Source organism: Paenibacillus sp. IHBB 3054 (genome assembly GCF_051594305.1).
Taxonomy (GTDB): Bacteria; Bacillota; Bacilli; order Paenibacillales; family Paenibacillaceae; genus Paenibacillus_AQ.
The window spans coordinates 1-57,671 of record NZ_JBOFBG010000023.1 but is presented as its reverse complement, the minus strand read 5'-3'; the positions used below and the strand labels follow the sequence as shown (position 1 = coordinate 57,671).

The 57,671-nt window shown below is 52.2% G+C and carries 54 protein-coding genes, 2 tRNA genes, 1 pseudogene and 1 riboswitch (1 of these 58 running past the window's edge); of the genes and pseudogenes, 18 read left to right on the top strand and 39 right to left on the bottom strand.

What is annotated here, in order from left to right:
* The 4 genes from ACQ76X_RS22465 to ACQ76X_RS22450 form a co-directional block, all read right to left on the bottom strand.
* Positions 1-638: the 5' portion of an SDR family oxidoreductase gene (locus ACQ76X_RS22465; RefSeq protein ID WP_341091487.1), read on the bottom strand. The gene continues 151 nt to the left of window position 1, outside the view; the window shows 638 of its 789 coding nt (coding positions 1-638); the start codon lies at positions 636-638; its stop codon lies beyond the left edge, outside the window.
* A gap of 24 nt (positions 639-662) precedes the next feature.
* Positions 663-1,826 (bottom strand): SMP-30/gluconolactonase/LRE family protein, encoded by a 1,164-nt coding sequence (locus ACQ76X_RS22460; protein ID WP_438495988.1) that lies wholly within the window; start codon positions 1,824-1,826, stop codon positions 663-665.
* A 32-nt stretch (positions 1,827-1,858) separates the two neighbouring features.
* A complete protein-coding gene (locus tag ACQ76X_RS22455) occupies positions 1,859-2,869 on the bottom strand; it encodes a zinc-dependent alcohol dehydrogenase family protein (protein ID WP_438495987.1) in 1,011 nt (336 codons plus the stop codon).
* Positions 2,870-3,915: 1,046 nt separating this feature from the next.
* Positions 3,916-4,752, bottom strand: a complete 837-nt coding sequence (locus ACQ76X_RS22450) for an oxidoreductase (RefSeq protein ID WP_438495986.1) — start codon at positions 4,750-4,752, stop codon at positions 3,916-3,918.
* Positions 4,753-4,842: 90 nt separating this feature from the next.
* Here ACQ76X_RS22450 and ACQ76X_RS22445 point away from each other — a divergent pair, with 90 nt between their 5' ends.
* Positions 4,843-5,235 (top strand): MerR family transcriptional regulator, encoded by a 393-nt coding sequence (locus tag ACQ76X_RS22445; protein ID WP_438495985.1) that lies wholly within the window; start codon positions 4,843-4,845, stop codon positions 5,233-5,235.
* Between the two features lie 196 nt (positions 5,236-5,431).
* On the opposite strand, the gene ACQ76X_RS22440 is transcribed toward ACQ76X_RS22445, so the two are convergent.
* The 3 genes from ACQ76X_RS22440 to nrdR all read right to left on the bottom strand — a co-directional run bounded on the left by ACQ76X_RS22440 (position 5,432) and on the right by nrdR (position 6,237).
* Positions 5,432-5,504 (bottom strand) — tRNA-Lys (locus ACQ76X_RS22440).
* A gap of 10 nt (positions 5,505-5,514) precedes the next feature.
* A tRNA-Ala gene (locus ACQ76X_RS22435) sits at positions 5,515-5,590 on the bottom strand.
* Positions 5,591-5,760: 170 nt separating this feature from the next.
* Complete coding sequence (gene nrdR, locus ACQ76X_RS22430; RefSeq protein ID WP_038599232.1) at positions 5,761-6,237, bottom strand: transcriptional regulator NrdR; 477 nt, start codon at positions 6,235-6,237, stop codon at positions 5,761-5,763.
* 166 nt (positions 6,238-6,403) lie between these two features.
* Here nrdR and ACQ76X_RS22425 point away from each other — a divergent pair, with 166 nt between their 5' ends.
* Positions 6,404-6,622, top strand: coding sequence for an alpha/beta-type small acid-soluble spore protein (locus tag ACQ76X_RS22425; protein ID WP_038588982.1), 219 nt, complete (start codon positions 6,404-6,406; stop codon positions 6,620-6,622).
* 89 nt (positions 6,623-6,711) lie between these two features.
* Here the strand turns inward: ACQ76X_RS22425 and ACQ76X_RS22420 are convergent, their stop codons facing one another.
* The 9 genes from ACQ76X_RS22420 to pnpS form a co-directional block, all read right to left on the bottom strand.
* The gene (locus tag ACQ76X_RS22420) at positions 6,712-7,275 is read right to left on the bottom strand and encodes a lytic transglycosylase domain-containing protein (protein ID WP_340899886.1); all 564 of its coding nucleotides are present in this window, start codon (positions 7,273-7,275) and stop codon (positions 6,712-6,714) included.
* Positions 7,275-7,868: a dephospho-CoA kinase gene (gene coaE, locus ACQ76X_RS22415; protein WP_438495984.1), complete on the bottom strand. Its 594-nt coding sequence runs from the start codon at positions 7,866-7,868 to the stop codon at positions 7,275-7,277. Before coaE ends, ACQ76X_RS22420 begins: the two co-directional genes overlap by 1 nt.
* 9 nt (positions 7,869-7,877) lie before the next feature.
* Positions 7,878-8,633, bottom strand: coding sequence for a manganese efflux pump (locus ACQ76X_RS22410; protein WP_438495983.1), 756 nt, complete (start codon positions 8,631-8,633; stop codon positions 7,878-7,880).
* A gap of 184 nt (positions 8,634-8,817) precedes the next feature.
* Entirely contained in the window at positions 8,818-9,660 is an 843-nt protein-coding gene (gene mutM, locus ACQ76X_RS22405; RefSeq protein WP_438495982.1) for a DNA-formamidopyrimidine glycosylase, read from the bottom strand.
* 51 nt (positions 9,661-9,711) lie between these two features.
* Positions 9,712-12,375: a DNA polymerase I gene (polA, locus tag ACQ76X_RS22400; RefSeq protein ID WP_438495981.1), complete on the bottom strand. Its 2,664-nt coding sequence runs from the start codon at positions 12,373-12,375 to the stop codon at positions 9,712-9,714.
* A gap of 319 nt (positions 12,376-12,694) precedes the next feature.
* Positions 12,695-13,354: a phosphate signaling complex protein PhoU gene (phoU, locus tag ACQ76X_RS22395; protein ID WP_076110645.1), complete on the bottom strand. Its 660-nt coding sequence runs from the start codon at positions 13,352-13,354 to the stop codon at positions 12,695-12,697.
* 69 nt (positions 13,355-13,423) lie between these two features.
* Positions 13,424-14,179, bottom strand: coding sequence for a phosphate ABC transporter ATP-binding protein PstB (pstB, locus tag ACQ76X_RS22390; RefSeq protein WP_038588967.1), 756 nt, complete (start codon positions 14,177-14,179; stop codon positions 13,424-13,426).
* 179 nt (positions 14,180-14,358) lie between these two features.
* Positions 14,359-15,087, bottom strand: coding sequence for a response regulator transcription factor (locus ACQ76X_RS22385; RefSeq protein ID WP_038588964.1), 729 nt, complete (start codon positions 15,085-15,087; stop codon positions 14,359-14,361).
* 204 nt (positions 15,088-15,291) lie between these two features.
* Complete coding sequence (gene pnpS, locus ACQ76X_RS22380; protein ID WP_038588962.1) at positions 15,292-17,085, bottom strand: two-component system histidine kinase PnpS; 1,794 nt, start codon at positions 17,083-17,085, stop codon at positions 15,292-15,294.
* 201 nt (positions 17,086-17,286) lie between these two features.
* Between pnpS and ACQ76X_RS22375 the strand changes: the two genes are divergently transcribed.
* On the top strand, positions 17,287-18,309 hold the full coding sequence (locus ACQ76X_RS22375) for a LacI family DNA-binding transcriptional regulator (RefSeq protein WP_438495980.1): 1,023 nt from the start codon (positions 17,287-17,289) through the stop codon (positions 18,307-18,309).
* 130 nt (positions 18,310-18,439) lie between these two features.
* Here the strand turns inward: ACQ76X_RS22375 and ACQ76X_RS22370 are convergent, their stop codons facing one another.
* On the bottom strand, positions 18,440-21,508 hold the full coding sequence (locus tag ACQ76X_RS22370; RefSeq protein ID WP_438495979.1) for a carbohydrate binding domain-containing protein: 3,069 nt from the start codon (positions 21,506-21,508) through the stop codon (positions 18,440-18,442).
* Positions 21,509-21,772: 264 nt separating this feature from the next.
* Entirely contained in the window at positions 21,773-23,428 is a 1,656-nt protein-coding gene (locus ACQ76X_RS22365) for a fumarate hydratase (RefSeq protein WP_438496023.1), read from the bottom strand.
* A 105-nt stretch (positions 23,429-23,533) separates the two neighbouring features.
* Here ACQ76X_RS22365 and yfbR point away from each other — a divergent pair, with 105 nt between their 5' ends.
* Complete coding sequence (gene yfbR, locus ACQ76X_RS22360; RefSeq protein ID WP_438495978.1) at positions 23,534-24,169, top strand: 5'-deoxynucleotidase; 636 nt, start codon at positions 23,534-23,536, stop codon at positions 24,167-24,169.
* A 27-nt stretch (positions 24,170-24,196) separates the two neighbouring features.
* Here the strand turns inward: yfbR and thiH are convergent, their stop codons facing one another.
* From thiH to ACQ76X_RS22335, 5 genes are all read right to left on the bottom strand, one after another.
* Positions 24,197-25,354, bottom strand: a complete 1,158-nt coding sequence (gene thiH / locus ACQ76X_RS22355; RefSeq protein ID WP_438495977.1) for a 2-iminoacetate synthase ThiH — start codon at positions 25,352-25,354, stop codon at positions 24,197-24,199.
* Between the two features lie 25 nt (positions 25,355-25,379).
* Positions 25,380-26,144: a thiazole synthase gene (locus ACQ76X_RS22350; protein ID WP_438495976.1), complete on the bottom strand. Its 765-nt coding sequence runs from the start codon at positions 26,142-26,144 to the stop codon at positions 25,380-25,382.
* Positions 26,145-26,499: 355 nt separating this feature from the next.
* Positions 26,500-26,703: a sulfur carrier protein ThiS gene (gene thiS / locus ACQ76X_RS22345; RefSeq protein ID WP_438495975.1), complete on the bottom strand. Its 204-nt coding sequence runs from the start codon at positions 26,701-26,703 to the stop codon at positions 26,500-26,502.
* A gap of 51 nt (positions 26,704-26,754) precedes the next feature.
* Positions 26,755-27,363, bottom strand: a complete 609-nt coding sequence (locus ACQ76X_RS22340) for a thiamine phosphate synthase (RefSeq protein WP_438495974.1) — start codon at positions 27,361-27,363, stop codon at positions 26,755-26,757.
* 112 nt (positions 27,364-27,475) lie between these two features.
* Positions 27,476-27,578, bottom strand: a riboswitch (TPP riboswitch).
* Between the two features lie 147 nt (positions 27,579-27,725).
* On the bottom strand, positions 27,726-28,595 hold the full coding sequence (locus ACQ76X_RS22335) for an SDR family oxidoreductase (RefSeq protein ID WP_438495973.1): 870 nt from the start codon (positions 28,593-28,595) through the stop codon (positions 27,726-27,728).
* 255 nt (positions 28,596-28,850) lie between these two features.
* On the opposite strand from ACQ76X_RS22335, the gene ACQ76X_RS22330 reads away from it, so the two are divergent.
* A complete protein-coding gene (locus ACQ76X_RS22330; protein WP_438495972.1) occupies positions 28,851-29,276 on the top strand; it encodes an NUDIX hydrolase in 426 nt (141 codons plus the stop codon).
* Between the two features lie 144 nt (positions 29,277-29,420).
* Here the strand turns inward: ACQ76X_RS22330 and ACQ76X_RS22325 are convergent, their stop codons facing one another.
* The 4 genes from ACQ76X_RS22325 to ACQ76X_RS22310 form a co-directional block, all read right to left on the bottom strand.
* Positions 29,421-29,846 (bottom strand): hypothetical protein, encoded by a 426-nt coding sequence (locus tag ACQ76X_RS22325; RefSeq protein WP_038588945.1) that lies wholly within the window; start codon positions 29,844-29,846, stop codon positions 29,421-29,423.
* A gap of 122 nt (positions 29,847-29,968) precedes the next feature.
* Positions 29,969-30,910, bottom strand: a complete 942-nt coding sequence (gene mdh / locus ACQ76X_RS22320; RefSeq protein ID WP_076110656.1) for a malate dehydrogenase — start codon at positions 30,908-30,910, stop codon at positions 29,969-29,971.
* A 19-nt stretch (positions 30,911-30,929) separates the two neighbouring features.
* On the bottom strand, positions 30,930-32,225 hold the full coding sequence (gene icd, locus ACQ76X_RS22315) for an NADP-dependent isocitrate dehydrogenase (protein WP_438495971.1): 1,296 nt from the start codon (positions 32,223-32,225) through the stop codon (positions 30,930-30,932).
* A gap of 101 nt (positions 32,226-32,326) precedes the next feature.
* Positions 32,327-33,439 (bottom strand): citrate/2-methylcitrate synthase, encoded by a 1,113-nt coding sequence (locus ACQ76X_RS22310; RefSeq protein ID WP_438495970.1) that lies wholly within the window; start codon positions 33,437-33,439, stop codon positions 32,327-32,329.
* A gap of 389 nt (positions 33,440-33,828) precedes the next feature.
* On the opposite strand from ACQ76X_RS22310, the gene ytvI reads away from it, so the two are divergent.
* Positions 33,829-34,944 (top strand): sporulation integral membrane protein YtvI, encoded by a 1,116-nt coding sequence (ytvI, locus tag ACQ76X_RS22305; RefSeq protein WP_438495969.1) that lies wholly within the window; start codon positions 33,829-33,831, stop codon positions 34,942-34,944.
* 202 nt (positions 34,945-35,146) lie between these two features.
* Here ytvI and ACQ76X_RS22300 read toward each other — a convergent pair whose 3' ends face one another.
* The 3 genes from ACQ76X_RS22300 to ACQ76X_RS22290 are packed head-to-tail and all read right to left on the bottom strand — an operon-like array spanning position 35,147 to position 37,303.
* Positions 35,147-35,545: an FxsA family protein gene (locus ACQ76X_RS22300; RefSeq protein WP_076110660.1), complete on the bottom strand. Its 399-nt coding sequence runs from the start codon at positions 35,543-35,545 to the stop codon at positions 35,147-35,149.
* Complete coding sequence (locus ACQ76X_RS22295) at positions 35,542-36,081, bottom strand: acyl-CoA thioesterase (RefSeq protein ID WP_438495968.1); 540 nt, start codon at positions 36,079-36,081, stop codon at positions 35,542-35,544. Before ACQ76X_RS22295 ends, ACQ76X_RS22300 begins: the two co-directional genes overlap by 4 nt.
* A gap of 40 nt (positions 36,082-36,121) precedes the next feature.
* The gene (locus tag ACQ76X_RS22290) at positions 36,122-37,303 is read right to left on the bottom strand and encodes an MFS transporter (RefSeq protein ID WP_438495967.1); all 1,182 of its coding nucleotides are present in this window, start codon (positions 37,301-37,303) and stop codon (positions 36,122-36,124) included.
* A gap of 101 nt (positions 37,304-37,404) precedes the next feature.
* Here ACQ76X_RS22290 and ACQ76X_RS22285 point away from each other — a divergent pair, with 101 nt between their 5' ends.
* Positions 37,405-38,148 (top strand): G1 family glutamic endopeptidase, encoded by a 744-nt coding sequence (locus ACQ76X_RS22285; RefSeq protein WP_438495966.1) that lies wholly within the window; start codon positions 37,405-37,407, stop codon positions 38,146-38,148.
* Between the two features lie 133 nt (positions 38,149-38,281).
* Here the strand turns inward: ACQ76X_RS22285 and pyk are convergent, their stop codons facing one another.
* The 6 genes from pyk to ACQ76X_RS22255 form a co-directional block, all read right to left on the bottom strand.
* Entirely contained in the window at positions 38,282-39,706 is a 1,425-nt protein-coding gene (gene pyk, locus ACQ76X_RS22280; RefSeq protein WP_038588922.1) for a pyruvate kinase, read from the bottom strand.
* Between the two features lie 332 nt (positions 39,707-40,038).
* Positions 40,039-41,040 (bottom strand): acetyl-CoA carboxylase carboxyltransferase subunit alpha, encoded by a 1,002-nt coding sequence (locus ACQ76X_RS22275; protein ID WP_438495965.1) that lies wholly within the window; start codon positions 41,038-41,040, stop codon positions 40,039-40,041.
* Position 41,041: 1 nt separating this feature from the next.
* A complete protein-coding gene (accD, locus tag ACQ76X_RS22270; protein ID WP_339225824.1) occupies positions 41,042-41,935 on the bottom strand; it encodes an acetyl-CoA carboxylase, carboxyltransferase subunit beta in 894 nt (297 codons plus the stop codon).
* Between the two features lie 75 nt (positions 41,936-42,010).
* On the bottom strand, positions 42,011-42,199 hold the full coding sequence (locus ACQ76X_RS22265) for a hypothetical protein (protein ID WP_038588919.1): 189 nt from the start codon (positions 42,197-42,199) through the stop codon (positions 42,011-42,013).
* Positions 42,200-42,344: 145 nt separating this feature from the next.
* Positions 42,345-42,845: a phosphatidylglycerophosphatase A family protein gene (locus ACQ76X_RS22260; protein ID WP_076110666.1), complete on the bottom strand. Its 501-nt coding sequence runs from the start codon at positions 42,843-42,845 to the stop codon at positions 42,345-42,347.
* 74 nt (positions 42,846-42,919) lie between these two features.
* Complete coding sequence (locus tag ACQ76X_RS22255) at positions 42,920-46,648, bottom strand: DNA polymerase III subunit alpha (protein WP_438495964.1); 3,729 nt, start codon at positions 46,646-46,648, stop codon at positions 42,920-42,922.
* 143 nt (positions 46,649-46,791) lie between these two features.
* Between ACQ76X_RS22255 and ACQ76X_RS22250 the strand changes: the two genes are divergently transcribed.
* The 3 genes from ACQ76X_RS22250 (at position 46,792) to ACQ76X_RS22240 (ending at position 48,040) form a co-directional block, all read left to right on the top strand.
* On the top strand, positions 46,792-47,115 hold the full coding sequence (locus ACQ76X_RS22250) for a YtrH family sporulation protein (protein ID WP_038588909.1): 324 nt from the start codon (positions 46,792-46,794) through the stop codon (positions 47,113-47,115).
* 7 nt (positions 47,116-47,122) lie between these two features.
* Positions 47,123-47,626 (top strand): hypothetical protein, encoded by a 504-nt coding sequence (locus ACQ76X_RS22245; RefSeq protein WP_379143148.1) that lies wholly within the window; start codon positions 47,123-47,125, stop codon positions 47,624-47,626.
* 96 nt (positions 47,627-47,722) lie between these two features.
* Positions 47,723-48,040, top strand: coding sequence for a YtpI family protein (locus ACQ76X_RS22240; protein WP_438495963.1), 318 nt, complete (start codon positions 47,723-47,725; stop codon positions 48,038-48,040).
* Positions 48,041-48,167: 127 nt separating this feature from the next.
* Here the strand turns inward: ACQ76X_RS22240 and ACQ76X_RS22235 are convergent, their stop codons facing one another.
* Together ACQ76X_RS22235 and ACQ76X_RS22230 are read right to left on the bottom strand one after the other, a co-directional pair.
* Positions 48,168-49,502, bottom strand: a complete 1,335-nt coding sequence (locus tag ACQ76X_RS22235) for a DRTGG domain-containing protein (RefSeq protein WP_038588899.1) — start codon at positions 49,500-49,502, stop codon at positions 48,168-48,170.
* Between the two features lie 272 nt (positions 49,503-49,774).
* Entirely contained in the window at positions 49,775-50,056 is a 282-nt protein-coding gene (locus ACQ76X_RS22230) for a hypothetical protein (protein WP_076110670.1), read from the bottom strand.
* Positions 50,057-50,232: 176 nt separating this feature from the next.
* On the opposite strand from ACQ76X_RS22230, the gene ACQ76X_RS22225 reads away from it, so the two are divergent.
* A complete protein-coding gene (locus tag ACQ76X_RS22225; RefSeq protein ID WP_038588894.1) occupies positions 50,233-50,808 on the top strand; it encodes a hypothetical protein in 576 nt (191 codons plus the stop codon).
* Between the two features lie 117 nt (positions 50,809-50,925).
* Here the strand turns inward: ACQ76X_RS22225 and ACQ76X_RS22220 are convergent, their stop codons facing one another.
* Positions 50,926-51,267 carry a YlbF family regulator gene (locus tag ACQ76X_RS22220; protein WP_340899474.1) on the bottom strand — a complete coding sequence of 114 codons (342 nt, stop codon included), beginning with the start codon at positions 51,265-51,267 and terminating at the stop codon, positions 50,926-50,928.
* Between the two features lie 180 nt (positions 51,268-51,447).
* Here ACQ76X_RS22220 and ACQ76X_RS22215 point away from each other — a divergent pair, with 180 nt between their 5' ends.
* The 7 genes and pseudogenes from ACQ76X_RS22215 to ACQ76X_RS22185 form a co-directional block, all read left to right on the top strand.
* Entirely contained in the window at positions 51,448-52,815 is a 1,368-nt protein-coding gene (locus ACQ76X_RS22215; protein WP_438495962.1) for a YheC/YheD family endospore coat-associated protein, read from the top strand.
* A gap of 10 nt (positions 52,816-52,825) precedes the next feature.
* Positions 52,826-53,992, top strand: coding sequence for a YheC/YheD family endospore coat-associated protein (locus ACQ76X_RS22210; RefSeq protein ID WP_438495961.1), 1,167 nt, complete (start codon positions 52,826-52,828; stop codon positions 53,990-53,992).
* A gap of 13 nt (positions 53,993-54,005) precedes the next feature.
* Positions 54,006-55,376 (top strand): YheC/YheD family endospore coat-associated protein, encoded by a 1,371-nt coding sequence (locus ACQ76X_RS22205; RefSeq protein WP_076110675.1) that lies wholly within the window; start codon positions 54,006-54,008, stop codon positions 55,374-55,376.
* Complete coding sequence (locus ACQ76X_RS22200; protein ID WP_438495960.1) at positions 55,373-56,485, top strand: YheC/YheD family endospore coat-associated protein; 1,113 nt, start codon at positions 55,373-55,375, stop codon at positions 56,483-56,485. The genes ACQ76X_RS22205 and ACQ76X_RS22200 overlap by 4 nt, the downstream gene beginning before the upstream one ends.
* 25 nt (positions 56,486-56,510) lie before the next feature.
* Positions 56,511-57,029, top strand: coding sequence for a hypothetical protein (locus tag ACQ76X_RS22195; protein ID WP_038588879.1), 519 nt, complete (start codon positions 56,511-56,513; stop codon positions 57,027-57,029).
* A pseudogene (locus tag ACQ76X_RS22190) lies at positions 57,011-57,139 on the top strand (YheC/YheD family protein); the annotation flags it as partial. The gene ACQ76X_RS22195 and the pseudogene ACQ76X_RS22190, both read left to right, overlap by 19 nt.
* 271 nt (positions 57,140-57,410) lie before the next feature.
* The coding region (locus ACQ76X_RS22185) for a hypothetical protein (protein WP_438495959.1) at positions 57,411-57,671 on the top strand (261 nt) is incomplete at its 3' end.

Sequence of the window (57,671 nt, the reverse complement as noted above, 5' to 3'; positions counted from 1 at the left end):
TCGGAATACCCGGCCACCTGAGAAAACTCCGTTGCCACCGCCCCGGGCAGAATCGTCGTAACGCGAATCCCCTGATCGATTGTCTCCAAACGTAATGCAGACGCTATGGCGTTAACGCCGTATTTGGTAGCGCTGTATGGACCTCCTCCGGCAATCACTTCCTTGCCTGCAATGGAGGAGATGATGATGACATCTCCCTTCCCCTGACCCAGCATTGGCGGAAGACCGTAGTGCAGCGTCAACATTAGACCGTGTACATTCGTCTTGTACAGCTCCTCCCATCTTTCCAGATCCACTTCTACCAATGGACTTCGATACCCGAATCCGGCATTGGCAACTATAATATCGAGACGGCCCCAGCGGTTAATCGTTTCATTGACCACATGCTGTACTTCTTCAGCCTTTTGAATATCAGCAGGTACCGCCATAACCTCGTATAATCCCTCTTTATGCAATTCCTGAACCAGCTCATCCAATCGATCCTGCCGACGTGCCACTACAGTCACATGGGCGCCGCGTTTTACCAGTTTCCTGGCGATCGATGCCCCGATTCCGCTGCTGGCGCCTGTCACCAAGGCCACTTTACCGGTCAGACTCTCCTTCTCATTCCAAGATAGCTCCAAATCATCCAGATTCATTTTGCACCCTCCCAGATTCCAACCTTATTTTGTTAAAAGCACACGATGAACACCCTTGCTGCCTCCAGGTGCCGTTCCAATATATAAATAACCATTATGGCTTGCGGCCGTAGTTACACCATACAGTTTGCCTTCCGGATCATGCCAGCTTCCGATAAGTTCTCCCTGCGGACTGAACTCCGCAGCAAGCCCATGCTTCGCCGGTGCACTTGCGCCGTTAAGCAGCGACTGCGGCACTTTGGCCATGGTACTGGCCAGCCAAGGGTTGCTATGCATCTGATCTACAAAAGAAAGACGAGTCGTGAAGATACCGACCCAGAAATGACCTTGGTCATCACGCGTAATGTTGTCTGGAAAGCCTGCGAGATTGTCTGCGAAAATATCCGATGTATCCTTCTTCGGTCCTTTGAGCCAGTATCTGGTCAACTGATAATGATACGATTCTGCCACAAGAACAAAATCTTCATCCGCAGACAAGGCAACCCCGTTTGCAAAATAGAGGCCTTCTAACAGAACGGTCGTCTTCTTGGTCATTGGATCGTACTTCAGCAAACGTCCATGCGGCTTGTTCTCGGCCATTTCCTTGAAGGTCACTTTACCATAATTAGAAGTATCGGAGAAATAAATGGAGCCGTCCTTGGCAATATCAAGCTCATTAGCTAAATAGATCGGCTTGCCGTCCACTTGATCGGCCAATACCTCTATGCTCCCGGATGGGTTTATAGACAGCAGTCCCCTCTGGACATCCGTAACGATCAAATCGCCTTTGGCATCGAATTTAAGCCCATTAGGCGTTCCTTTGGTGTCTGCAAACAGTTGGGCTTTTTGCGGATTTCCCTCTGCATCGAAAGGAACCCTGTAAATTTTCCCGTCTGAATCTCCTGTATATAGCTGGCCTTCTTTATCGAATGTAATGAATTCCGGGAATTGAGGGGCATCAGTAACTAGCTGAGCCGAACTGAGTTTGTTGTTCTGTTGCCACGGACCCGCTTCCTCAAAAGAGGGAGCCGTCGGTGCGGACCATTTTGCCGGTTTGACCGGTGAAGGATAAAGTAAGAAAACGAGTAATCCTACAACGAGCACCGCGAGCAGTGATAGAACCCATCTGGATATCCTAGCACGCAGTGAGCGTTTAGGACGATTCACGCCTTCAGTAGGTTTAACGGAGTTAACTGGTTTATTGGGCATTAGAGCGCCTCCTGTATCATTTTTGAGAGATTTTAGATTTGGACTACGATTTTACCAAAATATTGCTTTCCTTCAGCCAAGAGCGCGATAGCTTCTCCAATTCGTTCTAGAGGGAATACGCGGTCGATGACGGGATGTAAACGATGATGGGCAATCGCCCGATTCATCTTTTCAAAGTGATCCCGGTTGCCGACTTGACTGCCGCGAACCGTTGCGGCTTTGTGCAAGATGCTGGAGACATCGTATTCCGGAATGGTCAAGCCCGATAAGAACCCGACCATACTCACGGTCCCTCCAGTGCGAAGTGCATTTATGGATTTCCCCATCGTTGCCGCTCCTCCAACATCCAGAACATGCTCGACGCCGCCAGTCAGCTCTAACGCTGCCTTATCCCAATCAGGAACCTCCGAATAGTTGATCGTTTGCCATGCACCAAGAGCTTTTGCTCGTTCCAGCTTGTCGTTGCTGCTCGACGTAATGATGACTCGTGCTCCGGTCATAAGCGAGAATTGAAGACCGAAGATGGAGACACCGCCTGTTCCTTGCAGCAGCACAGTATCACCCGCTTGCAAACCACCATATTCGATTAGCATACTCCATGCGGTTAATGCCGCGATCGGCAGGGTGGAGGCCTCCTCATAAGTGAGGTGATCGGGAATAGGGACGACTCCTTCTTCATGTAGAACGACATACTCGGCCGCTACTCCATTCAACGGACCTCCCAGGCTTTCTTCTAACACCCCTGGTCTTGGGCTGCCGCCAATAAAACGCTGTTGAAAATTACCTGCTACTCGTTGTCCGACCTGAAACCTAGTTACGCCTTGTCCAATGGCTACAATTTCTCCCGCTCCGTCTGATAATGGAATGAAGGGGAATTTGACTTCGATCGGCATTAATCCGCTGAGGACCACTAAATCCCGATAATTGAGAGAAGCTGCCCTCATGCGGATCAGCACCTCCTTAGGGCCTGGCGTTGGTTTGTCGAGTTCCGTCATGGTTAATTCCTCAAAGCCGAAGCCGTTTGTCAGTTGTATAGCTTTCATCGTATTGTCCTCCCTGTAAGATCAGATTACCGTGTTGCAATATAGAAACATCGTTACCAATGCTCAGAAGTATTTTTCGATTCTTATGAAAGTTAAGTATCTCGCATCTATGGTAACGACGTTTCCTAATGGTATCATTGTACCCACTCGATTTTAGAAAGTCAATATGATCTTTGAGCCTCCATCGTTTTATAGACAAGTTAAGGATCAACTGTATACATTTCCTGCTAAGATGCCTCCTACAATACGAACACACGAAAGTTGAAAACCTACCAAGAAGCTCGCATGCAAAATACTGAAAATCTCCACAAGCTCGACGAAGAAGCATACGCCGTACTGTAACGGCCATGAGGCAATGATTAACCATGATCAGCAACGCGCAAGAACAAGGACTAATTCCTGGCCAATACAACACCGAATCCGATGTCCCTATATTCTGGAATTCGCTCCACGGCGTCATTTTGAAAGATGGAGGCTGTTTTTAAGCCAAGCTGTTGTAATGTTCATGGTACTACTACTGTGAATTTCCGGCTGCGTAAACGTACGAAGTTATTGTCTACAGTACAGTGATTACAGACTACTGCTTGAGGAGCATCCCAATGTTTTCGACTATCAGCAGACCCTAAATGATGAAATGCTGATTGTAGTCACTAACTTCTCTGCACAAGAGCAGACCGTCGTCTTGGATGCCCGGCTTCAAAGCCGATCCTTCTGATGACTAATTATCCTTCCTCAGAGCGAACCCGCAATAATCTGAAGACAAGACAAAGACCGCCTTATGGATTACATGCTTTCCATCATAAGGCGGTCTGTAGGTTCCCAGAACCCGTTGCAGTATCTTCTAAATATCTAAAATTCGTTGCAACCACTAGAAATGGGGAAAAACGAAGGCGCTACAATTGCGTTTGACAGTCTCGTTCATGTCAGCGATTGGAACACCGGTCCCGTTCACGGAGTGTCCACACCAAGCGCTCACGTCTACCTGTTCAAAAAACGAGGGCATTCCAACCAGCCATTCATGGCTTTAGGAACTCCCCCCATTACTTTTAATAATCGGTGCTAATTGTTATATCATGGTAGGTCGAAAATAATTTTTGCATACCCGTTAACTTTTCCATTGCCCGCTGATAGGCATCACTCCCTAAAAGAATTCGCAAAGGAACATCACCACGATTCACCAGATCATATATTACCTTGGCAGCTTTGTTAGGGTCTCCCGGCTGATGTCCAGATAATTCTCTAAGGTTTTTGATATTTTCACCTGCCGTTGCTTGATATGCTTCTATAATATTTACATTTTCAGTTGCAGATCTGCTTGCAAAATCCGTGTTAAAATCCCCTGGTTCTACCAAGGAAATATTAATTCCTAGAGGCTTAACTTCTTGACTTAAACTTTCGGAAAAGCCTTCTAAAGCGAACTTAGTGGCATGATAGTATCCGAAACCTGCAAATGCACGTAAACCGCCTAGAGAAGATATATTTAAAATAGTTCCGCTCTTTTGCTCTCTCATAATTGGTAGCACATGATCTATCATGTGCTTGACTCCCCAGAAATTCACAGCAAACATATTTTCAATTTGCTGATCATCAGCATTTTCAACAGGTGAGAAGTAGGCAAAACCTGCGTTATTAACAAGAACATCAATTCCGCCAAACTTTTGTTTGGTTGCTTCAACAACACTTTTAATGTGCTGACTGTTTGTGACGTCTAACGGTAAAACCAAAAGATTGTCATTCTCCTGAGCGCCAGGCAGGTAATGTTCTATGTCTAGCGGATTACGCGATGTTGCTACTACTTTGCACTTTTTAGCTATTAGCTCTAAAACTATGGCTTTCCCTAGTCCAGTCGAAGCTCCCGTAACAAACCATACCTTATTTTCCACCAATCATTTTCCTTTCTCTATCAAGCATTTATAAGTTATGATAAATATACAACCTGAGAGTTACTCTCAGTCAAGAGAAAGGAGCATATCATGTACACCATTAATGAGGTAGCAAATTTTACAGGGTTATCTCCCCATACTGTAAGGTTCTATGCTAAAAAAGAGCTATTTCCAAATATCACAAGAAATCATCAGAATGTACGTCTTTTTTCCTCAAAGGACGTGGAATATGTTGAAATCGTCAAAGCACTGCGCATGACTGGTATGTCAATTGAGAATATCAAACGATACATCGATTTATGCGAACAGGGATCAGATACCGTGGAAGAACGCTATAACATCATAAGAGATCAACAATTATTGGCAGAAGATTACCTTCAAGAAGTCACACAACAAATTATGTTGCTACGAAAAAAAGTTAATTATTATCAACAAGCTATTAATGAGGGTGAAGAAAATATAATTTGGAATCCTCACATATGAAAGTTGAAAGACACAAGTGGTATGAAAAATGGATTGTCCCAACTGTTCATTAAACAAACGTTTTGTGAAATAATGAACGTTCTATTCTAAGAAGAAATGGACCAGTAGTTTTAAACAGATCTGTGTTCCCCACTTCTGCTTCATCCTCCCGCTTCCGGAAACAGCAAAAAAACGGCATTTCTGCCGTTCTTTAGGATGGACTCTCAGGGGCTCGAACCCTGGACAAATAGATTAAGAGTCTACTGCTCTACCAACTGAGCTAAGAGTCCATATGAAATTTGGTGGAGCCAAGGGGGATCGAACCCCTGACCTCATCGCTGCCAGCGATGCGCTCTCCCAGCTGAGCTATGGCCCCATGTGGCTGATTTAGAACTACAACTATGTATTCTAAAATCCGGACTGAGCTGTTAGCTCCCATCGCTTCGTCATGTTTAAGTTCCGTAGGCGACTTCTATATAATATAAAAAATCGCCTTCGGTGTCAACACTTTTTCAAAAAAAGTTTTTCGGGGTGCGCAAATTGCTTCTACAACCCCTCAAACTCCTCGGTGTTTTTAGAGAGCAGTCCCTTCAGTTCCTTCATAAACATGTTGATATCCTTGAACTGGCGGTACACGGAGGCGAAGCGGACGTAAGCGACCTCATCGACAGGGTAAAGCTGCTCCATGACCAGCTCGCCGATCTGACGGCTCTCCACTTCGGCTAAGGCGATGCCGCGCAGCGACTTCTCCACCTCGGAGACAATAGACTCCAGGCGCTCTACGGAGACGGGACGTTTCTCGCAGGCACGGATAAGACCGCGCAGGATTTTGTCGCGGCTGAATTCTTCGCGGCTGCCGTCTTTTTTGATCACGATCAGCGGAGTTTCTTCAATCATCTCAAAGGTGGTAAACCGCTTGCTGCAGCGCTCACATTCCCGCCTGCGCCGGATGGACTTATTCTCGTTGGCCGGACGCGAGTCAAGCACTTTCGTATTCGTGTGATCGCAGTAAGGGCATTTCATAAGCCTTAAGTCACTTCCTTTTGCATTAATGGTCGCTTTCCGGTCCGGCAATACGCCGGCTACCAGTAAGCTGATTTTATTTCCAGAAAACACCGTTTATTTGATGTTATGAATATGCCATGTCCGGCACATAATACAGTTACCAACCGATAGGAGGTGAACAGCAATGAGCCAAAACAACAGCTCCAATAACCTGGTAGCTCCAAATTCACGCGGTGCCTTGGAACAACTGAAATATGAAGTTGCCCAAGAACTAGGTATCACGCTCTCCCCAGATGGATACCAAGGCAATAAAACTTCTTACGAAAACGGTTCGATCGGTGGTTACATCACTAAACGTCTTGTAACCCTGGCTGAGCAATCACTGGCAGGTCAATACAAATAACCTGTCCCCATAAGCTTGCCTAAAGAAGTATTAAACGGCCCACAAGGCTGTTTAATGCTTCTTTTTTCGTACAAATACAGTATTCTCCCTTAGAACTCGCTGTAAATCTCCGTGTACTGGTCGTAGTAATAAATGACTCGCTGCACATAATGCCGGGTCTCGCCAAACGGGATATCCTTCACGGAAGCCGCTGTACCGTCCCAATTGCCCTTTTCCAGCCAGCTCTTCACTTTCCCGGGGCCTGCGTTATAGGCTGCGATCACAGCGGTACGGTTGCCATCAAACTGGCGGGAAAGCGATGACAAATACCAGGTTCCAAGCTCAATGTTGGCCGATGGCTCCCTCTTCAATTGTTGCAGCGAGACATCCGGAAGCTTGGCCTTTTCAAGCGCCCACTTCGCCGTATCCGGCATCAGCTGCATGAGTCCCAGTGCGCCTTTTTTGGACTCCCGGCCGGTCTTATAGTTCGTTTCCACCCGGATGATGGCCGCCACAAGGAACGGGTCCATATCGTAGGTGATGCTGTGCTCACGAATTTCTGCTTTATAATAAATCGGATAAAACCAGGACATCCAGTTGGTACTCAAGAACAGGATTGCAGTGAATCCAACGAATAACAGGAGCAGCACTCTTTTTTTACGCAGCCACTTCATCATAGGCCCAGCCTGTCCCACAATACGGCAACCTGCTGCTCAGTTTGGGCAAGAGTACCGCTGTTGTCGATGATATAGTCCGCTCTGCTGCGCTTCAGTTCAATATCCAGCTGGGCATCCAGTCTTCCTTGGGCCTGCTCCATAGACAGCTTGTTGCGCTCCATCAGCCGGTCCAACTGGACCTCCCGGGGAACATAGACGACCACAATTTGCCCAAAAAGATTGTCCAGCTCCGATTCATACAGCAGAGGGATATCTACAATAGTCAACCGCTGCGGGTCTTCTTGTTCCATTGTGTTCATACGGTTTTTGATTTCCTGGCGAATCGCCGGATGCGTCAACTGATTCAGCACCTGCCGGGCTTCCGGATCATGAAAAACGATCTCCCCAAGCTTGGTTCGGTTCAGTGTTCCATCCGGCAGCAAGATTCCTTCTCCAAAATGCAGCACAGCTGCAGCCAGCACCGGATGTCCCGGGAGCATGACTTCTCTGGCGATGGCATCAGCGTCCACGAGTCTTGCTCCCTTTTCCACAAACAGTGCGGACACGGTGCTTTTTCCGGAAGCAATGCCTCCGGTTAAGCCCATAATCATGTACTCACCTCATAATAGCTTCATTATTCCCATTGCAATTAACATTAACGCAGGCAGTACAGCAGCATGCTTCATCCAGTAACGTCCAGACAGCTTAAGACCTGTTCTCATGCCCAGCAGCAGAAAGGTTCCGCTGAACAAGGCGATCATAAGCGAGGTGGATACCGGACTGAATCCCAGCAGTGCAGCCCCAAGACCCGCTCCGAAAGCATCCAGCGACAGTGCTATTCCGAGCAGCATTGCTTCCATGGAGGAAATGCTCCCGGAGGCGTCCATATCGGCCGAAGACGGCGTACGGAGAATCTGGATGACCACCCCGAGATGGCGGAGCTCCAGTGAAAAGACTGCCGCCTTCTGCGCGTCTTTTTCGATCTCACTCACAGAATCCGCAGTCGTATCTGCAAGGTCAGCAGTTGCAGCCTCCCCCTTGGAAGCTACACCCGACAGCAGTACCGCTCCTGTCTCCCGTCCTCCCGGACTGTGCTCCTTCTCCTTCTGGATCAGCATCTGGACGAGGGACCAGCAGCCCATCAGGACCAGAATAATCGCGCCGATGCTTGAAGCGGCCTGCGGTGAAATCACCTTCGCCAGCAGCACACCGACCTGCATAGAGACACAAATGACTATCCCCGAGCAAAGCGAGATAATCATAATGGAGAGCAACGGTATTTTCATTTTGCGGAGTCCATATGTAATGCCTACACCAAAACCGTCCAAGCTCAGGGCAAAAGCCAGCAGCAGCAATGAAAACAAGGGGCTGAGCACCCGCAATCCCTCCCGTGAAGAACCGGCAGCCCGTGCGGAACGTTCCGCGGGCTCCGTTCGCTTTATTGAGCATTCTTCACACAGTATATGGGCGGGACAAACTGTCGGTGCCTTACTTTTGCAGCAGCATGAACAGCAGAGGTGTATAATGCCTGTAAATCATCTCTTGCTCTAGTGCGATGCCCTACTTAACTGCCGCAGCCAAAGGCTGGCAGCTTGGGCAAATATGAGTGCCCCGGCCGCCTACAACACTCTTCTCGATGAGAGTGCCGCAGGTGGCACAGGGCTGGTCCTTGCGTCCGTAAATGAGCAATTGCTGCTGGTAGCTGCCGCTTTCTCCCTGGCCATTGACATACGACTTCACAGAGGAACCCCCGGCATTCACCGCCTCAGTCAGCGTTGCCACAATCGCATGATGCAGCTTGTTCAACTGCTCTTCCGTAAGCGCCTTCGCGCTCACCTCCGGGTGAATACCGGCGCGGTGCAGCGCCTCATCTACATAAATATTGCCGATGCCGACCACATATTCCTGATTCAGCAGCAGCGGCTTGATTTTGGTATTTTTGCCGGAGACAATTTCCTTGAATCTCTCCACTGTAAAGGAAGAATCAAGCGGTTCCTGCCCCAGCTTGCTCAGCGGCTTAAGGAGAAGATCCTCGCCCGGCTGGAATAAATGCATGGTACCAAACTGACGCACATCCGTATAACGCAGCTCGGTGCCGTCGGTGAAATGGAAGATGACATGCGTATGCTTGTCCAGCGGCTCATCTCCCTGGAAAAGACCGTACCGGCCCTCCATCCGCAGATGGGAGACCATTACCAAACCGTCAAATACAAAACGCAGAAACTTGCCTCTGCGCTCCACATGAACCACGCTATGGCCTGCCAGCATATGGGCAAAAGCCTGAGTATCGTCCGGACGCTGGATAATCCGCGGCAGCCGGACGGTGACATTCTGTATCTGCTTGCCTTTAATTAATTCATTAAGTGTTCTTCTGACTGTTTCTACTTCCGGCAATTCCGGCATAATAGCTCACCTCTCCTCCATTATACCGGAATTGCCGGGCCTGCGGGGAGTCTATTTCGCCTCATACCAGTTACTTCCATAACTTACCTCTGCTTTCAGCGGCACAGAGAGCGTGAGCGCGCCGGCCATAACCTTGGGCAGCAGTTCTTTCATCAGCTCAAGCTCATCTTCCGGCACTTCGAAGACAAGCTCATCGTGCACCTGCAGCAGCATGCGGCTCTTCAGCCCGCGCTCATACAGCGCCTTGTCCATATGGACCATGGCCAGCTTGATAATGTCCGCAGCCGTCCCTTGAATCGGGGTATTCATCGCCGTACGTTCGGCAAATGAGCGCAGATTAAAGTTCTTCGCATTGATCTCCGGCAGATAGCGGCGGCGTTCCAGCAGCGTGGTTACATAACCCTGCTTGCGGGCATCAAGCACGATATCGTCCATGTAGCGGCGCACACCCTCATATACTTCAAAGTACTGCTCGATAAAGTGTGATGCTTCCTTGCGGGAAATCCCCAGGTTCTGCGACAGTCCGTAATCACTGATGCCGTACACAATGCCGAAGTTAACCGCCTTGGCGGACCGGCGCATGTTGCTGTCGACCTGGTCGGCCGTGACTCCGAACACATCCATCGCTGTCTTGGTATGAATATCCATATCATGCAGAAAAGCTTCCTTCATCCGCTCATCACCGGAAATATGTGCCAGCACGCGGAGTTCGATCTGCGAGTAATCTGCCGCCAGAATTGACCAGCCCGGTTCGGACGGTACAAAGACCTTGCGGATCTTGCGGCCTTCCTCCAGCCGGATCGGAATGTTTTGCAGGTTCGGAAATTGGCTGCTAAGCCTTCCTGTTGCAGCAATGGTCTGCCGGTAGAAGGTATGCACCTTGCCGGTCACCTCGGAGACTTCCTTGAGCAGACCCTCTACATAGGTGGACTGGAGCTTGGCGATCGAGCGGTATTGCAGGATCAGACGCACCACGTCATGATAAGGGGCCAGCTTCTCCAGCACCTCGGCATCGGTGGAATATCCTGTTTTGGTCTTCTTGACGACAGGCAGACCCAGCTTCACAAACAGAATTTCCCCGAGCTGCTTAGGCGAATTCAGGTTGAACTCGGTTCCGCATATCTCGTAGATTTCAGCAACCAGCTTGGAAATCTGGGCTTCGAATTCTTTCCCCAGCTCTTTAAGATCTTCTTTATTGACGGCAATCCCCTGTTTTTCCATATCGGCAAGAATGCGCGACAGCGGCATTTCGAGATCTTCGAACAGTCCGGTCATTGCCGTCTCGGTCAGCTCCTGCTGCTGCTTCTCGACGATACCAAGCACGGTAGCGCTTTTGCGCGCCACATGATTGCCGAGGATTTCAAGCTCCGGTATTTTATATTTGGCGCCTTTGCCGAACACCTCTTCATCCGGAGATAAGCGGGGCAGGCCATATTTGGCGGTAAGATCATTCAGGTTCTGATTCGCTTCTGTCGGATCCAGCAGATAAGCAGCAAGCTGCACATCATTGGCTGCTCCGGCAAAAGGAATCCCCTGCCAATGCAGCGCCAGATCGGCGCGGTGCAGGTCGTAACCGCTCTTCGGTGCCTTGCTGTCTCCCAGCCAGGCCCGCAGCGGAGCTGCGGCATGGCTCTGCAGCAGTGCAAACGGCACGAAGTAATGCCGCTCCGGCGAAGACAAGCCAAGGCCAATCACTTCTGCACGGTGCGGGTTCTCACCGTTTGATTCCACATGCAGCGCGGAAATGCCCGGGAGAGCGGAGATCAAGTCCTCCAGCTCACTTTCACCGACGATGGTAATATCCAGGACGGCAGCTTCAACCGCTTCTACAGCTCCATCACTGCTGGGCGAATAAGCGCTAAGCGACAGGCGCTCAAGCAGGGATTTGAATTCCAGCTTGGCGAGTGCCGGGCCGGCACTATCCCCCTTAATTCCGGTGAATTCCATATCCTCCCAGGCATGCTCCAGCGGAACCTCGCGGTAAATCGTCGCCAGCTTCTTGCTCATCACGGCACTGTCCGCATGTTCCTCCAGCTTCTCTTTCATCTTGCCCTTCAGCTCGCCGGTTCCGGCCAGCACGCCTTCGACCGAACCGAACTGGTGCAGCAGCTTAAGTGCGGTCTTCTCGCCTACGCCAGGCACTCCGGGAATGTTATCACTGGCATCACCCATCAGCCCCTTAAGGTCGATGATCTGCTCTGGCGTCAGATCGTATTTCTCGCGGATTTGCTGCGGTCCGTACAGCTCGACTTCTGTAACGCCCTTACGGACTAGTGCCACCGTCGTATACTCTGAGGCCAGCTGCAGCATGTCCTTGTCCCCGGACACGATCATTACCTGGCGTCCGGCTTCATCAGCCTCACGCGAGATGCTGCCGATAATATCGTCAGCTTCGTAACCGGAAATCTCAAACTGCGGCACCCCCATATCACGCAGCAGGTCCTTCAGCATCGGGAACTGCTCGGAGAGCTCCGGCGGTGTCTTTTGACGGCCGCCCTTATAATCTTCATACCCTTCATGCCGGAATGTAATCTTCCCGGCATCGAATGCAACGATCAGATGACTCGGCTTATGCTCCTCGATTAAACGCAGCAGCATCGTCGTAAATCCGTATACCGCATTTGTCTGCTGCCCCGCCGTATTCGTCAGCGGCGGCATGGCGAAAAATGCGCGATAAATGATGTTATTTCCATCGATTAGTATCAACTTGTCCACTATAGCACCTCGCCTTTATCTTGCTTACTCCCTACATAGTAACATATGCCCCGCTCAAAAAAGAACCAAGACATCCGAAATGAACTGCGGATTCTACCGATAAAGCAAGTTCCCGCCCGCTAATTAGAGAAAGCGCCCGAATTTATGTATTTAATGTAGGATTTCCATTATTACCCTTGCTAAAACCGCTTAGCTTCTAAATAAAAATGAAAAAAGCAGCAAGCCTCCAGTACAGGAGCTTGCTGCTTAGTAGGTACACGCAAAATTCATTCGGGGCTGCTGCACAAAGTCAGCCAGCACCAGCTCAATCGTGCCTTCGTTATTGATTCAGATCCGGGCGTTTGCCTGTTACGAGATAAACCACACTTTCGCCGATGTTGGTGGCGTGATCGGCAATCCGCTCGATATAGCGTCCAACCAGCGTCAACAGCATCGCCTGATTCAGCGATTCCGGCTTTTCGACCATATAAGTGTACAGCTCATTAATCGTTGCGCTGTACAAATGATCGACCTGGTCGTCATCCTGGGCCATCTTGTACGCCAGATCGGTGTTCTCATCCAGATAGGATTGAATCGCCTCGTCGATCATGACGGCCACAATTTCAGCCATCCGCGGAATATCCACCAGCGGTTTGATCAATTGCTGGCCCTGAATGCGCAGCGTAACCTTCGCTACATCCAGTGCCAAATCGCCCATACGCTCCAGATCGCTGGATATTTTGAACGCAACAATAATTCGGCGCAGGTCCTTGGCTACGGGCTGCTGGGTGATAATCAGCCGCGAACCGATTTCCATTATTCTGTCTTCCATGGCATTCAGCCGTAAATCGGCTTTGACGATTTCTTGTGCACGTACGGTGTCAAGAGTCTGCAAAGCTACGATTGCACCTTCCAGAGCATCCGTTACATGCTCGCCCATCTGCTGCAGCAGACTGCGTAGTTCTTCCAGATCTTTATCGAATTCTTTTCTGCGAATCATAATAAAAACGATCCTCCTCAAAAACGTATGGTCAGCTTGTCATTTCCAGGAACGGGTCCCTGCGGGGGGTTAGCCGAAGCGGCCGGATATATAGTCTTCTGTGCGGGAGTCCTTTGGATTGGAGAACAACAGTTCCGTATCCGCAGCCTCTACAATTACACCGTTCAGGAAAAACACGGTTTTGCCCGATACCCGGGCCGCCTGATGCATATTATGTGTGACCATAACAATGGTGTACTTATCGCGCAGCTCCTGTACCAGTTCCTCAATCTTCAGTGTGGAAACCGGGTCAAGCGCGGAGGTTGCCTCATCCATCAGCAGAATATCCGGTTGTACCGCAAGTGCTCTGGCAATGCAAAGACGCTGCTGTTGTCCACCGGACAGGCTAAGTGCAGATTTCTTCAGAAAATCCTTAACTTCCTCCCAAAGCGCGGATTGCCGCAGACTTTGTTCTACGAGTTCGTCCAGCTCCGCTTTGGCGCGGACGCCATGCAGACGGGGGCCGTAGGCCACGTTGTCGTAGATCGACTTGGGAAATGGATTGGGCTGCTGGAATACCATGCCGACCTGCTTGCGCAGGCTCTCCACCTCAACCTCGTCGCTGTAAATATTTTTGCCGCTGATGTTCACTTTACCTTCAATACGTGTTCCGGGAATCATGTCGTTCATACGGTTTAGTGTGCGCAGTAATGTAGATTTACCACAGCCGGAGGGACCGATAAAAGCTGTCACCTGTTTCTCCGGAATCTGCAGATCCACAGCCTTCAGTGCATGAAAAGACTCATAGTAGAGATCAAGTTTCTCTATGTCAATGATGGATTTCATTAGTTTTTGCGTCTCCTTCTCATCATCTTCGTTCCCCATGATAAGCTTTCAGTGTAAATAGAGTTGAAGAGAATTGTTAACGCAGTGTAAAATCGGTAACAATCGTCCCGTTTTCACGAAGTGCTGATGACCTTATTATTTCAATTCTTTGTATATTTTAAAAAAAGAACACCGTCATTTCAAATGACAGGCGCTCTTTTCTTGCTAACTACCAGTTTGTAACCTACACCGCGAATCGAATCAATATGGACTGATTCCGGATCAAGCTCCAGTTTCTTGCGCAGTGAGCTAACGTGGACATCCACCGTCCGCTGTCCGCCGATATAATCAAAGCCCCATACGGCATTCATCAAATCGTCGCGCGTCAGCACCACACCCGGCTTGCGAGCCAGATACAGCAGCACTTCAAATTCCTTCGGCCGCAGATTAATGCTGACTCCGCCCAGAGAAACCTCATACCGTTCAGGGTAAATCTCCAGCTGTCCCAGGATAATCGTCGATGCCGATACTACAGCTTCCGGCTGGACTTCTTCGGCAAGTCCGGAGATCCGCCGGAGTACTGCGCTGACCCGGGCAAGCAATTCCGATACACCAAAAGGTTTGGTTATATAATCATCAGCACCGGATTTCAGGCCGCGGACTACATCCTCTTCGGCATTTTTGGCAGTCAGCACGATAACAGGCGTACGGATGCCTTGTCCGCGCAGTTTATCAAGAATATCAATCCCGTTCATTCCCGGAAGCATGAGGTCCAGTACGATCAGGTCAAAAGGTTCTCTAGTCGCACGGTCATATCCTGCCGTTCCATGATCCTCCACCGTCACTTCATAACCTTCCTGCGTCAAATTATAGGACAGCAGCCGTGCCAGCGTCGGTTCGTCTTCAATGACAAGCAATCGTTGTGCCATAGGTTCCCCCGTCTTCATATGTTTTTAAATTTACAAATCAGTTCGCAAGCCCATCATATCACCGGAATGTTAACTCGGTGTAAAATCTCAAAGACTTCTGAATTTTTAAAAAGAATTCCATTCCATAGTAAACCTTGAAGGGCTCACTGGCAAATTTGAAAACGCACTTCCGGGAGCGTGTCCAGCTGTAAACGGGGCCTCATCCTATTCTGCCTGCTCCTGCAGCAGCGGCAATTCCAGAATAAACGAGCTGCCGATGCCGAGATCACTCTCCACCGTAATCGAACCGCGATGCAGCTCCACCAGATGCTTCACGATTGACAATCCGAGGCCGGTTCCGCCGGAGCTTCTCGATCTTGCCTTATCCACCCGGTAAAAGCGTTCAAAAATCCGCGGCAAATCCTTGCGGGGAATGCCCATGCCGGTATCGCTGACGGTAAAGACAACCGTTTCCGTGCCGTCCGCCTTATGGCCGTTGACGACGGTTACTTTCACACTTCCCCCATCATGCGTGTAATTGATTGCATTGGAGAGCAGATTCATAAAGATCTGGCGCAGCTTGTCTTCGTCACCCTCGACGAACAGCTCGTTCGGCACATTTGCACTGAGGCTGATTTTTTTCTTTTCTGCCACTTTGCTGAGCGTCCCCAGTACGGAATCAAAAAATTCAATTAAATGGACAGGAGAGCATTCGAGCTGCACGCGCTTCGATTCGATTTTGGACAATTCCAGAATATCTCCGATTAACCGGTTCAACCGTTCATTCTCATCATAAATAATCTGCAGGAAAGAACGTGCCGTCTTCTCATCCGTAACGCCGCCTCCAAGCAGGGTCTCGGCAAACCCTTTTACCGCAGCCACCGGTGTCTTCAGCTCATGTGAGACGTTGGCCACGAACTCACTGCGCATCTTCTCCAGACGGCGGATTTCCGTCACCTCCTGCAGCAGGAACAACATGCCCCGGTAAGAGCCATCCTGCATCATCGGCACGCCGTCAAGCCGGACGATCCGCTCGGCCGGGTTATAAATACTCCGCTCCTCGTGGATCGCCTCCTTACGGGTAACTCCCTCGTCAATCAATCGGGTAAGCTCATAATGATGCTTAATTTCCTTGTAGGAATAGCCGGCCATTTCACTGTTCTTCACGTCCAGCAGACGTTCCGATGCCCGGTTCAGCAGCGCAATCTCGCCCTCCGCATTGATCATCACAATGCCGCCGGTCATATTATCCAGCACGCTCTGCAACAAATCCTCGTTGTCACGGATCGTCTTCAGCTGGGTCTGCAGGCTGTCGGCCATGGCATTGATTGCTGTGGCAAGCTGACCGATCTCATCCTTGCGCTTCATCGGCACCCGGGCATCATAATCCAGGTCGGTAATGCGCCGGGCCACTCGCGTAATCTGCTCCAGCGGAGAGGTCATGCTTGAAGCCACCTTGTAGCTCACCAGGGTTGCCGCAATAAACAGCAGAACCAGTCCCCCGGCCATAATCAGCCAAGCCCGGCTAAGTCCTTCCGTCACCGCGTTCAGCTCCATGGAGAGCCGGATATAACCGTCGAACCCCTGATCCGAGACTACTGCTCCGGCTACATACAGCATTTGCCGGTCGAGTGTATCACTGTAACGGATCGCCCGTCCGATTCCTTCCTTGGCGGCCAGCACTTCCTCCTCACGGGTGGAGTGATTGTCCATTTGCAGCGGATCCTTCTCCGAATCGCCGATGACCTTGCCGTCTTTGGTAATGAAGGTGATCCGGGAATTGGTCAGCTTAGAGATATGCTTGGCCTGCTCCGTATAGAAATTCAATGCGCCGGAGCTGTTCATATCGGCAAACTGAAGCGTTCCGGAGAGCAGCTTTATTTCCCGGGACATGTTTTCCTCCAGGGCCGCAATATGGGAGTCCTTAAACAATTGGGCCATGGTAAGTCCGGCGCCGATCATGGAAATCCCGATCATAGTCATCAGTATAAAAGTAAGCCGGATACGAAACGGTTTCATCTGAAAATCCTCTTCCTTGTCATTATGTCATTGAGAACATCCTACCTCCATTTTGGCTAAAATACCAGTTCTCCAGGCAATTATCAACGCAGTGTAAAAATGGGACAGCATGTGCTGCCAGCAGAGACGTAAAACATTAAGGCTCCACCCGATTTATGGTATTATCATTACAAAACCTGTTAAATTCGAGAGGGAAATCTAATGAAAGTAACGATTTCGGATGTTGCAAAAGCCGCCAATGTCGCCAAGTCTACTGTCTCCAAGGTACTGAACGATTCTCCGAAAATTTCGCAGGACACCAAACGCAGAGTTCGTGAAATTATGAAGCAAATGAACTATACCCCGAGCAGCATCGCCACCGGACTTGCCAGACAGAGCAGTAATACCGTGGGGCTGCTGGTTGACATGTCCAAAAGAAGCGAATTCCTGAATCAATTCTTCTATAACATTATAGGTGGAATAGAGAGCGTGATCGGTCCGCTGAAATATGAGCTGACCCTCTGCAATGTGCAGCATAATGATGAAGAGGGAGATTTCCTGAACAGACTGGTCTACAATCAGCGTGTCGACGGAATTATCGCCAACAATTCAGTGCTGACGGAAGAACTGTCCGCGCAGCTCGATCAGCTTGAATTTCCCTACATCTCCATTGGCGAAAGCAACGATCCGGCCAGCTGGGTCGATTTCGATAATGAAGCCGGCGGCAGAATGCTGACACGCCACCTGCTGGAGCAGGGCTACTCCCAGCCCGCTTTCATCGGCGGAGAGCCGCATGAGCGAATCTTCACTTCCCGCTTAAACGGCTATCTTAAGGCTTTGAACCAGGCAGGCAGGTCCGCCCCGGAAAGATTAATTGTGAATGGGCAAGCCGACGAGCATGAAGGCTACCGCGCCGCCATGCAGCTTCTGCAGGGTGGTGACCGGCCCGACTGCATCGTATGTATGACCAATTATGTTGCCTTCGGCGTGCTAAGAGCCGCCCGCGAGCTGGGCATCGAAATCCCCGCACAGCTCGGTGTGGCCGCTTTTGATGAATATCCTTTCTCCCGATACACCACACCTCCCCTGACCTCATTGAATATAGATACCTTCAAGCTTGGGGTAACCTCCGGCCAATGGCTGATGGATCTTATCCAGAGCAAAAATACGGGATCACGGCAGCTGCTGCTGGAACCGGAGCTTATTGCCCGGGAATCCACGTTAAGACATGTTGTCCGGAATTAGCTTAGCCATGAGCTGTTCTGAGCTTGAATTGCAGAACTTAAAACAAGGAGCGGCCTCCCGGGGAGCCGCTCCTTGTTTATAAACATCCATTTGGAAACCGATTAGTGTGGCAGAGATTTAATGGCAGCTGTTATTGATCCTTCCAGCGCTGCACGGTCAGCGTGACTGTCTGCGCTCCGCCTGCCGGTGTCAGCGTCCGGTTGGCGATGTCCGTACCGCCTGAGGCGGTTTCTACGGCCGCCCAGCTTCCACGGGTCAGCTTATACTGCACAGCAGTTCCTGCAGGCAGGCTGAGTGTAATCGAATATACACCGTCGCTTCCCTTGGTCAGCTGATAAGCAGGGTCCGCTGCGTTCCAGCTGTTAAAGGAGCCGGTCAGATATACCGGTCCGCTTGCAGGCGTAGTACCCGGAATACTGACCCGGAACGTCACGCTGTCGGCCTGAGGTTCTCCAGCCGACAGGCTGCCGTTCACCAGACTCGAGCTCCCCGCGCCAAAGTGATAATTGTTGCCGCCATTGCTATCCCATGTGCCGCTGCCATTATTAAAGGCAGCGGTCAGACCCGCCGCGTTGCCCAGCGGAATCTCTAGTACTTTATAACCCGCATAGGAGGATGACTCCATCTGCACGCCTGGCGTGGTCGTCCAGGTCGTTGAACCGTCCAGCTTGTAATGGATATAGGAATTGCTGAAAGCCGCATTCTTGTAATAGATCGTCGCCGTATTGCCCACAGGTGTCGCTGTTGGCGTCACCGTTGCTGTTGGTGTTGCTGTCGGTGTTGCAGTCGGCGTTGGTGTTGGCGTCACTGTCGGTGTGGCTGTCGGTGTTGGTGTTGGTGTCACCGTCGGTGTGGCTGTCGGTGTTGGAGTCGGTGTCACCGTTGGTGTGGCTGTCGGTGTTGGAGTCGGTGTCACCGTTGGTGTGGCTGTCGGTGTTGGAGTCGGTGTCACCGTTGGTGTGGCTGTCGGCGTCACGGGTCCGCCGGATTGGATATTTCCGGTCGGCGTATAGGTCCAGGTGCCGGTGCCGAAGAAATAATTGCTTCCGCCGTTGCTGTCCCATGTGCTGCTTCCGTTGTTGAAGCAGGCCTCGAGCTGGGTGGCAGCACCGATATTGACCGTTATTTTATTGTAGCCTGCCACTTCTGCTGCCGGTATGGCTACGCCAGGTGACGTCGTCCAGGTCCCTCCGGCCGGACGGTAATGGATATACGGTGTGGTATAGCCCTGCTTATAGTAGATCGTCACATTGTTCCCCGCAGGTGTGACAACAAGAGCGGCTAAGCTGAATCCCGACAGGTTGGATGCGGCATCAAAAGCTTTTATTGTATAAGAATAGCTGGTATTACCCGCTAACCCGGTATCCGTATAAGATGGGGTAGAGGTAGTCCCAACCTTGACGCCATTGCGGTAAACCTCATAGCCGGTTACCCCAACGTTGTCCGTGGATGCTGTCCAGCTTACCAGTACACTGGATGCATTTTGCACAGTGGCTGTCACATTGGTTGGCACAGACGGAGGTTCGTTTTCTGAAACAGGCTGTGTTTTGGAGTAGACTTTGGCTGTATTTGCGCCCACAGTTACTGTGATTTGTTTGCCCGTTACTCCTCCCGCTTGCACCGTCACTTTGTCAGACGTATTGAATTGGTTCAGCAGAACCGTTCCAGCAGTCAGTGTGCTCTCAGCGCGCAGCGGGATAGTGAGGGTCTGCGAACCGCTCGAGGCATTGCTGAATACAGAGATAACCTCCTGGCCGACATTGGCCCCGGTGTCAATGCGGCGCGAGAACGCGTACAGGTTCTGGGCAGACCACATTTCACGCTGGGTGCCGGTGCGCAGGGCCGGGTTATTTTTGCGGATTTCATTCAGCTTGGCGATATGCTTGAAGGTGCTCGCGTCTTCATTAAAATAGTTCTGAATTACATTGCCGCTTGCATCCCGTTTCACCATCGACCAGCGGTTCCAGGTATCGGCGATTCCGCCGGTCATAATCTGGCCGTTGCCGTTGCCCTTATTCTGCTCTGTGCCCTGGAAGACCACCGGGGTTCCGCGAACAGTGAAAATAAAGGACAATGCATTTTGCAGCTTCTCGACATTTCCTCCGGCTTCCGTCAGGAAACGGTTGCGGTCATGATTATCTATAAAGGTGACCATATGGTTAGCATTTCCATTGTAAAGGGAGTCGAGCGCCAGCGTGCTTTTGATATTGGACTCGAAAGACTGCCCGTAGGCAAAGCTGTTCAGCACGGAGAAAAACAACGGGAAGTCGAGCATTCCCCATTCCTTGTTATTACCCACCCAGCGGGAGACAAATTCGGCATTGCCGTCAAAGTTCTCGCCGAAGGTATTGACGCCCAGCAGATTCTGCAGCTCTCCAATGTCCGTAGGTTTCATCAGCTTGGCTGCATCGACACGGGCGCCGTCCGCCCCTGTATAATCAAACCAGCCCTTGATGGAATTGAACACAGCCTGCTTGGCAGCCGGAACATCGAAATCAATATCATCCAGACCGCCGAGATCATGATTCTCCAGGTAGTCCTGAGCCCACTGATCATATCTTCCGTCTGCCAGCGACCAGTTGATATCCCCATTATGATGATACCAAGACGTATTATTAAAAGGGGCGGCTGGCTGCAATGCCGGTATATCATAATAAGCCTGACTGCCGAGCATATAGTCCCCAATATGGTTCGGCACAACATCAATAATCACTTTTATTCCCAGAGCATGGGCGCTGTCCACCAGCTCCTTAAGCTTTTCTTTAGTCCCGAAATACGGGTTGGCAGCATTGGGGTTTTTCACGTTGTATCCATGGTAGGCCGTGTTTTTCCCGGTGCCGTTGTTCTCGCGGTTCGTCATTTGTGGTTCAGCGACCGGAGAAATCCAGATTGCCGTATATCCCATGTTATGAATATAGGGTAGCTTGTTGATAACCCCCTGCCAGTCGCCGCCTTTCATGTAACGGAAATCTTCTTCCGAGTTCTCCCCGTAACGGATTGCTGCGCCGGTGGCATTATTGGATGTATCCCCGTCATTAAAGCGGTCAACCATAATCTGATAAATCGTATCATTCTCGGTGACGGTACCTATGCTGCTTGCTGCTTCAACCTTCGAAGGCGGGACCACAAATAAATTCATCGTGATCGAAAGAACAATGGACGTGATTAGAACGGGAATAAGCCATGGTTTACGTTTCATTCTCATCTCCCTCTCATAAAAGCGTTTACAAAACCTGTGTTAGACTGTAAATACATTTCCATCACTTGCCTCATTGCATTGCGGTTCGGGAAACCGGTTTCCTTCTAGAAGAAATTACCATGCAAACGTATGCGTTGTCAAGAAATTTAAATTTCTTCTTTTTTTGTCCTTAATTCTTCTGAACATCGGTAAAAAAAGAAGCCTCGCTCCAGAGTGAAAATGAAGGTTGGCTTCTGTTATTGTGGTCTTTATCTTCCTGATAACTTATTTGAACACAGGTTCGCGGAACTGGGCCAGCTTGGCTGCAGAATCCTTCTCCACATCAGCATGCAAGCTGTTGCCGTGCGAATCCATCGTTACGATTGCCGCAAAGCCGTCTACCTGCAAATGCCACATCGCCTCAGGGATTCCGAATTCCATAAAGTCGACTGCATTGACCTTCTTGATACATTCGGCATAATATTGCGCGGCTCCGCCGATAGCGTTGAGATATACGCCGCCATGCTCCTGCAGAGCCTTCAGCGTTTTGGGGCCCATTCCGCCTTTGCCGATCACGGCGCGGATGCCGAATTTCTTAATAATATCCCCTTGGTACGGTTCTTCGCGAATGCTTGTAGTCGGCCCTGCCGCTTTTACATGCCAGCCTTCCTCATCCTTCAGCATGACCGGACCGCAGTGATAAATGACTGCACCGTTCAGATCAACCGGCGTTTCGTGGTCCATCAGGTATTTATGCAGCGCATCGCGGCCGGTATGCATTTCCCCGGACAGGATTACCACATCGCCCACCCACAGGCTGCGGATATCCTCCTCGCTGATCGGCGTCGTCAGCCGGACCTCGCGCGATCCGCCGGCCGTTGCAGGTTGCCCTGCTCCTTCAGCAGCTTCAGCGGCCGACAAAACAGCCGGAGCCCCTGGAATCGTGGCATCCTCGGGAACGACACCGGACCCGGCAGCACCTGCGGCATGCACAGCTACCGGCTCGGGCGAAGGTACTCCAGCATCATCAACGGAAATCCCCGTGCCGCTCTCATACAGCCATTCCTTGATCTTGCCGGTCGCAGGATCAACCAACACGCCCTGGCGGCGGAAGGCCCAGCAATTATAGGCCACCGAGACGAAGAAGCTTGCCGGAAGCCGGTTCATCACTCCCACCTTACAGCCCAGCAGCGTGACTTCGCCGCCGAAACCCATCGTGCCGATGCCCAGCTTGTTGGCATTCTCCATAATATAATCTTCCAGCTTGCCCAGATCCTCTACCGGGTTGATATCCTCCACCTTACGGAACAGCTGCTTCTTGGCCAGCTCATAGCCTGTCGTGCGGTCTCCGCCGATGCCCACACCGATGAAGCCCGCGCTGCAGCCCTGTCCCTGTGCCTGATAGACGGCATGGAGAATACATTTGCGGATGCCGTCGAGGTCACGGCCAGCTTTGCCCAGTCCTTCCAGCTCTGCCGGAAGGCTGTATTGGATATTTTTGTTCTCGCAGCCGCCGCCCTTCAGGATGAGCCGGACATCTACGCCCTCTTCTTCCCATTGTTCGAAATGGATTACCGGTGTCCCGGCGCCCAGATTGTCTCCGCTGTTTTCGCCGGTAAGCGAATCTACTGAATTGGGACGCAGCTTGCCGTTTTGGGTCGCCCGGACAATGGCGCTGTGTATATCTTTTTTCATTTCTATCTGATTAACGCCTACAGGTGTATGAATAATAAACGTCGGCATCCCCGTATCCTGACAGATCGGCGATACCTGAAGCTCAGCCATTCCGATATTCTGTGCAATCGTGGTCAAAGCAAGTCCCGAGCGGGTCGCCCTGTCTTCCAGCGCGCGCCCCTTCGCTACCGCCCTGCGCACATCGCCCGGCAAATTTGTGGAGGTCTCTACGATCAGATTATAAATGCTGTCTTCAAAATGCTGCATCTTCATTCAGGACTCCTCTCCATCAGTTCCAGGTTGTCTAAACTCTGTTACAATTAGTTATTATAATATCATATTAATCGGCTCATGAAAGGGGTTACTTAAAAATTGAACTACCATTTTTCAGCCTATTTGTATCGCCTTCAATATATTCAGCGCTGGAGCCTGATGCGCAGCACCGCCCCGGAGAACGTGGCGCAGCATTCATTCCAGGTAGCCCTGCTGGCCCATATGCTGTGCTCGATCGGCAACGCTCATTTCGGGCGGTCGCTAAATGCCGACCGGGCTGCGGTGATGGCGCTGTTCCACGACGCCTCCGAGGTATTCACCGGCGATATCGCTACGCCGGTGAAACATAACAACCCGCGGCTGCTGTCCAGCTTCCGCGACATGGAGCGGGTCGCCGCCGAACGTCTGGCGGCGATGATTCCGCCGGAGCTAAGCGCGGTCTACGCGCCGCTCCTGCAACCGCAGGACAGCCCGCCCGGCTCAGAGGATGCCGGGCTGCTGCGCTATGTCAAAGCAGCGGACGTGCTGGACGCCTATCTGAAATGCGTCTGGGAGGTCGCTGCAGGCAACCGCGAGTTCGCCGCTGCCAAAGAGCAGACCGCGACAAAGCTGCGCGTACTGGAACTGCCGGAGATGGATTATTTCCTGGCCCATATGGCTCCAGGGTTTGAAATGTCGCTGGACGAGCTGTCCGCAGGCATGAGCAGTGAGCCCGCGGCAGATTCGGCAGATTGATGCAGCAATTTGATCGCTTCGAATTTATTAACGCAGGGAGTCCATCTGATGGTGTGGTGTAATCTTTGGTGAATGGAGCGGCTCTGTTAGGATATCCCAGTCCTTGAATACCGGCTGCAGTCCCTTGGCATACAACATTTCTGTAATTTCATGCACTTTGCGGCCATCCGATATTTCAAACTGCGGGGTTCCACCTTCAAGGGTATGCCCGCCTACCTCGGTGGATACTCCTGCGGACATTTTAGTGATGCCGAGATGGACCAGATGATCGCGCAAAGCTGCCGGTTCCCGCGTGGACAATGAAATGCCCGCACGGGGCAGAAACAGGCGGTAAGCCAGTATGATCTGCACCAGCGCACGGTCGGTTACATCACTTGCCGGATTGAATTCTCCGAGATACGGGCGAAAACGGGGAATCGACAAGCCGATCTCGCACTCCGGGTACTTGTCCTGCAAGTATCTGGCATGCAGGGCCGTTGCCAGAGCCTCCTGGCGCCAATCGTACATCCCCAGCAGGGCACCAATATTCACGGATCGAAACCCGGCGCGGCAGCCGCGTTCTGGCGCATCCAGACGGTTGCGGTAGACTCTCTTCGGACCCTTCACATGCAGCTTTCGATAGGTCTCCTGATGGTAGACCTCCTGATACAAGGTAAGACCGTCTACCCCTGCCACCCTCAGATCATTGTACTCTTCTGTAGAGAGCGGATTAACCTCAATGCTGACAGAAGAAAAATAGTCACGGAGCACCTTCACGCATTCTCTCACATAAGCGGCCGAACTTTCACTCCGGGATTCCCCGGTCAGAACCAGAATGTGGCGCAGGCCTGTGGCGGCGATAGTTTTCGCTTCCTTCCTGACCTCCTCCAGTGTCAATTTTTTGCGCGGAAAGTCATAAATCGAGCTAAAGCTGCAATAAGTGCAATGATTCACGCAAAAATCGGCCAAATACATCGGCGTAAACAGCTGCATCACATGCCCGAAGTGCGTACGTGTCAATCTTTGCGCTTTCTGCGCCATTTCCTCCAGGTAAGGCTCCGCCGCCGGAGACAGCAGTGCCATCAGCCAGTCTTCGTCCAGATGCTCCAAACGAAGCGCGCGCTTCACATCCACCGCTGTATACTGCTTCCATAAAGTCTCGTAAGGAAGCTGCTCCAGCCGGGTCAGCGTATCATAAAAGCTCATGCTCTTCCTCCCTTCCTTCTCTTGGCTAGAACAAAAAGCCGGTTAGTGGCGAAGAGGCCGTTGCCGCTTCCTCCACCGGCCCTAGTCCGGCCAGATAAGCCTTGCGCCCTGCGGATACCGCCTCACGGAATGCCTCCGCCATCAGAAGCGGATCACGCGCAGTAGCAATTGCCGTGTTCAGCAGCACGGCGGATGCGCCCATTTCCATTGCCTCAGCAGCCTCGGAAGGTCTGCCAATACCGGCGTCAACAATCACCGGAAGGTCCACTTCTGCGATCAGAATCCGCAGCAGCTCCTTGGTCTGCAGGCCGCGGTTCGAGCCGATGGGCGCACCCAGCGGCATAACAGCAGCAGCTCCGGCTGCCTTGAGCCGGATAGCTGCGGAAAGATCGGGACTCATATACGGAAGTACAACGAAACCCTCTGCAGCCAATATTTCCGTGGCTTTAACTGTCTCCATATTATCGGGCAGCAAATATTTCTGATCATTAATGACCTCGATCTTCACCCAATTGCCCAGCCCTGCCGCCCTGGCCAGTCTGGCAATACGTACCGCTTCTTCGGCTGTGCGTGCGCCGGAGGTATTGGGCAGCAGCGTCATATGGGAGGGGATATGAGTAACAATGTTGTCGTTGCTCTCCGGATCAACCCGGCGCAGAGCCACCGTAATGACCTGAGAACCCGAGCGTGCAATCACTTCGGGAATAAGGGTATTGCGGCTGTATTTCCCGGTTCCGATAAACAGCCTGCTGGATAAAGGGATTCCGCCGATAACGAAAGGATCTTGCATAAAATCGCCTCCTGAGATAGTGGCCCGCTAAAATGCGGAGCCTCTGTTGCTGATACGCCGAGTTTTGGTCTTACCTCTTTCGTCTTTCGTCTTACCTCTTACGTCTTATGTCTTACGTCTTGCCTTTAACTCTTGCTTCTTACGTCTTACCTCTTACGTCTTACCCTTTACGTCTTACCTCGTCTTACCTTTACGTCTTACCTTTAACTCTTGCTTCTTACGTCTTACGTCTTACGTCTTACCTTTAATTCTTGCTTCTTACGTCTTACCTCTTACCTTTTACCTTTTACCTCTTGCTTCTTACGTCTTACCTCTTGCCTCTTGCTTCTTTCACCCGGCAACACGCACCGGCACTTTAGCCCCCGCCGACAAAGTGGACCAGCTCTACGCGGTCACCTTCGCTCAGCAGCGTATCTCCGTAAACGTCCTTGCCGACGATCTCGCCATTCAGCTCCACGATAACCAGTCTCCCGGTCCACTCGGACCGGCTCAGCAGATCAGCTATAGTCCGGCATCTCTCTTCATAGGCCCCGCCTTTTCCATTCACGATCAAATTCATGCTTGCTCACCTCCTTTAACTGGTGCAGGAACATTGTTCATGGCTTCAGGCTTAGGGTACGGCCTGAACTACTGATCTGTAGGCTGTAGCGGCGGCCACAGGATCTCCCGCACTGCATATTCCGGACATTACGGCAATTCCGGCAGCACCCGTTGCCAGAACCTTTCCGGCATTGCCCGGCTCAATTCCGCCTATGGCGATCAGCGGAATGCTGCTGCAGCGGACAGCCTCAGCCAGCTGCTGCAATCCGCGTTCCCGCTGCCCCGGCTTGCAGGCCGAGGGAAACACATGCCCGAACAGGCAGAAATCCGCTCCCTGCCGGCCGGATTCGGCCGCCTCCTCCGGGGCATGCACCGACCTTCCCAATCGCAGGCCCGGTGCTACGCTGCGCGCTGCGGCAGGCGGCAGGCTGTGCCAAGCCAACTGGACCCCGCCCGCCCCTGCCGCCAGAGCAACGTCTATCCGGTCGTTGATCACCAGCTTGGCAGGCGGAACCCCCGCTATAATCAGCTGCTCCGTCAGAGCCATGAGCTCCCGTGCAGACATTGCCTTTTCCCGGAGATGGATATAATCCACTATGAATTGCACAGTCGCAGCCAGCTGAACAAACTGCACCGGATTCTGCTTTCCATCCGAGATCAAATGTATCTCTTTCAACACGTTCACCTTCTCCTGTTCTTTTGCATTACCGGCAAACACAAAAAAGACCGCCCCCGTAAAGGAGGCAGTCTGGAATATATACAGGAATACCGGGCCATTCAGCCCCGCTGCAGTTATTCGTTCTCCACTTCCCTACGCTGGTATAAACCAGATCAGGTTCAAAGGGTCCGAACGGGTATGTTCGTCTCAGCCTTGCGGCACCCCTAGTGACAAATTCATATTCAATTACGCTTAACGTTTCATATACTAACATATTATTCCTTGAAGAGCCATCCTTTAAAGAGGCCTGCATCAAAAAGAGCGGAACCCAAGGTTCCGCTCCAGACTCTAATTATTCATAGCAATGGAATCAGCAACCGCATTTAGCCGTTTACGACCTCGCCGCCGTTCACATGCATTACCTGTCCGCTTACATAAGATGAATCGTCGGAAGCCAGATACACATAGGCCGGAGCCAGCTCCTCCGGTTGTCCCGGGCGTTTCATTGGCTGCGTGCCGCCGAACTCACTGACTTTCTTCGCGTCAAAGGTCGACGGAATAAGCGGTGTCCAAATCGGTCCCGGCGCTACGGCATTGACCCGGATGCCTTTGTCCGCCAGGTTCATCGACAGCGAACGGGTAAAGCTGAGAATCGCCCCTTTGGTGGACGAATAGTCCAGCAGCTGCGGGCTGCCCCGGTAGGCTGTGATCGAAGTCGTGTTGATGATCGTGGACCCTTTTTTCAGGTGAGGCATGGCTGCCTTGGTCAAATAGAACATCGAAAAAATATTCGTGCGGAACGTCCGCTCCAGCTGCTCGGAGGTAATATCCTCAATCTTCTCCTGCGGATGCTGCTCGGCCGCATTATTAATCAGGATGTCCAGCTTGCCGAGTCCTTTCACCGTCTTATTGATCAGATCCTGGCAAAACGCCTCCACGCCGATATCGCCGGCGATCAGAATGCACTTCCGTCCCTCTTGCTCCACCTGGCGTTTAGTCTCTTCGGCATCGGAATGCTCATTGAGGTAGGAAATAACGACATCCGCACCCTCCTTGGCAAAATGAACGGCAACCGCCCGGCCAATACCGCTGTCTCCTCCTGTAATCAGAGCCGCCTTGCCCAGCAGCTTGCCCGCCGCCTTATAGGCTGAAGTCTCGAATTCCGGCAGCGGATTCATTTCACTTTCAATTCCGGGCTGGCGGTCCTGCACCTGCGGAGGTAGTGTTTTTTTGGTTTGCGTGTTGTCTGGCATGATCCATTCTCCTTTCGCTGTGTACCTGTTGGTTACTCATCGTTTTAGGGTTGGCTCAGGGTGTCTGGTTTATGCACCTGCAGATCATCTCTTCATTTGCTTTACGTTATGTTACTTACCACACCTTGGGCGCGGTCAAACTAAAATGTCAGTCGTTTTTGCCGGGGAAGGCGTTATACTTTAGAGAGAAAGCACTAATCCAGCAATGGAGTTGCAGATTTATGCAGACTCTGCACAGAGGGGAGAGCACGCAATATGGTCAAACACACACGCAGCATCATCGTTGCTGTCAAAGGAGTTATTGTACATGGAGGCCGGATTCTGCTTGTTCGGCGTGCGGCAAGAGATTCCGTCGGAGCGGGCACCTGGGAATGTGCGGGCGGAAAAATAGAATTCGGAGAAGACCTGGAGGCAGCTCTGGAAAGGGAGATTTATGAGGAGACCGGACTTGCGGTTACTGTCGGCAATCTGCTGTATGCAACCTCGTTTCTAACCGATCCTGCAAGGCAGCTTGTCATTATCACCTATTTGTGCCGGAGCGCGGACCATGCGGTACAGCTGTCCATAGAGCATTCGGATTATAAATGGTGTACCCGGCTCGAGCTTCAACGCCTGCTTCCGGCGGGAATCCTCGCTGAATTTGAGAAAAGCCATGTCTTCTCCCTGAACGAACTGCTGTAAAGCGTTGTCTGCTACAATCTGTGACAGCGGCATGGCTGGGTGGTACCCGATAGATTTGTCCCGAAGTAATGTCTGCACCCAAAAGCCCGCTCTCCATGCCATTCCGGAGGCGGGCTTTCTGTAGTCTTTCTATAATGGAGAGTCTTAAATAATGCTGTTGTACACCATGAAAAACACCATCAGCACCAGCGCCACCATGAGCAGCAGGCTCAAGGTACGGATTTTGCCTGTCTCTGCGGATACGTCACGGTTCTCGCGCATGCCGGCTGCGGCAAGACGCAATGGTTTGCTGATGATGCCGCCGAGCGCAAACATCGCAAGCAGCAGGACAACCACCACGATCATCCACGGTACCGAATATTCACCCTTCGTCATCATATAGCCGCCAGTCAGCAGTTGGATGACCAGACCGTACTGGGCGAAGCGGTTGAAGCCGCCGATTGCACTAAGCGTTCCTTCTCTCGCAGGGACGCTCAGCTTCTGGACACGCCCGAGAACAAACGGCAGCACCAGATAAAAGCCCAGCGCCAATGTACCGATCATATGTAGAAAAAACAAAAAGTGACCCATAACATACCTCCTCTAATGTTTTCAGTGATTTTAGTTACACTTCAATTATACCTAACCAACAAATAGAAGAAAAGAAAACCCCCATTTTAATTTCTAAAATGGGGGCTCCCGCAGGCTAATGCTCAAATCGTAACTACTGAAGTAACGGCACGTACCGAATCTGCCGACTTATCCAAAGCCGCTTTCTCCTCTGCCGTAAGCTCCAGTTCATATACCTTCTCAATACCGTCCGCACCCAGCAGCGCGGGAATGCCCATGAACAGCCCATCATAGCCGTATTCACCTTCAAGCAGAGCGATTACCGGGATAATCCGCTTCTTGTCCTTCAGGATCGCTTCTGTCATCTGGACCAAGGAAGCCGCTGGCGCATAATAAGCGCTGCCGTTGCCGAGCAGGCTGACAATCTCGCCGCCGCCGACTCGTGTACGCTGTACAATCTCGGCAATACGCTCTGCGGAAATCAGCGTATCAATCGGAATGCCGCCAACGCTGGAGTAGCGTACGAGCGGTACCATATCATCGCCATGTCCACCCAGCACAAAGCCGCGTACATCTTCAACCGAAACGTTAAGCTCTTGGGCGATAAAAGTACAGTAGCGGGCCGTATCCAGCACGCCGGATTGTCCGATTACCCGGTTTTTGGGGAAGCCCAGTGCATTGTAAGCCACATAAGTCATCGCATCTACCGGATTGCTCAATATAATTACGATGGATTCCGGAGCGACACGTTTCACATTTTCGCAGACCGATTTCACAATTCCTGCATTGGTATTCACCAGATCATCGCGGCTCATGCCCGGCTTGCGGGCGATGCCTGCCGTAATAATCACGATATCCGAATCCGCTGCATCCTCATAGCTTGAGGTTCCCGTAATCTGGCTGTCGAACTTCTGCACAGGGCCGGCTTCCAGCATGTCCAGCGCCTTGCCTTTGGTCGGGTTCTCGAGCTGCGGAATATCCAGCAGCACCACGTTGCCGAGTTCCTTCTGGGCAAGCATAAGCGCCGTGGTAGCGCCGGTGAAGCCGGCACCCACGACTGTAATTTTATAACGTTTGATGGCCAAGAGATATCCTCCTACAAGACTACAGATTATTGATAATTTCGTCGGCAAACGCGGAGCATTTCAGCTCTGTTGCGCCTTCCATTTGACGGGCAAAATCATAAGTCACCGTTTTGTTGTTGATGGCGGTACTCATTCCTTTGTAGATAAGGTCAGCCGCTTCCTGCCAGCCCAAATGCTCCAGCAGCATTACTCCGGAAAGAATGACCGAACCCGGGTTCACAACGTCCTTATCGGCATATTTCGGAGCTGTACCATGTGTTGCTTCAAAGATAGCATGCCCTGTTAAATAGTTGATGTTCGCTCCCGGAGCGATGCCGATGCCGCCGATTTGAGCAGCAAGCGCGTCGGACAAGTAGTCACCGTTCAAGTTCAGCGTAGCAATCACGTCGAAATCGGTCGGACGGGTCAATACCTGCTGCAGAGCGATGTCGGCAATTGCATCCTTGATAATGATTTTGCCGGCAGCTTCCGCTTCCTTCTGGGCAGCATTGGCCGCAGCTTCACCATCACGTTCCTTGATGACATCATATTGATTCCAGGTAAATACTTGGTCGCCGAACTCCTGCTCAGCCACTTCGTAACCCCAGTTCTTAAACGCACCTTCGGTAAATTTCATGATATTGCCCTTATGCACAAGCGTTACGCTCTTCCGTCCATGCTTGATCGCATATTCAACTGCAGAACGCACGAGGCGCTTCGAGCCTTCGGAAGACACTGGCTTGATGCCGATACCGGATGTTTCCGGGAAGCGGATTTTGTTCACACCCATTTCCTTCTGCAGGAATTCAATCACTTTCTTGACAGCCTCGGAGCCTTCCTGGTACTCGATACCCGCATAAATGTCTTCTGTATTCTCACGGAAAATAACCATGTCCACCAGCTCCGGATGTTTCACCGGTGAAGGCACGCCATCGAAATAACGCACTGGACGCAAACATACATACAGGTCCAGTTCCTGGCGCAACGCCACATTCAAAGAGCGGATTCCGCCACCGATTGGAGTGGTAAGCGGGCCTTTAATAGCTACAATATATTCACGAATGGCTTCCAGCGTATCATTAGGCAGCCATTCACCATATGTATTGAAGGCCTTCTCGCCTGCAAATACTTCATACCAGGCAATTTTCTTTGAACCGCCGTAAGCTTTGGCAACAGCTTCATCAAGCACCCGTTTGGAGGCTTTCCAAATGTCGCGGCCAGTGCCGTCACCCTCAATAAAAGGAATAATCGGATGATTCGGAACCACCAGTTTGCCGTCTTCAATCGTGATTTGTTCGCCTTCTGTCGGCAGATCGTATTTTTCTAGTTTCAACATTTGTGGGGAATCCTCCTAAAAAGTTTAGTTTAGTTTGGTTTGGTTAGCACTTGCGTACATTCATTCTACTAGAGGGGTGGAGCGGCCCGCAAGGGCCGCCTTTATCTCTCGTCAACGGGAACGTATTTCTGTTCGGACATCCCTGTGTATTCGGCACGCGGGCGGATGATGCGGTTGTCTACATATTGCTCCAGAATATGCGCTGTCCATCCCGAAGCGCGGCTGATGGCAAAAATCGGCGTAAACAACTCCCGCTCAATGCCAAGCTGTGTGTATACCGAAGCCGAGTAGAAATCCACGTTTGGCTTCAGTCCCTTCTGCCCGGTGATCAGCTCCTCAATCTTGACGGACATCTCGTAGAGTGTGGTGTCATTCTTCATGGTGCCCAGCTCGTAGGACATCTTCATCAGATGTTTGGCACGCGGATCCCCATTCTTATAGACACGGTGTCCGAAGCCCATAATTTTCTCACGGCGCTCCAGCTTCCCACGAATATAGGGCTCCACTGCATCCAGACTGCCGATCTCCTCCAGCATCTTCATTACGGCCTCATTCGCTCCGCCATGCAGCGGACCCTTAAGGGCACCAATCGCAGATGTCACACCGGAATACATATCAGAGAGAGTAGCCACAGTCACGCGGCCGGCAAATGTGGAGGCATTCAGCTCATGGTCCGCATGCAGCACAAGTGCAGCATCCAGCGCCTTGACGGATACGACATCCGGCTGTTTGCCCCATAGCATATAGAGAAAATTCTCTGCGATGGACAAGCCTTCTTTTGGTGCAATGGGCTCCAGACCTTTGCGGATACGCGCCAGCGCAGCCACTATGGTCGGAATCTGCGCCTGAAGCTTCACTGCTTTGATTTCATTCGCTTCACGGCTCATGTCATCCGCCGCTTCATCATAGAGCGCGAGACTTGATACGGCGGAGCGCAGGGCAGCCATCGTGTTCGCTTCTTTGGGATACAGCTTCATTTGTGCAATGACCTGCTCCGGAATCGGTGCAAATGCGCTGAGATCACGTCGCAGAGCCTGCAGCTCAGGCGTAGTAGGCAGATTGCCAAACCACAGCAAATAAGCGGTTTCTTCAAAGGTGGCATTCTCCGCAAGATCGTCAATATCAAATCCGCGGTAAGTGAGGACGCCATCCACAATCGAGCTGATTGAGGAAGTTGTGGCGACGATGCCTTCCAGGCCTTTAGTAGCTGTCATAGTATATCTCTCCTTTGCGAACAAGGGTATAAAAGCCATTTCTAACATCGTGAAAACATTTACATTTTAAAGGTTTAAAAACATAAAAAGAAGGCGATAAGACATCCTTAAAGATTGCAACCAACTTTCAGGGTAGAACCTTTAATAATCATACCGGATTTTGACGGTTATGTGAACAACGTGGAAGCTTTGACACGCATCAAATGATTTTATCGGAGAGATAGAAAAAAACTTCCGATCTTCCTGTTTCATGATTGCGCTTTCAGGTTATAGAGTCTGCCCTGTTTTCGTGCTTTATGACTTTTGATAGTCTGTAAAATCAATCTATGAATATACATAAGACGAGCAGTTATTTTCTTGCGGGAGCAGCAATAGTGGAGGGATGAACGATGGACACGCTTGTGTTAAAAAGAGTGCTGCGCGGCCTTTGGGTCGTTCTCGCCGCTGCGGGGCTGATGTTCGCCATCTATGTATTGCTTCCGCTGCTCTATCCGCTCCTCTTGGCCTGGCTGCTCGCCTATATCATTCATCCGCTGGTGGTGATCCTTAAAGGATTTAAGCTTCCGGGCTGGCTCGCCGTCTCGCTCTCGCTGCTGTTCTATATCGGAGGTACGGCCCTTGTACTGACTGCGCTGATTACCCGGCTGGTGAAAGAGCTGATTGTGCTGCTGCAGACCTTAGATCTCCATACCGACCAATGGCGCGAGGTGCTGCTGTCACTGGGCCGCAATGCCAGCATTCAGAATATTATTAACCAAATCAACCAGTTTTACCACGACAACCCGGACTATCATGCCACTATCGACAGCAACATCAGCCGGACTACCGAAACCGTGGGCCACGCCATGACCCAGTTGATCACCGGTTTTTTCAATATGATTCTGAAGCTGATTTCCGCGCTGCCAAGCATGGGAACCATCCTGATTGTGATTGTGCTGGCCGCCTTTTTCCTCAGCACCGGCTGGGATCGCCATAATGCAAAATTAACTTCATTGCTGCCGGTGCCTCTGCTTAGACCAGTCTCTGAGATTTGGAGTGATTTGCGCAAAGCGCTGTCCGGCTATCTGCGGGCCCAGTTAGTGCTGATTTCCGTTACCGGGGTTATCGTCATTATCGGACTCCTGCTGCTGGGCGTAGACTCCGCCTTTGCCATCGGTCTAACGGTCGGTATCGTTGATTTGGTCCCTTACCTTGGCGTCGGTGTTATATTGCTCCCTTGGGCGCTGTACTCCTACATGACCGGCAACCTGGCTCTGGCCATCGGATTGCTGGTGCTCTACGGGATCATTCTCGTGACCCGCCAGGTGCTTGAGCCCAAGGTGCTCGCCAGCAGCATCGGGCTGGACCCGCTTACCCTGCTGGTCGGCATGTTCGTCGGCCTGCAGCTGTTCGGCATGCTCGGTCTTCTACTGGGTCCTGTTATTCTGGTCATCCTTGACGCCTTCCACCGTGCCGGCGTGTTCCGGGCGCTGCACAGCTATATTGTGAGCGGACGTCTGCATTAGTCCAACTAGCAAGCAGCCGATGACCAAAAAAAACAGAGCAGCGATTCTCCAGTAACGGGAGAAGCACTGCTCTATTGTCTTTTTTACAGTCTTTTTACATCACAGGACTGTCTCTTTCGTGGAGTAATCCACTTATGGGACGCCGCCTTCTTTGGTTCATGCTGTACTCTGGTACACAAAGCAGCGCATAGACAGATTTCTGTTACCTGCGATAAAAGGTGAAGGTGCCATTTTTCATTTTCTTCTCAATCCATCTAAGCAGAAAAACCCGGTACAGCGGCCGGGTCAGCGGAAACACCAAAGAAAAGCCGATTATATCCGTTACAAAGCCCGGCAGAATCAGCAGCAGACCGCCGAAAAAAATGCACAAGCCGTCCAGCATCGTCCGTCCGGGCACTTTGCCTTCCTGCATTTGAATTTTGCTGTCCTGCAGTACCTTTTTGCCTTCGAACCGCATCATGAGCAGTCCGATCACTGAAGTAGCCAGAATGAGCAGCAGCGTTTTGGGCGCTCCAAGATAACCAGCGACATAGATGAACCCGAATAATTCCACGGCCGGGATAATAAACAAGGCAGCCCACAGCCATTTGTTCCTGATCATACTGCTCCTCCTTCTTCTTCCCTGAGCGCCCCGGTTATCGCTTGATACAGCTCCGGAAGCGCCCGATCCAGTCTTACCGGCTTCCAGTCCTTGTTCAGCCAGACATGACTGGTAGAACCGCTAACCAGAAGTTCTCCCGGAAGAGTCTGGGCAGCAGTCAGCGCTGAAAGCTCTCCGTGTTCCGCAGAACCTTCGCCGCCACTTTCCCCATCCTCCTCAATCCGGCGCACCTCATATTCATACACAACTCTCAAAGCTGAAAAAACCTTAAGCCGCGCATACACGGCGATAAGATCATCATATCGCGCCGGACTTTTAAATTGCAAATCTGCCGCAGTCACAGGAAGAAGCACTCCCATGTTCTCCAGCGAACGGTAGGCGAAGCCGAGCTCGCGGAACATCTCGGTGCGCCCGCTCTCGAACCAGCTTAAATAATTGGCGTGGTACACCACACCCATTTGATCGGTTTCCTGGTAACGCACGCGGAAAGCCGTGCTGTGCCAGCGGCTGGAAAGCACCCGATTACGTGATTCCATAACATATGCTCCTTTCTGTATTAACTTGCGGAAGCGGCAGCTAGACGCCAACTCCGCCCGAGGACATCGTCTTCGAAACGCTGCTCCTTGAGCTTCTGGCTACATAGAAGAGCAGAACCGCCCCGACGGCAGAACTTATCATGCAAGACACATTCATCAGCCCGACACCGCCCTGACTAAGCAGAAATCCATTCAGCAAATTGCCCAGAATTCCCGCAAAACCGGAAAATACGATATTGAAGACACTTTGGCCTGTTGCCTGCATCTCGGATGAGGTAATCTGCGACACATATTCAACAGCAGCAATATAAAAGAGCCCGAATGACAGACCGTGCAGCACCTGCACGCCGATCATCACCGAAGGATGGGGAAAGGCCACCTGAATCCCCCAGCGCAGCACATAGATCAGCGCACCCAGCAGCAGCGTGCGCTCCCGTCCCAGCTTACGGATGACTTTCGAGGCATACAGCATGGAGGGCACGTTGGTCACAGAGGCAAGGAAAAGCGCAATTCCGGCATACCCGGTGGAGCCGCCGACAGATTGGAAGGCCACCACAAAATAGGTGCCGAAAGCCGTCATCGTCTGGTTCACCAAAAAGCTGCCACCCAGAAAAGCCAGGAAGATGCGGTTGCCGAGCAGTTTTTTGACCCCTTGAGCCAGCGATTGGCTCATCATATGATTCTCTTCCGCCTGTCTGGGCAGGGTCAGGGCAAAAATGACGGCAACTGAATTTAAGAGCAGGAACGGGAGCCATATCGTAGAGACTGAAAATCTCTCAACATACTGGCCACCGGCATAGGCCCCTACAGCCGCTCCTATGCTCATCATCAGCCGGATGCTGCCATAGGTGGATCCGGCCCTGTTTGCCGCTGCAATGGCGTAAGAATCGGCGATAGGGGCCTGTGTGGACGAGAAGATCGTGGACACCGTGTATACCATCAGAAGAACAATGAAATATTCCGAACGGTAGAATACGGCCAGCACTGCCGGTACAGCCACACTTAGAATAAGTACAAGACGCGCCTGGTTATACCTGTCAGAGATAAGACCCCATACAGGCTGAATACATATGGCAATAAGTGTTCCCACCGCCATCATCATACCAATTTGGCTGACATCCATTCCGTTATACTTCAGCAACAGCGTCAGATAGGAACCAAACGAGCCGCCGGCAAGTCCCAGGAAGAGATAAAAGCCGCGCAGCTTCAGTAGTTTTTCCATTTGTGCTATATTTCCTCTCCAATCCTTTTTAACAGAATACCCAACCTTTGCAAGACTTCGCCGCATTAAATAGAGCAGAACCTAATAGAGGCGGTGAACAAGTGAGCACAGTTTATAAATTAAAGCGCGGTCGGCCTTGTCTCACGGACAAAACCAACAAGGGTAGAGCTCAAAGCACGGGCTTCGGCTGGACCTCCAGCAACTGGAGCGGATATGCCATCACAGGCAAAAAAGGAGCCTTCCGGAGGATCTCCGGCGAGTGGGTTGTCCCCTATGTCAAGCCCACTTCCAAAGCCAGCTATTCCTCGGCCTGGATCGGAATCGACGGCTTCAAAAACAGCAATCTGATTCAGACCGGCACCGCACATGAGTCTATAAATGGAGTCGTCCGCTACTATCCCTGGTGGGAAATACTGCCGGCAATGGAGACGGTTATTCCTCTCCCGGTCTTTCCCGGAGACCGCATACGGGCAACGATCGCCAAGATCAGCTCCGGCAAATGGCGCATAACCCTGCGGAATCTCAGCAAGAACTGGATTTTCCGCACTATACAGCATTACACAGGCCCGCAGTCCTCCGCTGAATGGATCATGGAAGCCCCCCAAGTCGGCGGAACTATAGGCGCGCTTGCCCGGGTAACACCCACAAGGTTCAGCCGCTGCACGATCAACGGTAAAAGCCCTAAGCTCACTCCAGCCGATGGAGGCATTATGGTACAGAACAAAACCGCAGTTGCCGTCCCTTCAAGCCCCAATTCCGCCGGAGATACTTTTGTAGTTAAACGTGTATATCATAAGGGCTCGCCTCTCGTTAACACAAGAAACCCCATTCTCATACGTTCCTAGTGTTTCATTTTGCCCGAAACTCTCAATCCAATATATACATTTGACCCTCGTATATCAAGCAAAAAAAGCAATGGTGGAATTCACCATTGCTTTTTATGAATAGAACAATCTGCGTTATAGAAGACTCCTAAGCTTAGTCAGCTGGAATGGTGTCTACTTTCACCAGGTTTGTAGAACCGGAACGTCCCAGTGGGATACCCGCTGTAATTACAACAAGATCGCCTGCTTTAACCAGACCGGAATCTTTACCGCCTTTAAGGGCAGTTTGCAGCAATTCGTCTGTCGAAGTAGCTTCTTTACCGAATACAGGAGTTACGCCCCATACGAGTGCCAATTGACGCATAGTTCTTTCTTGAGTAGTTACGGCAATAATTTGCGATTTAGGACGGTATTTGGAAACCACGCGTGCAGTGTGGCCAGTTACAGTCGAAGAAATGATAGCTTTAGCGTTCAGGTCCAGAGCGGAAATCGCTACGGATTGGCTGATGGCTTCAGTAACCGTTGTTTCTTGAGCAATTTGTTGCTTCATGAAGATTTCACGGTGGTTCAGGGCAGATTCAGCTTTCTCAGCAATGCGGGACATTGTGAGAACGGATTCTACCGGATATTTCCCGGCAGCAGTTTCACCGGACAGCATGATTGCATCTGTTCCGTCGAAGATAGCGTTCGCTACGTCACTCGCTTCAGCGCGGGTAGGACGCGGGTTGCGCTGCATGGAATCCAGCATTTGTGTAGCTGTGATTACCGGTTTGCCAGCGATGTTACATTTTTCGATCATCAGCTTTTGAGCCAAAGGCACATCTTCAGCAGGGATTTCCACACCAAGGTCGCCGCGGGCAACCATCAGGCCGTCGGAAGCTGCCAAAATTTCATCAAGGTTGTCAACACCTTGTTGGTTTTCGATTTTGGAGATGATTTGAATATGGGAAGCATTGTGCTTCTCAAGCAGTGCACGGATTTCCAGAACGTCGCTAGCTTTGCGAACGAAGGAAGCGGCGATAAAATCGATGTCCTGTCCGATCCCAAAAACGATATCGTTGGTGTCTTTTTCCGTAATACCCGGCAGGGAGATGGCAACTCCTGGTACGTTAACGCCTTTCTTGCTCTTGATCGTACCGCCGTTAACAATACGGGTCTTGATTTCTGTGCCTTGAATGTCGACAACGGTAAGTCCGATAAGGCCGTCATCGATCAGGATGGTCGAGCCTACTTGAACATCATTAGGCAGGTCGCTGTAAGTGATGGAAATACGGTTTTGGTCGCCAAGGATCTCTTCCGTAGTCAATGTCAGATACTCGTCCTGAACCAGTTCAATCGGTTCTACTTCCAGCTTGCCTGTGCGAATCTCCGGTCCTTTGGTGTCGAGCAGGATGGCAACAGTTTTGCCCAGTTCTTTAGATGCCTGACGGATCGTTTTGATCCGGTTGCCGTGCTCTTCAAAATCGCCGTGGGAGAAGTTCAGACGGGCCACATTCATACCAGCCAAGATCAATTTTTTGATATTCTCCAACGATTCACTAGCAGGACCGATCGTACATACAATTTTACTTTTCCGCATTAGGTTTTCCTCCGTTTTTTCGTTCTCTCTGTCTCACTTTTTCCAACTACAAAATCTACTATAAGGCTCTCTGTTTGTATAGGAACTTTATCACATGTACCTTTTACTGCGCCCTAATGAATATTACTGCAACTTGGACACAAAATCAATGTTATAGCCTTCTTTTGCTGTAAATTTAAGTCGAATACATGAAGTTTTAGGGCAAAATAAAAATAACCCTGCGAATGCCGCAGGATTATTTCAATGGTAATAAATGTTTTATTCAGACCAGTCCATATTTTGGACCTGCTGATAGTATTATATGTCTGAAAGTGCAAATGAAACAGAGATTATTACTCCACGTTCTGCACTTCTTCTTCCGGGTTAACGGCTTCCTGCTGGGCTTCGGAATACTCGCCGATTTTGCGGAATTTGCGGTAGCGGTCTTCTTTAAGTTCCGCAAAATCAAGGCTGGACAGCTCCTGCAAATGGCGCCATATGACATCCTTGAGCGCAGCGGCAGTAGACTCGTAATCACGGTGTGCGCCGCCCCGCGGCTCAGGAACAATTTCCTCAATCACTTCCATCTCCAGCAGATCAGCGGCGGTGATCTTCATCGCTTCTGCGGCTTGTTCCGCCTTCGAGGCATCCTTCCAGAGAATGGACGCCGCGCCGTTCGGGGAGATCGCTGAATAGATGGCATGCTCCAGCATCAGAACACGGTTGCCTACAGCCATCGCCAACGCTCCGCCGCTTCCGCCTTCACCAATGATGATGCAGATGACCGGCACGCCAAGCTGAGACATCTCATACAGGCTGCTGGCAATCGCTTCGGACTGGCCTCTCTCCTCCGCCGTATTGCCGGGGTAAGCCCCTTTGGTATCGACAAAGGTAACGATCGGACGGCCAAACTTCTCCGCCTGCTTCATCAGGCGGATCGCCTTGCGGAAGCCTTCGGGATGCGCGCTGCCGAAGAAACGCAAAATGTTCTCCTTCGTATCCTTGCCGCGCTGCTGGCCGATCACGGTAACCGGGACGCCGTTCAGCTTGCCGATTCCGCCTACTACAGCCAGATCGTCGCCGTACAGACGGTCGCCGTGCAGCTCAATAAAATCAGTAAAGATCAGCCCTATAAGATCAAGCGAAGTCGGACGTCCGTGATGCCGGGCCAGATGCATCTTCTGTGAAGCAGAGATATCGGTATAAATTTCTTCCTCAAGCACGCGGTAACGTTCCTCAAGCCGGGCGATCTCATCGCTGAAATCAATGCCCTTCTCTTCACCGAACTGCTTCAGTTCGGCGATCTTCTTGCGCATTTCTACCAGAGGCATTTCAAAAGGCAACTCTCCCGCCAACCTAAAAGCCCCCTTTCACGTCGTGCAAATCCAAAAGCTTGGTTAGCGTGGACCGTAATTCCTTGCGGTGTACGACCAGATCAAGCTGACCATGCTGAAGGTTGAATTCAGCAGTCTGGAAATCATCCGGAAGCTTCTGGCGAATGGTCTGCTCAATGACGATTCTTCCGGCAAAACCGAATACTGCTCCAGGCTCGGCAATAATAATATCGCCAAGACTGGCAAAACTGGCGGAGACTCCGCCCGTTGTCGGGTCCGTAATGACAGAGATATAGAGCCCTCCCGCTTCGCCAAACCGGGCCAGCGCTGCGCTTGTCTTCGCCATCTGCATCAGACTAAGAATACTCTCCTGCATCCGGGCTCCGCCCGAAGTCGAAAAGATCAGCATCGGGAGCTTCTTCTCCGTAGCTTCTTCTACAGCCCGGGTAATCTTCTCTCCTACAACCGAGCCCATACTGCCGGTGAAGAACTCAAAATTCATCACGGCAACAATCACCGGATGACCGCCAATGGTTCCCTGGCCTGTAAGCACGGCTTCAACCTGTCCAGTTTTGGACTGCTGCTGTTCCAGCTTGGAAGCATAGCCAGGAAACTGCAGCGGGTCAACGGATGCCATTTCACTGTCGAACTCGATAAAGCCTTCCGGATCAAGGATCATTGCGATCCGTTCCGACGCGTTTAGCCGCATATGATAACCGCACGAAGGGCATACTTTCAGATTTTTCTCCAGCTCCTTGCTGTACTGGATCGTTCCACATTTGCTGCATTTGCTCATTAAGCCCTCGGGAATCTCCCGTTTGGGGCGTTCGCCTTCTACCGGTCCGCCGCTCCGCTCCAGACGTTCTGAAGGAATAGTCGCGTACTTCCGTTTTTTCTGAAATAAATCTTTGAACAAGGGTCGCACCTCTTCAGCCGTTTATTTGCGCATATAGCAGCTTGCCGCTGTCTTGAATGCCATCTTGATGTCTATTCAGGGATGTAAAATTAGATTAAGGACTTCCTGCACTTCCTCCAGTTCTCCTGAAGGAACCAGAATTTCGAACTGCTGCTTGGACATATTGACCGGACGGCACTTTACCATAAATCCTTCTTCCGTAAGCTTGCTCTGAATCATATCCGCCACTCTGGCGGTTGGCGCAATATAGATTACCGTCCACATGCCCTGCAAAGCCTCCCTAATCTCAATTCCCAGCCGTATCCCGTATAATGGAATCATGATAACACAGTTTTCTTTTTTCCCGCAACAGGAGTAAGGCGAAGAAAGCAAGACCAGGGAGCATTATTCACCAAATAATGGGGGTTAATTATTCCGTACCGCTGACATGGGGATACACCTTGGCCCCTTCATGCCGGTGCGCAATTCTGGCGGATGCCGCCGCCGCAATTCCCGCGACAAGATCGTCCAGAAATACATGAATCCCCTGCTCATCATCATTCAGCTTGCCGATGATGCCGAGCTTTATTTTATCCAGATAACCGAAGCCTGTCAGCCCGATCATTCCGTATACGCCGGTGATGCCAAGCGCCAGAGTCTCGTCCGCTCCGTAGAGCGATTCATCCGCCTCCATCACCGCCTGCAGCGGCTGCGGCAGCAGGCCTTTTTCAGCCAATTCATCCAGCGCAACGCCTGTCATCAGTGTGTACTGCACCTCTCGTTTGCCCAGCACCGACTTAACGCTCGATAGACACTCTTCTTCGGTTAAATCCGGATAATACACCGACTGCAAAATATATACGATCTCAGCGATGGACGTTAGCGTGACTCCCCTGCGCTCCAGCAGCTCTGTTGCCATTTGATAGGACATGATGTGATTCCCCTTTCCGCACGGGACAGTTCCCTGTGGTTTCCTAATGTATGCGGAAAAAGGCGGAAATGTTCTTATTTTATTCGGACTGTACCGGCTCCAAGCATCCCCTCGATCGCTGCGAACAGCTCCTGGGACGGCTCGATCCGGTAGCCGTCGCTAAGCGCGAGCAGCTTCTGGTCACGCTCGTAGAACAGCAGGGTAGCTGCAGAGCCGGGATGGGTCTGCAGCAGCGCCTGCAGGCGCGAGAGCAGCGCCGGGTTCTCAGAGTCCGGCGTGATCTTGATAAAGACACGCTGGCCGCTCCCCGCTGCGCCGGAACTCCGGCCAGCGGACTCCACAGCGTCTGCGGCTGCAGGACGCTGGCCTGCCGGTCCCGGCGCTGCGGAGCGCGGGGCTTCCTGCGGCGCCGATGGTTGCGCGGCAGCGGGCCTTGCGGGCGCAGGCGCGGTAACCCCGCCTGCGGTGCTACGGGCGGCGCCAGGGCCGCCTGCGCCCGCCCGGGAAGCAGACGCACCTCCGGGTGCGCCTGCCGTCTGGGTGCGGCCCGCGGCGGACGCGCGGGCGGCAGCTGCGCTGCGGCGCTGCAGCAGGCTGCGAATCGTGTCGGCGCCAAGCGGCGCGACCTCTTCGGCCAGCAGCTTGAAGCCCTCGTCCTCCTGCTGCACCTTGGCGCGGAGGGCCAAGAGCGCACCCTTCTCGATCAGGCTGCGGCTCCGCTTCCACACCTCAGGGAACAGCACGACCTCGCAGCGCTCGATCTGGTCCTCCCATTCGACAAAAGCCATCGCTTTGCCGGATTTTGTCGTAATTTCCTTGAGTGACACGACCATGCCTGCCGTCACAATCTGGCTCTCATCCTCGGCCTCGCCGAGATCCATCAGCCGCTGCATGCCCGGCTCCTCCAGCAGCTCCGCGCTGTCGTCCAGCGGATGGCCGGACAGATACAGTCCGAGCAGCTCGCGCTCCAGCTCCAGCTGCTGGCCGATGGTGAATTTCGGGATATCCGGATAGCGGATTTCCCAGTTTGGCATTTCAATCAGGTCGTCGAACAGCTGGATCTGCAGCTCGTCGCGCTCCTTGCGCCATTTCAGCGCGGCATCGACTGTCTCATCCAGCATCGCAAGCAGCTGTGCCCGGTGGCCTTGCAGACGGTCGAAGGCGCCGGCCTGCAGCAGCGATTCTATCACTCGCTTGTTGCAGACCCGGAGATCAACGCGGCGGCAGAAATCCAGCAGGCTGTCGAACGGCCGCTCCTTGCGCACGGCGATGATGTTCTCCACAGCCAGCGTGCCGACATTCTTGACCGCGGCCAGTCCAAAACGGATATGGCCGCTGCCTTCTCCCGGCACAGGCGTAAACAGCACGCCGCTCTCGTTGACATCCGGCGGCAATACGCCGATACCCGTGCGGCGGCATTCCAGCACATATTCGGCCACCTTGCGGTGTGTACCCATCACTGCCGTCAGCATCGCCGACATAAACTGCACAGGATAATGTGCCTTCAGATAAGCCGTCTGGAAGGCCAGCACGCCGTAAGCTGCGGCATGGGCGCGCGGGAAGCCGTAATCGGCAAACCGCACAATCATATCATAGACAGCGTTAGCATCGGTCTCCAGATAGCCCAGCCTCAAGCTGCCCTCCACGAAGTGACTTCGCTCTTTATCCAGTGTCTCGCGTTTCTTCTTCGACACCGCGCGGCGCAGCAGATCGGCTTCACCAAGCGAGAACCCGGCCATCCGCGAGGCGATTTGCATAATCTGTTCCTGATATACGATGATCCCGTAAGTATCGGCAAGGATCGGTGTCAGATCGGCATGCGGATACTCCACTTCGATTTCGCCGTGCTTTCCGGCAATAAACTTAGGAATAAATTCCATCGGACCCGGGCGGTACAACGCCAGCACGGAGACAATGTCCTCGAACCCTGAAGGCTTCAGATCCTTCAGCACGCGTCTTACCCCCGCCGACTCCAATTGAAAGACGCCGGTCGTTTCACCCGCACCAAGCATCTCATAGGTTAGCGGATCGTCATCGGGAATGCTGCGGAAATCGGGTGTACTGCCGCTCATTTCCTTGATCCAGTTCGTGCAGCGTTCAATAATCGACAAAGTCCGCAGCCCCAGAAAGTCCATCTTGAGCAGTCCGACACTCTCCAGATGCTCCATGGAGTACTGGGTGAGCGCGGTGCTCTCGTTGCCGGCCTGAAGCGGCACAGCATCGGTCAGCGGACCTTTAGAGATGACGACCCCTGCGGCATGTGTGGAAGCATGGCGGGGCATGCCCTCGACCTTCATCGCCATGTCCAGCAGGCCTCTGGTCTTCGGATTGCCTTCATACAGCGCCTTAAGATCAGGGCTGCTCTCCAGCGCCCGGGCAATGCTGATGCCGAGCTGGCCGGGAATCAGCTTCGCAGCCTTGTCCACCTCGTTATAGGGCAGGTTCAGCGCCCGGCCCACGTCACGCACGGCCGCCCGCGCCGCCATCGTTCCGAAGGTGATGATCTGCGCCACATGCTCCTGGCCGTATTTATCAACAACATAAGCGATGACCTCATCGCGCCGTTCGTCGCTGAAGTCGATATCAATATCCGGCATCGTGATCCGCTCGGGATTCAGGAAACGCTCGAAGAGCAGATTGTACTTCAGCGGATCGACATCGGTAATCCGCAGACTGTACGCGGTCAGGCTGCCTGCGGAAGATCCGCGGCCCGGTCCGGTAGCGATGCCCTGCCGGTGGCAATAAGCGATGAAGTCCCAGACGATCAGAAAATAATCGCTGAAGCCCATGCTCTCAATGACACCCAGCTCATAGTCGAGCCGGTTCTCAGCTGTTGCCTTTTGCTCCGGCGAGGCCCACAGCGGTGTATCCGCATAACGCTCCTCCAGCCCGCTGCGGCACAGCTCACGCAAGTAAGCTGCCGCATCCAGCCCTTCCGGCAGCGGGGAATATTCCGGCAGAATATGGCCCCCGAACGTCAGCTCCAGATTGCATTTCCCGGCAATGGCCTCGGTGTTGAGAATGGCTTCCGGCACATGCGGGAACAGTGCCGCCATTTGCTCGCCGCTTTTGAAAAAGAGCTGGTCCGTCCCGATCTTCAGCCGTTCCTCATCATCCACCGTCTTGCCGGTGCCGATGCAGATCAGCACATCCTGTACCTCGGCATCCTCCTTGGCCAGATAGTGCACATCATTCGTGGCGACCAGCGGAATATCACATTCGGCGGCAAGGGCGATCAGCTTCGGATTCACCCGCTTTTGCTCCGGAATGCCATGATCCTGCAGCTCCAGATAGAAGTCCCCGCCAAAAATCTCTTTATATCTCAGCGCCGCCCGGCGCGCTTCGTCATCGCGCCCATGCAGCAAATGCTGCGGCACCTCGCCCCCCAGGCAGGCGCTGAGGCAGATGATGCCTTCAGCATGCGCGGCCAGGGATTCCATATCGATGCGGGGCTTGTAATGCTGGCCTTCCAGATGGCCGATCGAGATCAGCTTCATCAAGTTTTTGTAGCCGGTTTCATCCTTGGCGAGCAGGATCAGGTGGTAGATCGGCTGATCCTTGCGGCTGCCCCGCTCACGCCGCGAGCCCGCAGTCAAATAAGCTTCACAGCCGATGATCGGCTTGATGCCATTAGCCTTGCAAGCTTTATAGAAGGGGATTGCCCCGTACATCACGCCATGATCGGTCAGCGCCAGCGACTTCATGCCGTATTCGCCGGCCCGGCGCACGAGATCGGTAATGCGCGCCGCCCCGTCCAGTAAACTGTATTCGCTGTGCACATGCAAATGCACGTAAGGGCTCATATCCCCACTTCCCTTCAGTCAACAATCAAAACATAAGATGAAACTATTTTATCATATTAAAGGGGGAACCGCCCATAGAATGGAGTAAGAGCACAAGGACAGGCTGAGCTGACGAACAGGCCTGGTCCGGAAAGGGGCCTTGTATGAACGTGTTTTTGAGCAAAGCCGTCCTAGACTTCTTTATTGCCTGCGGCATCGTACTGGGTGGAGCCATGCTGGGCGGAATCGGTGCGGTAGTCTCCCTGCAGCCGCCTACACAGACTATGCTGGATATCGCGGACCGGATTAAAATCTGGGCGCTTGCCGCCGCTGTAGGCGGAACGATTGACCCGATGCGGGTCATTGAGAGCAACATGCTGGGAGGCAACCTCTCCCCCGCCATTAAGCAAATTCTCTATCTTGTATTTGCCTTCCTGGGCGCTCATATGGGCAGCGAGCTGGTCAAATGGGTGTGCGGCAAGGGGTGATGCCGGAATGAGAATCCCCCCGTTCCACCGCTACCGCCGCTTCTCGCAGATTTCCGCCGTTTTTGTACTCGGCATGGTCGCAGGAGCTGTCGCGTACAATGCTATTTTTCATATGGGGTATAATGTGCTCTGGCTGAACAATCAGGATCTTCGTGTGCAGATCGAGCAGTACCGGAAGGATATCCAGACACTCAAAAAATACAACAACACCTCTACCGTCATCCGGGAGATCAAGCTGCGCACAGAGGACAGCAAGGTCAAGGACGGCGCTGAGGCTCTGGATCCCGTAACGACCAAAGAGATTATCAGCAAAATGGTCTCCGACCTTGAACCGATGCGCGGACGCAGCATGTTCGAAATCGACACGGACGGCAAGCTGGCCCGGCTGCTCCTGGACGGTAAAATATACATCGTGCGCGAAAAAGAATACGCGGTCAAAATCCGCACCATGCTCGTCATGGAGGGGGTACTGCAAATCTGGGTGGAAATTAATCCGTATAAGCGCAGCTGAGGCCAATCATGCTACAATAGTGGACAGGTGATATACGGTTACATCATAGGGCAAAACTATCATTTTCCACTACATTGATAAAGGAGCTGCCTGTCCATGATTCTGCTCATCAAGTACGTGCTGTTTGTCCTGCTGGTGATTTGTATGATCGGTGCCGCCGTGTACAGCTTATCCTCACGCAGAGCGCCAGATCCGATGGAAAAAGGCCGCAAGCGCGCTATTATGAATATGCTGCTCGGCGCCATGCTGGTGACGCTGTCGCTGATGTCGATGTTTCTCTTCCGCGGTTCCACGGTCAATGTCATTGTGGAGACGGTTTTCCTGGTGATCGGCGCCTTCAACATTTTCTCCGGACTGCGCAGCCACGGATTCTACAGCCGGAACAGGAATGAAAATCATTTTACCCGCCATTAGTCTGGCTGCATTACCGTCATCCTCAGCATCCTTAAGTGAAACCGGTTCAATTATAAGACAACCGCTGTATCGTCTATGCGTAAAAGACTATCCCGGCGGGATAGTCTTTTCGGTAGAATATGAAGGTTCAGCCGTGGTCGATCGACTGCAGCATCAGCACCGCTTTGGCAACTATTGTGTCATTGTGGGAGATCTCAATTTCCAGCTTGCAGGTCCGGCGGCTGATCTCCAGCAGCCTCGGCAAGACGATAACCGAATGCTCAATCTGCACCGGGCGGATAAAATACGTTGACATATTGTCCAGCACGTAGTCATTCCCCGTGATGTCCTTAGCCGCCTTGAATGCGGAAAGCGTCATCAGTGTGGATAACACGCCTTCAGAGATGGTACCCAGATCCGTCGCCATTTGCGGTGTGATGAAGCCGTGGAAGAACAGCTTTCCTTCCTCGTCCCGCTCCTCGGCAAAGCCGTTCCAAATCAGGTGGTCGAAAGTCTCCCCGAGCTGCGGCTGATTGCTGACGTCACGCAGGCTCTGCAGTACCTCCCGGCGGGTCAGCGAGCCCACAAGCTTGCGGTTGCGGTCCACGATGGGCAGGAAGTCAATACCCTCCCACATCATGATCTGCGCCGCCGAGGCCAGCGACGTCTGCAGGGCAGCTGTGACAGGGCTGCGGATCATCGCCTTCTCGATGCTGTGCTCCTCGCTGAACTCCTCCACGTCCCTGCGGCCGACAATGCCGATAACCCGGTTCCATTCATCCGTAACCGGGAAACGCAACTCGCCGCTGGTCTGTGACAGCATCCGCAATTCCCCGACGGTGCTTGTGACTTTCAAGGTGTTCAGCCGCGGCTTGTTATCCACGATATCTTCAACCAGCATGATCTTTTTCTTAATCAGCCTGTCAAATATGGCCCGGTTAATCATGGAGGCCACAGTAAACGTATCATGTCTTGAAGAGATCACCGGCAGGTCCAGCTCGTCAGCAAGCGCTTTGACCTCACGGCTTGTCCCGAAGCCCCCCGTCACAAGCACGCCTGCACCCTGCTCCAGCGCAAGCGAATGCACATCATCACGGTTACCCACGATCAGCAGGCTGTCAGCGTCGATATAACGGATCATAGCATCAACCTTCATCGCGCCGATGACATATTTATGGAGATGCTTATTCAGGCCGTTCACTCCGCCGAGCACATGTCCTTCTACTATATCCACTACATCCCCGAAGGTAAGCTGATCGGATATATTCCGCGGCTTCTTCTCAACGCGGACAGTACCGATGCGCTCCTTCGTAATGACAATGCCGAGATTCTCGGCCTCTTTCACTGCACGGTAAGCCGTACCTTCGCTGACCGCCATTTCCTTAGCCAGCTTGCGGACGGAAATTTTGGTGCCAACCTTAAGGCCTTCAATGTGCTGGAGCAGCTGTTCATGTTTTGTAATGTTATCGCCTTGACCCTCCAACTGTTACACCCCCATAGCCCGATCTGTACTATTCTGTACCTATTATACACGGAGGTAACCGTGGAGTACAACAGCAACGGAAGCTTAGATTTGGCTATATCTGTGAACATATTGCTATACCAGAGCAAGCCTGAAACACACTGCGCCTCAGGCTTCGACTTTACAGCTAAGCAACTACGCAACAACCCCTGCCCCCGCCAAAACGACGGATGCAGGGGTTGTCCTGACTGCGGAATAAATTCGGGAACGGGACTACTTTTGGCGGAATTACATCATCTTTCTGCCACACGGGACTCCTCATTCCATTTACCCTGCCACTGCTCCAGCTTATGCTTGCGGACAGACTCCAGGCGTTTCTGTTTCTCTTCATCCACACCGATTATAAAATGCAAATGTGACGCTATCACCAGAAAGGCAAAAACGCACCAGACCACGCCGAACCCCAGCACCCAGCCAGGCCCGTTCTGAAAGGACAGCTTGGGCAGTGCATAGAGCAGCATGGCCAGTGCCGCCAGCAAATACACACCATGCTTGAACTTGTTTCTTTTCTTCATTACAGACAGCTCCTTCTCTCTTAAAAGGTTGTTCCATGGAATCTATATCTCTACTCTATGAACATGCAGCCGGAATTATGAGACAAGTTGCAAAAAACTTCCGGGAAGTTATCTACACCATAGCCTGCACCGTTCTGATATGAGATGATGTTAGCATTACGGGGAGGGATTCTACATTGAATAACGCATTCAATCATACCGAGTACATAATCCGCAAAAAGGTTTTTTCCATTATGGGCGCTAAGCTGCACATCTACAACAGCTCGGAAGAGCTTGTGCTCTATTCGCAAATGAAAGCCTTCAAACTTAAAGAGGACATTGCACTGTTTACGGACGAGAGTATGGAAAAGGAGCTGCTGCGCATTAAAGCCCGCAATGTGATCGACTTCAGCGCGACCTACGATGTGCATGACTCGGAGACCGGTGAACATATCGGGGCGCTCCGCCGCAAGGGGCTCAAATCAATCCTCAAGGATGAATGGACCATCCTGGATCAGCGGGATACCGAAATCGGGCTAATCAAAGAAAACAGCACACTTATGGCTCTCCTGCGGCGCTTCATCACCCTCATTCCGCAAAAATATAACATTGAGCTTGGGAACACCGTCATTCCTGCCTTCAGGCAAAATTTCAATCCCTTCGTCACCAAAATCATCGCAGACTTCTCCGAGGACCGCAGCGGCCAGCTGGACCGCCGTCTCGGCCTGGCTGCCGGGATTCTGCTCTGTGCGGTGGAAGGCAAGCAGGAGTAATCTTCATCGCTATAAACAACAAACAGGAGGGTGTCCTCTAGCCATAAGGCTAGGAGACACCCTCCTGTTGTTCATACATTGCAGCCACCCCAGGCGGCAGTGTGATCGGATACAGAATTATTGACCGCCGTACATTTGCGACAGACTGTCGGTGATGATTTTGTTCACGTCCTCGATAACGACACTTAAGCGGCGTTCCGCATCAAACAGGCGACGGATGCCCAGATTCAGGTTCAGCACCTCGAACAGCTTCTCCATCTTCTCCATTTCTTCCTGTGGAGGCATCTCCCCGCTCATCATGCGCTGCTGCAGCTCAATCTGGTTCTGCCGGAAGCTGTCGAGCATCCGTTTGCTTTCCGGATCGGCCTCAATTACCTTCATAGCGCTGGAAATATCCGAAAACTCCGTACTTTCCTTAATGGCTCTCGCCAGTTCATGCGCCTTGTCAATTACGTTCATTATAATTCCTCCTAAAAGTTTTGTAAGCATTGCTTCCTGATTCGCTTCGTTCAAACCCGGCACGGCTTTTTAAAGAATAGGTCAATCACCAAGGGTCAGATGTCTCCATATGATGAATGATATGTAACCCTTAAGATTCATATTGCCGGCATCATGCTGCCTACTGGAAGGAGATCCACGATGTCCAAATTCAAGATCCCGGTCCACACGGTCCACTCGGGCATCCTGCAGGAAAACGCTGTAATGCTGGGCGAAAAATCCATGAAAAAGCTCAAAATACCCGCACACGGAACGATCCGGCTCACGTTCGGCTCTTTCCGGCAGGAGGTCACCGTCATTCCGGTTCCCAAAGCCGACAGTCTGCGCGTAAGCGAAGCGCTGGCACGGAAACTCGGACTGCGGCAACGGCTTTCACTGAACGCTTCATACAGCTCCGGCAGCCGCACCTTGCGGCTCGGACCGCTGATTGGAGTTCTGGTGAGCCGGGACCATCCGGACCGTCCCGAAAGGGTATTCGGCCCGATCACCCTGTTCTGCCGGGAGCTTACCAATGCCTGTCATGCACAAGGCGCCTATGTATATTTCTTTACCCCGGAAGGGCTGGAAACACACAGCTCCTCCATTGAGGGCTGGGTATACGACGAGGGATGGCGGAAGCTGAGTCTGCCTATTGCCGATGTGATTAACAATCGGCTTACGACTCGAAAGGTGGAGAATAAACCTAGCGTACAGCATTTTTTGGCGGATGTAAAATCCCGCTACGGAACTCATTTCTTCAATGAAAAGTTCCTTGACAAGACAGAGGTGTTCGAAGCACTGGCACAGGATGCCGCCCTGCAGCGGTATTTGCCGGAATCGCATGCCTTAACCGGCTTCGCTGTATTAAAAAGAATGTGCAGCAGCTATCCCAGTGTCTTTCTGAAGCCGGTACGCGGCAGCCTTGGAAAAGGCATTCTCCGCATCTCCAAAGATGAGGGGGGCGGCTACCGGCTGCTGTCCACGACACCGCTTGGCACGCGTAAACAAGTCTACCCAACCTTGGCGAAGCTATTTCAATCCATTGCGCCCAAGATGAAAACCACACGCTACCAGATTCAGCAGGGGCTCCCTCTACTAGAGCTTGGACGGCGCCCGGTAGATTTCCGGGCACTCGTGCAGAAGAACGGCACCGGCAAGTGGGGCGTCACCTCTATAGTTGCCCGTACCGCCGGAAGCAACCATTTTGTCTCCAATCTGGCGCGGGGCGGCACGCTCAGCACTGTCCGCGAGGCCATCGGTAAGAGCAGCCTCTCGTCCGGGACCAAAGAAAGCACACAGTTGCAGCTTCCACGGGCGGCTCTGGCGATAGCCAGGGGTGTGGAAACCTATATCCCCGCGCATTTCGGGGAGCTCGGCATTGACCTTGCCCTGGATCAGTCGGGAAAAGTCTGGCTGCTGGAGGTCAACTCCAAACCGTCCAAAAACGACAACACGCCCCTCAGTGATGTGAAAATCAGACCGTCCGTCAAACAGATGATTCTATATTGCCGCTACTTGGCCGGGTTATAAGGAGGGCATTATGACAGAGACAGCAATGGGGTTCCTTGGCATCATGACGGGCCGCCGCCGCGGGAATCCTCCCATCGCAGAACCGGAGTTCTGCAGTCAGTTATGCCGGGTAGCCCCGCTGTATGATCTGCAGGTGCTTATCTTTCACCCGGAGGGAGTTGCAAGAGACGGCCAATCCATACGCGGCTATATCTGGAATGACGGACAGTGGCAGCCTACCCTGGCAGCTCCGCCCGACATTCTGTATAACCGTTGTCTATACTCAAGCCTGCAGGAAAAAAGATCCGCCGCTTCCGCCCTGGCTGCCTTATCCCGGTCGCTTCCCTGGTCGCGTGGATTGCCTGATAAATGGAGCGTCTATGAAATTTTGCGGCGCAGCCGCAGAGCTTCCGCATGGCTGCCCGAGACCAGACTTTACACTGGTACCGGTGATTTGGGCACGATGCTCGCAGAAAGAGAGGACGGCGTTTTTCTGAAGCCAAGGTCCGGTACCCATGGCAAACGCACAATCCATGCAAAGCGCCTAAGCAATAACGAGGGCGGGCGCATAAGCTTAAGAGGTCGTGATGAGGCAAATGTCCCCTTTGAGAAAGGTTTCCGCACGCTGGACGAAGGTCTGAGCTGGATCCATGACTTTATCGGCCCGCGCCGCTATATTATACAGCCTTACCTTCATCTGACCAGCAGCGGAGGACAGCCGTTCGACGTGCGTGTACTAATGCAGAAGAACGGCAGAGGCGTCTGGACGCTTACCGGCATGGCTGTCCGGTTGGGCAGCCGCGGTTCGTTGACCTCGAACCTCCATGGCGGGGGAACAGCGGTACCCGCCCAGCCCTTCCTGCTTGCAGAATACGGCAAGACGGGAAGCGAGCTTATGGAGGAACTTGCAGCAGCATCGGCTTTGCTGCCGCCGCTGTTGGAGGAATCATGCGGCAGGCTGGGAGAACTCGGCCTGGACTTCGGTATCGATGAAGGCGGCAGGATCTATCTGCTTGAAGCCAATTCCAAACCAGGGCGCACGGTGTTCCGGTTGACGGGCGACCGCCGGGCTGCTAAGCTCGCCGCCGAGAACCCCCTGCGCTATGCGCGTCATCTGCTGCTGAATTCAGCAGCAAACCGCAAGCCATCTACGCGGCAGTTCCGTTACAAACGGGAGAATGATATCAATGGTTCCTAAGGAGGATTCATAAATGGGTCTCACTTTTTGCAATGTGCATTTCACCAAGCAGCCCCAAAGAGTTGTCTACGTCTCGGGTGAACTGATGAAAAGCCTGAAACTAACCGGCAAGAAAAATATCCGCCTGCGGCTCGGAAAAGATGCCATTCCGGCAACGATCAAGCCGATCAAACGTGCCGGCAAGCATCTGTTCCTCGCCACTGGAGTAAAGAGTGCAATCAAGGTCCCCAAATCAGGCGGCATCTATCTGCGCAACCTGCAGGATGAAGTACAGCTTGGACCGCTGGTCGGTGTATTGTCCGACGGCCCCGGGTCCTCGACGAGCCCCTTCGGGTCCCGCACCGGCTTTATTAAGCAGCTCCTGCGGGAAGGCAGCAACAGATGTTATATTTTCGCCTTCATGCCGCGTGACATCGACTGGCAGCAGGAGCAGGTGAACGGCTTTTTCCTGAATGCAAGCGGCAAATTCGAACGCAAAGTAGTACCGCTGCCGGATGTCGTATATAACCGTCTGCCCAGCCGCAGAGCTGAGGTATCCCCCTATATTAACCAGTTGCGTGAACGGTTTGCGCGCAAGAGAATTCCGTACTTCAACTGGAGCTTTTTCAATAAAGCAGATATCTACCGGCTGCTGGAAAATGACGGGGCAGCAAACCGCTATGTACCGGAAACGCACAGCAACCCTAATCCGGATAAAATGCGGGAGATGCTCGAACGGCATCACTTTGTCTACTACAAACCTTCCGCAGGCAGTCTTGGCCACGGAATCTACCGGCTAACCTACCTGCCAAAGAAAGGCTATTTCGCCCGGTATCGCCGAAGCGGTAAAAATGTGCTGCTGCGGTTTACCAGCTTCGACAGCCTCATGCGCATGCTGCGCGCCCGCCATGGCCAAAGCCTGAGTAATTATGTGGTGCAGCAAGGCATCCGCCTGATCGAAATTGACTCCTGCCCCATTGACTTCCGCTTCCATATGCATAAGAACGGCAGCAATCAATGGGTGGTCGTAGGCATCGGAGCCAAAAAAGCCGGCAGGGGCAGTGTGACCACCCATTTGAAGAACGGGGGCGCCCTGCTGACACCGCAACAGGCCCTGGGCCGCGTATTCGGCGCCAGAGCGGATGAAGTGCTGCAGCGGGCGAAAACAACCGCCGTCAAGCTGGCCGAGTCGCTGGAGACCCAGCACCACCATCTGCTTGGCGAAATCGGCTTTGACCTTGGAATTGACCAGGATGAAGATATCTGGATGTTCGAGGCGAACGCCAAACCGGGACGCTCGATCTTCCGCCATCCTTCCCTGCGCGCTGAGGGCAAAGCTTCCATTGAGCACATCCTGGAGCATTGCCTCTATCTCAGCAAATTCCGCAGGAGGGATGATCTGTGAACAGCCGAATCCCTGACCCGAGCAAACCCGTAATAGCTATACTAACGACCAGTGACAGAGTAAAGCAATTTCGCGGCAACCGCAATAACTTCCGCGATATCATCCGCACCGGCAGAGAAATGGGCTTCCTTGTGTACGTTGTGACTACGCGTGATTTAAAGCTGGAGGAGCGGACGGTGAACGGCTACGTCCCTTCCCCCAGCGGCAAGCTGTGGTACAGCATTCCTGTCCCGCTGCCGCAGGTCATTTATAACCGGATTTCCAATCGTGAAGAAGAAGAAAAAGCACCAGTCGCCCGCAAAATTGCCGAGTGCCTGGAGCATGACCATATCAAGCTCTACAACCCGAGGTTTTTTAATAAATGGGATTTGTTTGAATGGCTGAAGGCATCGCGCGCAACCTCGAAGCATGTGCCCAAAACGAGACGGCTGCGCAGCTCAAACACCCTCATCGCCATGCTGAGTACTCATGACAGCCTCTACCTGAAGCCGGAAAGCGGCAAAGCCGGCAAGGGGATTATGCGGCTTAAATACCGCGAGGATGTAAGCCTGCCCTATAGGCTGCAGATACAGAGCGGCAAAAAGAACGCGACCTACAAAGCGGCCTCCATGGACCGCTTGTGGGCACGGATCAGCAAAGAAAAAAAACAATCCCGTTATATTGTGCAGCAAGCCATTCAGCTCGCAACACACCACGGGCGGCCTTTCGATCTGCGGGTACTCCTGCAGAAGAATAGCCGGGGAGGCTGGGCAGTGACCGGAATCGGTGCAAGGCTGGCCGGCGCCCGGAGCATTACAACCCATGTGCCGCGCGGCGGCAGCATTGAAGAGCCGGCAACCATGCTGGAAGGAACCTTCGGTCCAGAAAGAGCTGCAGCTATTCTCAAGAATGTCCCCACCACCGCGCTGCTGATTGCCCGCCAGATTGAACGGGCCTCCGAAATGATGCTGGGTGAGATGTCTATGGATCTTGGTGTCGATGAGGCCGGTGACCTGTGGTTCTTCGAGGCCAACTCACGGCCGATGAAATTCGACGAACCGGCCATCCGCAAGCTGTCCCTGGAGCGGATTTTTCAGTACAGCCAGCATTTGGCCCGCATGAACAAGTAGAAACCTGTAAAGGAAGTGACACGCCATGCAGATATCCTCTATCTACGACAGCAGTCCGGGCCAGTGGAATTCCAGATTGGCCGGGCTGCTGGAATTTTTGAGGGAGTACGGGGAGCAGCGGATTACGCTTCGTGCATGCAGGATGCTGGCCCGTCTGACTCCGGAGCAGCTTGCCGAGCCGGGCGTCTCCCTGCTTGTCGCCACCGTACGCGGTCAAAGCGGCCGTCAGCTGGCAGGCGTGAGCTTCGTATCCGGCTACGGCAAAGAAGCCTGTCTTGTTGCCGTCCATCCTCTATACCGGAACAGACATACCGGTACAGCCCTGCTGTCCGGGCAGCTGGAGCGGCTCGGCCGCCTGGAATGCAACGTCGCTACCGACAATACGGCAAGCCTGAAGATGTGCTTTAACAGCGGGCTTGCCGCTGTGGCATTGAAGAGCGGACCTACCGGCAAGCCCACGCTGCTGCTGCGGTCGCCCCAGAGCAGAGGCAGCGTGGAAATTTACCCACAAGAAGGTGAGCTCCTGTGCCAGAACCCGTCTTAGGCATCCTTACACTGTACCTGAACGACGCCAAACAGCTTGAAGAGAAGAGTGTATACAGGAGGATGATTATTGAAGGCAGCCGCATTGGATTGGATGTCTTTGTATTCACACGTTTATTATAGACGTAATAAGCGAACTACCTACATGCTCAATTTTTATTGAATATTAGTAAACTTAAGTTCTTATTTAGATTTCTAATAAACCTTTCCACTGAAGGTCAATGTATAAAATGGGTTTCTAAATTAGTATGTATTCTTCAAAAATATGTTCAAGATATGTTCGATAATTTATCACTCAGCTTGAAAAAGTTAAAATTTCTGAATAATAAGGCCCCCTTAGTCACAAGCTATTTTTGGAAAAAATCAAACAAAGAGGTGTAAAATGAATAACATTGGATATTTTGGTATTAATCCCCACACACAATACAGTTTCTTGCCTCAAGGAATGATAGGACAAGCTTATGGAACAAGCAACCTTCCCGCCATTACAGAATCATCAGTATCTCCTCAAATCATCTGGGGAGACCTCGTTAACAGAAATAATTCTACACTTCCCGTCCCTTTCCAAGCTTCTCCTTCGTTTGCTCCACAAGGGGGTTTGGGTGGCATGATTGGCCAAACCATTGGTGAGAACTTGATTCCT

Excerpts from the sequence above, each read along its gene's own strand:
- pnpS (WP_038588962.1), bottom strand. The coding sequence starts at position 17,085 with ATGAAACCGTTTCGTATCCGGCTTACTTTTATACTGATGACTATGATC.
- ACQ76X_RS22300 (WP_076110660.1), bottom strand. The coding sequence starts at position 35,545 with ATGATCAGGAACAAATGGCTGTGGGCTGCCTTGTTTATTATCCCGGCC.
- ACQ76X_RS22255 (WP_438495964.1), bottom strand. The coding sequence starts at position 46,648 with ATGAGCCCTTACGTGCATTTGCATGTGCACAGCGAATACAGTTTACTG.
- ACQ76X_RS22210 (WP_438495961.1), top strand. The coding sequence starts at position 52,826 with ATGACAGAGACAGCAATGGGGTTCCTTGGCATCATGACGGGCCGCCGC.
- ACQ76X_RS22335 (WP_438495973.1), bottom strand. The coding sequence starts at position 28,595 with ATGCCAGACAACACGCAAACCAAAAAAACACTACCTCCGCAGGTGCAG.
- mutM (WP_438495982.1), bottom strand. The coding sequence starts at position 9,660 with ATGCCGGAATTGCCGGAAGTAGAAACAGTCAGAAGAACACTTAATGAA.
- ACQ76X_RS22265 (WP_038588919.1), bottom strand. The coding sequence starts at position 42,199 with ATGTGGACGGTAATCTATATTGCGCCAACCGCCAGAGTGGCGGATATG.
- ACQ76X_RS22205 (WP_076110675.1), top strand. The coding sequence starts at position 54,006 with ATGGGTCTCACTTTTTGCAATGTGCATTTCACCAAGCAGCCCCAAAGA.
- ACQ76X_RS22455 (WP_438495987.1), bottom strand. The coding sequence starts at position 2,869 with ATGAAAGCTATACAACTGACAAACGGCTTCGGCTTTGAGGAATTAACC.
- nrdR (WP_038599232.1), bottom strand. The coding sequence starts at position 6,237 with ATGAAATGCCCTTACTGCGATCACACGAATACGAAAGTGCTTGACTCG.
- ACQ76X_RS22425 (WP_038588982.1), top strand. The coding sequence starts at position 6,404 with ATGAGCCAAAACAACAGCTCCAATAACCTGGTAGCTCCAAATTCACGC.
- pstB (WP_038588967.1), bottom strand. The coding sequence starts at position 14,179 with ATGAAATCCATCATTGACATAGAGAAACTTGATCTCTACTATGAGTCT.
- ACQ76X_RS22460 (WP_438495988.1), bottom strand. The coding sequence starts at position 1,826 with ATGCCCAATAAACCAGTTAACTCCGTTAAACCTACTGAAGGCGTGAAT.
- ACQ76X_RS22260 (WP_076110666.1), bottom strand. The coding sequence starts at position 42,845 with ATGTCCTATCAAATGGCAACAGAGCTGCTGGAGCGCAGGGGAGTCACG.
- thiS (WP_438495975.1), bottom strand. The coding sequence starts at position 26,703 with ATGAATTTGATCGTGAATGGAAAAGGCGGGGCCTATGAAGAGAGATGC.
- ACQ76X_RS22240 (WP_438495963.1), top strand. The coding sequence starts at position 47,723 with ATGATTCTGCTCATCAAGTACGTGCTGTTTGTCCTGCTGGTGATTTGT.
- phoU (WP_076110645.1), bottom strand. The coding sequence starts at position 13,354 with ATGATTCGCAGAAAAGAATTCGATAAAGATCTGGAAGAACTACGCAGT.
- coaE (WP_438495984.1), bottom strand. The coding sequence starts at position 7,868 with ATGATTATGGGCTTAACCGGAGGCATTGCTTCCGGAAAAAGCACCGTG.
- ACQ76X_RS22350 (WP_438495976.1), bottom strand. The coding sequence starts at position 26,144 with ATGCAAGATCCTTTCGTTATCGGCGGAATCCCTTTATCCAGCAGGCTG.
- ACQ76X_RS22325 (WP_038588945.1), bottom strand. The coding sequence starts at position 29,846 with ATGGGTCACTTTTTGTTTTTTCTACATATGATCGGTACATTGGCGCTG.
- ACQ76X_RS22375 (WP_438495980.1), top strand. The coding sequence starts at position 17,287 with ATGAAAGTAACGATTTCGGATGTTGCAAAAGCCGCCAATGTCGCCAAG.
- ACQ76X_RS22420 (WP_340899886.1), bottom strand. The coding sequence starts at position 7,275 with ATGAAGTGGCTGCGTAAAAAAAGAGTGCTGCTCCTGTTATTCGTTGGA.
- icd (WP_438495971.1), bottom strand. The coding sequence starts at position 32,225 with ATGTTGAAACTAGAAAAATACGATCTGCCGACAGAAGGCGAACAAATC.
- ACQ76X_RS22250 (WP_038588909.1), top strand. The coding sequence starts at position 46,792 with ATGAACGTGTTTTTGAGCAAAGCCGTCCTAGACTTCTTTATTGCCTGC.
- ACQ76X_RS22385 (WP_038588964.1), bottom strand. The coding sequence starts at position 15,087 with ATGGCACAACGATTGCTTGTCATTGAAGACGAACCGACGCTGGCACGG.
- ACQ76X_RS22310 (WP_438495970.1), bottom strand. The coding sequence starts at position 33,439 with ATGACAGCTACTAAAGGCCTGGAAGGCATCGTCGCCACAACTTCCTCA.
- ACQ76X_RS22370 (WP_438495979.1), bottom strand. The coding sequence starts at position 21,508 with ATGAAACGTAAACCATGGCTTATTCCCGTTCTAATCACGTCCATTGTT.
- thiH (WP_438495977.1), bottom strand. The coding sequence starts at position 25,354 with ATGAGCTTTTATGATACGCTGACCCGGCTGGAGCAGCTTCCTTACGAG.
- ACQ76X_RS22195 (WP_038588879.1), top strand. The coding sequence starts at position 56,511 with ATGCAGATATCCTCTATCTACGACAGCAGTCCGGGCCAGTGGAATTCC.
- ACQ76X_RS22245 (WP_379143148.1), top strand. The coding sequence starts at position 47,123 with ATGAGAATCCCCCCGTTCCACCGCTACCGCCGCTTCTCGCAGATTTCC.
- ytvI (WP_438495969.1), top strand. The coding sequence starts at position 33,829 with ATGGACACGCTTGTGTTAAAAAGAGTGCTGCGCGGCCTTTGGGTCGTT.
- ACQ76X_RS22290 (WP_438495967.1), bottom strand. The coding sequence starts at position 37,303 with ATGGAAAAACTACTGAAGCTGCGCGGCTTTTATCTCTTCCTGGGACTT.
- ACQ76X_RS22445 (WP_438495985.1), top strand. The coding sequence starts at position 4,843 with ATGTACACCATTAATGAGGTAGCAAATTTTACAGGGTTATCTCCCCAT.
- ACQ76X_RS22365 (WP_438496023.1), bottom strand. The coding sequence starts at position 23,428 with ATGCAGCATTTTGAAGACAGCATTTATAATCTGATCGTAGAGACCTCC.
- ACQ76X_RS22220 (WP_340899474.1), bottom strand. The coding sequence starts at position 51,267 with ATGAACGTAATTGACAAGGCGCATGAACTGGCGAGAGCCATTAAGGAA.
- ACQ76X_RS22215 (WP_438495962.1), top strand. The coding sequence starts at position 51,448 with ATGTCCAAATTCAAGATCCCGGTCCACACGGTCCACTCGGGCATCCTG.
- ACQ76X_RS22295 (WP_438495968.1), bottom strand. The coding sequence starts at position 36,081 with ATGGAATCACGTAATCGGGTGCTTTCCAGCCGCTGGCACAGCACGGCT.
- pyk (WP_038588922.1), bottom strand. The coding sequence starts at position 39,706 with ATGCGGAAAAGTAAAATTGTATGTACGATCGGTCCTGCTAGTGAATCG.
- ACQ76X_RS22330 (WP_438495972.1), top strand. The coding sequence starts at position 28,851 with ATGGTCAAACACACACGCAGCATCATCGTTGCTGTCAAAGGAGTTATT.
- ACQ76X_RS22230 (WP_076110670.1), bottom strand. The coding sequence starts at position 50,056 with ATGAAGAAAAGAAACAAGTTCAAGCATGGTGTGTATTTGCTGGCGGCA.